We start from the raw sequence: 57,671 nt of genomic DNA, 5'->3' as shown, positions 1-57,671 counted from the left end.
CCGAAAATTCATCCTCTAATTCATTTTCATAGTAGTATACTCGCATATCCCACAGTTTACTATTTCTTGCTATTTTTTGCAACTTTTCTGAACAAAGAATGTGCCTTGGCACATTCTCGCGCCTGCGGCGGTCGCTTACGACCTCTACCTTATACGCCGCAGTGCGCATCCTCGCAGAGCGTTTTTACTTTACAGGAAAGCAATTTCCTGTAAAGTAAAAACGCTCCTGACAAAGTATGCCAGAAGCTGCTTTTTGCATTTTAATATTTTACATGGAAGCCCCGTTCCGTCTCATCCAGTGGAAGTTCTTTTCTGTCCATGCTGCGGATTTCGATGTAACGGTCCTGGCAGAGTCTTTGAATTATCATATCAATTTCTTCCGGCAGTCCCTGCAATTCTGCCTGTACCGAGCCGTCATATTCATTCCGTACCCAGCCGGTCACACCAAAATGCCCCGCCAGATGCGACATGCGATAGCGGAATCCCACACCCTGGACATATCCGTTAAACTGATAAAAAACACGAATTTTTCTATTTTCTGACATACGACCACCTCTCTTTATCATTCCAATGGTATCAATCTCTTCCATCCAGACTAACGTGCCCGTTGCCTTTTTAAGTTTCTGATTAACTGCGGCGTATGTAATGCCAGTATCCGGTTGACCTGATTGACAACATGTGAATTATTTAACACATATACGATTCCAGCACTTAATCCTAACAGGATAAAAAATGCTATCCAGCCCCAGTCACCCAGATAATCATAGATTCCGGCAAACATCAGAATATCCCGTAAAATCCGGTGCAGCATATATACCGGCATGGTATTCTGTCCGATTACTGACAACCTTGTCTTTCCTCTCGGAATGCAAAACATAATTGCCCAGGAAATAAGAAATGCTGCAATCATCAGGGAAAGGCGGACCATCGGTCCTTTCCACACTTCTTCCAGTTCATAATAGGATATATTTTCATATACCATTCCCAGGGAATCTTTCAACCTTGCTCCATATGCCAGAATAAAGATACAGATTGCCTCCGCGCATGGAACCACCAGTCTCTGAAACTTTGGCTGCAATGCTTTTTCCAGTGTCTTCTGCTCCAGAAAATAGCCCAGATAGAAAAACGGTCCAAATACCAGAATTCGTGACAGACATAAAAAGTCCCCCACATTTTTAAAATAGCCAGCTGTTAATGCCAGCACTACCGTAAGCAAAAGAACCGGCACCGCTTTACATTTACGGACAAGTGGTATCGTCAGATACCATACAATCATTGCAAATAAATACCACGGTGCACCACTCTGGGAAAGGAAATCTATCTCCGTAAATTTTTCAAATCCCGCAATGGCATATACTATCTGAATTGCCACAACGAACACAACATATGCTTTCAGCAGATACAATATTTTCTTAAAATTATATTGTCCATTTTTATAAATTTTCTTGGCAAAATAGCCGGAGATAAATACAAAAAGCGGCATATGAAATACATAGATGAGCCGTTTCACTACCACCAGTGGATTATCTCCATGGATTGGAAGCAGGAAATGTCCAAGCACAACTAAGAATATCAATACCGCTTTTAAATTATCAAAAAAATAGTCTCTTTCTTTATTCATCTTTCTACATCCTCGCATTACCGAAAATGTATTATAGAACTTTTGCGGAAGATGTCAAGATTTTTTATCATTTAGGGAGAATCTGCCCGAGAATAAAGAATGTGCCTTGGCACATTCTCGCGCCTGCGGCGGTCGCTTGCGGCATCTACCTTATACGCCGCAGTGCGCATCCTCGCGGAGCGTTTTTTACTTTACAGGAAAGCAATTTCCTGTAAAGTAAAAAAGGGTACTTGAAAAGCCAAGTACCCTAGTGTATAATTTACTTAGAAAGGTAATCGGATATGCTCCGATTTGCCCTCAGTGAAAACTATTTTTGAAATAGCATCTACTTTTGGACGAGTGGGATGCTATTTCTTTTTATTATTATGATTATCTATGTAAGATAGCGCCGCGAATATTACTAGCAACAAAGTAAGAACTTCTATTGTGTTCATAGGGCATCACCCTCCTTTACCAACTAGAGGGCATCTAATAATCGGAAAACACATCCTGCTTTCTTTTTCAATTATACATTAATATTATACCATGTGAAGAACATATGTTCAATAAGTTCGTTTTTAATTATCTATCTTCATCTTTCCGTACAATCCCTTCTCCATCAAACTCCGGGATAAAACTCTCCTCTGCCACATCCCCTTCTTGGATAAAACCATTCTCAATACCAAGTTCAATCGCATAATCCACCACCGCATCATATTCCGCTTCCGTTACCCGGCGGCTTAATTCCGGATACTCCCTGCACTGTGGCAGCGGCGTATACTGATTCATAATGCTGATAAAAATCTGACCGCCATAGGTCTTAAAAAGATAAGATATCACACGCTTGGAATCTTCCACACAGTCCGGCATAACAAGATGGCGCACAATGACGCCTTTTCTCATCAGAAGAGGCTCCCCGGCTTCGCTGCGCTCCTGATATTCTGCTGCGTCAAATATCATATTATTCTGCTGTTCCGAAATTTTCTTTTTCTCATCTGCCGGAAATTCTACGCTGCTGCCTTCTTTGCCTGCTGCCCGTTCGAAAACAAATTCCGGCTCGCCTACCTGCCGCACCATTTCTGCAATTGCTGCACTGGCACAAGTAAAATAGTCCGCTGCATGGGAATACCTGCTGCTGATTGCGCTGTCAACATATTTTAAATCAGGAAGATAAATATCCACATAACCCTCTAACAGGCGAAGTGTTTCCACCTTTTCATAGGAGCTGGTATTATAAACAACCGGAAGATAAAGTCCCTGCTGCTTTGCCAGCTTCAGTGCTTCAACCACCTGTGGTACAAAATGTCCTGCCGTTACCAGATTGATATTATTTGCACCCTTTTCCTGCAATTCCAGGAAAATTTCTGCCAGCCGCTCTATACTTATTTCAATTCCAGCTTTTCCTGTGGCAATATTGTGATTCTGGCAGAAGATACAGCCTAAATTACAGCCGCTGAAAAATACCGTTCCGGAGCCATTCTGCCCGGAAATACACGGTTCTTCCCACATATGAAGTGCTGCTCTTGCAGCCTTTATAACTGCTGTCTGACCGCAGACTCCCATTTCACCTTTTTTACGATTTACGCCACATTCTCTTGGGCAGAGCATACAATTTTCCATCTCTTTTGCCTTTCCTTTATTTTTTCTTGCGGTTCTTCCCACTCCCGCCGGATTAGTCTTGCCTTTTCCGATTCTATCATATATAGTTATTCTTGTAGGATATTTTCTTATAATAACTATAACTTTTTTATATATCCTAACACAAATCTTTGAAATCACAAAGGAGTCTGACTATGAATACATCGATTCAAAACTGCATGGTTGCCCAGTCCGGCGGACCAACTGTTGCAATAAATGCAAGCCTTGCCGGTGTCATTAAAGGTGCTGCCGGCTGCTATGGCACTGTTTACGGTTCCGTAAATGGAATCTTAGGTATTTTAAATGAACATTATCTTAACCTTTCCGAAATTATGGAAGCGGACGAAAATGCATTAGAGCGTCTGATTCACACACCGGCAATGTACCTTGGTTCCTGCCGTTTTAAGCTGCCGGATTTTATGGATGATGATTCTTCTTATAACTATATTTTCAAGCAGTTTGAAAAGCTGAATATCGGTGCATTCTTCTATATCGGCGGAAATGATTCCATGGATACCGTATTAAAGCTTTCCGAATATGCCGAGCGAATCGGAAGCAATGTCCGCATTATTGGTATTCCAAAGACCATCGATAATGACCTGATGGTAACAGACCACACTCCGGGATTTGGTTCCGCCGCCAAATATATTGCATCTTCTTTACTTGAAATTGCACATGATACATTTATCTATGCCGTAAAGAGTGTAACAATCGTAGAAATTATGGGACGCGATGCCGGCTGGCTGACCGCCGCTTCCGCCCTTGCCAGAAATGAATACAGCGATGCACCGCATCTTATTTATCTTCCGGAATGCAATTTTGACAAGGAGGAGTTCTTAACAGATGTGCGTGCGCTCTTAGAGGAACACAACAATATTATCATTGCGGTATCTGAAGGAATTCATGATGCAGAAGGCAATTATATCTGTGCTGGAGAAAGCATGGAAGATACCTTCGGTCACAGCCAGTTAAGCGGTGCCGGTAAAGCATTGGAATATCTGATCAAAGACAATATCAACGTAAAAGTCCGTTCTGTAGAAGTAAATGTATTACAACGTTGCGCTGCCCACCTTTCTTCTGCCACCGATTTAAATGAAGCAGTTGCTTCCGGTGAACATGCTGTTGCGTTTGCAAAACAGGGCATTACCGCTTCCATGGTAACCATGAACCGTACTTCCAATGCACCATATACCATCGAATATGGTTATGCAGAAATCAAGAACATTGCGAATGAAGCAAAATCCGTTCCGAGAGCATGGATTAACGAGCGCGGAAATGATGTTACTGAAGAAATGGTTGAATATCTTCTCCCACTGATTCAGGGCGAGACTTCCATTTCCTACGAAAATGGACTGCCAAATTATATGAACGTGTCACACCTGACTAACAAACGTTAGTTACCCGCATATTCAAAATCCGCTGTCCCGGTTAAGACATTTTAATCAGTCTTTTCCGATACAGCGGATTTTTATTCCGAAATCATCTCAATGAATTTGCCGACTTCAGCCCATGCCCGCTTGGATTCCGGCATCATAAGCATTGCCATCTGGAACACATGAAACATTCCTTCGTAAATGCTTAAGCGGACTTTTACGCCCTGCTTCTTTGCCTTCTCTGCTACGGATGTGGAATCACTTAAAAGCATCTCATAAGAACCAACCTGAATCAGCATTGGTGGAAATCCTATGAAGTCACCAAACAACGGTGAAATATAAGGATTCGTTTCGTCTGCGTCTCCCACATAATCCTTATTATAAATGAGACTGTCCCTTGTATTTCCAAATAACGGGTCCCGCTCATAATTCGTATCATAGGATTCACCGCTGGCAGTCAGATCTGTCCAGGGAGACATGGCAATCAGTCCGCAGGGAAGTGCTTTCCCATGATCCTTTAAGTACATGCAAAGTGCCAATGCCAGTCCACCTCCGGCAGAATCACCTGCCACAATAATCTGTTCCGGCTTAAATCCACAGCTTAGCAGCCATTCATAGGCTTCCACCGTATCTTCCAATGCTGCCGGGAAAGGATGCTCTGGTGCCACGCGGTAATCGATGGTCAGCACACTGATTCCTTTTCCCACCTCACTGTAAAGTCCGGCAAAGGTACGGTAGGCATTTCGCATTTTTCCAATATACCCGCCACCATGCAGCTGCAGAACTACTTTATCTTCCCTTGGATTCTGCATGGAGGTTAAAAGCTCCATTTCAAACTGTGGCATCTTAATTTTCTGCATCAGAAAACAGTCCGGGCATTTCCACGCCGGTTCCACCATTTTCTTACGAAGCTCTCCGGTCTTTAATTTTCTTCCTATCAAGTTATCACTTGCAAAACGGGCAATTAGGTCACGGATGACTCTGCCCTGTACACTCGTCTTACTTTCTTCCATAATCACCTTACATGAAATCTTCTCTTTAACTCTAGTCTGGCTCTGCGGTCACCGATAATCAGCGTTCCGAGGAATAAAAATACCGATATTCCAAATGCCAGTTCACTTAAGCCCGGATGGGTCACGATGTGAAGTGCTATCAAAAGCAGCGGTATCAGGCTGCATACAATTCCAAATAACTGGAACATCAGATAACTCTGCCAGTTTCTGGAATTGATAATCATGAGCAGAACAATACCTGCATCTAACAGCATAATGCCTGCTGGAAGCACATAATTAACCGACCAGCCATGGAATCCCACTATCCAGTCAATCAGAATCACATATAAAATTCCGGATAATGTAGTTGCTATGATTTTCGTCCGGTATCCACTATTGCTTAAAATATCCAGCCGGAAAATCAGGAACAGATACCAAAGACCTGCGATTGCAATCAGGCTCCAGAGTTTTCCCTGATACCAGATATAATTAAGATAGCCTGCTGCCACACTGCCTAATAACACCAGAAAGAATATAATATTTGTCACACATTTTAATCTTCTGGTGGGAATCCATGCATCCGGATAGGAATTGCAGCCCTCTTTTCCCTCTTCTAATACACTGTGGCACAGCGGACAAATCTGGCTGTCGTCTAAGATTTCCACATTACAGTTCTTACATTTACTCATAATACACACCATTACTTTCTATTTCCACATTCAGACCATCCTCTGACAGTTTTCGGAAAAATCCACGCTGCAGGGATGTATCTTTTAAAACAGAACTAAAGGTAAATGCCAGCGTATCCTGATAGGAACAAATCGTTCCTTTGATATTCTGTCCCTTTGACATGGCAAGGAATGCATAAAACATCTTGATATATGGCTGGTAATCCTCTTCCACTTTCACATTTCCAATGTTGGTTACAGTGGATGTATTTGCCAGTGCTGCCGATGTATACACATAACGCATGGCAATATTTTTCAAAAACAGCGGTACTGCTCTTGCAACCAATAATTTTTCATTGGAAACATTATAGGAAAACAGTTCCTCTAAATGCTCTTTATTAATCTGTTGATGAAGACTCTCTGTAGTAATCTTCAATACTTCTTCAAACGTATAGGAATCCTCCACCGGTTCAAACTCTGCAGATACTACCGTAAAAAAGTTCTTGGTGGTAATGGAATTAAAATATGGTCTTAAATTCACCGGAACCGCTACACGAATCGGACGTTTGTCCGGCATACCATGCAGATATTCCCGATATACGCTGTAAGCAAATGCCGCAACCAGATACTCATTGATGCTGACACCATATTTATGACATACCCCTTTCAATGCCGGAATCTTTACAAATCCATGAATCACTCCAAATTCATCGGTTCGTAATTTTTCCCCTTTGATAAGATATGCTTTCTTTGTCTTATATCCCTTGGCATAGCTGTGCTTGTAATTTTTAAGGAAGCTGTCCTCACGATTCATGGATGTGTCGCTGCTTAACTTATCTCCCAGTTTCTCCTTAAGCTTTGGATGCACCAGTCTTAAATACTGATAGGTCAGCTCCTTTAAGAAATTGATTCCGCCCATGCCATCTGTCAGTACATGAAAAACCTCAAGGTTAATCCGGCATTTATAATAAGTTACCCGGAAAAGATAGCTGTGGTTCTTATTCTGTCTGATAAAACGGCATGGAAAATGTCTTTCTTCCTGTACTCTTGGAGCACTTTTGCCATTTTCTTCAAAATAATACCAGAAAATCCCCTGACGCAGTCTTAAGTTAAAGCCCGGAAATTTTGGAAGTACGATATCCAGTGCCTGCTGCAGATACTCCGGCTGCACCTCTTCCTTTAAGGTAACTGCAATCCGGTACACATTGCTCATTGATTCTCCTGCAATGACCGGAAAAAGATGTGCCGTATTATCCAGCCGGTCCCATTTGATATCGGTATGACGGCGCTTATTATCTTCTGCTTTCCGCTGCTGCTTCTCCTGCTTTTCCAATTCCTTTGAAGCGGCTTTTTCGTGCCGGCTCTGCTCTTTGACAGCCTGCTTTTCCTGTTTGCTTTCTGCTTTGGCAGCGGCTTTCTCCTGTTTGCTTTCTGCTTTAGCGAAAGCTTTCTCCTGCTTTATCTTCTCTTTATTTTGTTGTCTTAGCTTTTTTTCTTCTTTACTCATAACGAATATTATAAAATAATACACCTAAAAATACAACCGGCGTTTCTAAGCTGTCGGCATTTTTCGTCTCGGCAGGCAGACCTTAAATGTTGTCCGGCCGTTTTCACTCATTACACGGATGGTTCCTCCATGCAGATCCACCAGTTCTTTTGCGATGGCAAGTCCCAGACCCGCTCCTCCGCTGTTGGTCTGTCTCGCTTCATCCCGCCGATAGAATTTGTCAAAAATACGCTGCTGTTCTTCCGGTGATATTGTCTGCCCCTGATTACTGAACAGGATAACGGTTCCCGGTGGCTCCTCCCATGCGGAAATGACAATGGTACTGTCCGGATTGCTGTAGGCAATGGCATTTTTTAATATGTTATTAAAAATCCGCGCCAGCTTATCTGCATCCCCATATACTTTGCAGTTTTCATCAGCCTGTATTTCCACTTTCTTATGTTCCGGTGCAAGAAGCGGGTACACTTCATCCGACAGCTGCATCAGCATATAATAAAGATCTATCTCTGTCGTTGCCAGTTCAATATCCTGCCGGTTAAAACGGGTGATGTCAAAAAATTCATTCACCAGAACTTCCAGTCTCAGTGCTTTGTCCAGGGTGACATGGATAAATTTATCCTGCTGCTCTTTTGAAATATCCGGCATCTCCTCTAATAATTTCAGATACCCAATCACAGAGGTAAGCGGCGTCCGGATATCGTGGGCAAGATACAATACCAACTCATCCTTCTTCTTCTCTGCCATCTGAATATCATAAAGCTGCCGGTTTAAAGTTGCATTCACGCTGTTTAACTTTTCTTCCATGGCAGCCATTTCCTTCGACATGCGGATCTGTCTGCCATCATGATGCACCAATGCATTGATTCCATTATCAATTTCCTGAAAATATTTTGTAAATGAATTTAAAAAGAAATAAAACATCAGACAGAATACCAGTGCAATTGCCCCAAAGAAAATCAGTTCGAAGTGATTTCCGATATTATGCCAATAGAAATCTCTCGCATCTTCATAAGTCATGCTGGTAAAATCATAAAGAAACCTTACAATTCCATCCGCAAATCTGCCCTGCAGCACATACTGGTAGAGAAACCAGATGCCAAAGAAAGCTCCTGCCATCAGTAATACAATCCGGGAAAATATTTTTCGTCTTACCGGTGCAAAATCCAGTTTTTTCTTATTATTGTCATCTTTCAATCTTATATCCCACTCCCCATATTGTCTTAATGTATTTTGGACGTTCACCGGTATCCTTAAGTTTCTCCCGCAGATGCCGGATGTGAACGGTTATGGTATTGTTGCTTTTGCTATAATATTCGTCTTTCCAGATAATATGAAACAGCTCTTCCGCACTGAGTACCCTGCCTTTTGCTTCACACAACGCCTGCAAAATCGTAAATTCTGTCGGTGTAAGTGAAATCTCATCTCCATCCAGATAGCATTCATGTGCACATTTCTTTAACAAAATTCCACGGCATATAATAGTATCATCCGATTCCGTTCCTGCATGATTTGATGCATACGTTCCATCTGCCGCATCATATGAACCATTTGCAGATGTATTTTCTATTATATTACCGTCAAAAGACATATTCTCTGCCGGCTGGTCCGTCCTTGCTCCATAGCGCTCATAACGGCGTAACTGTGCCTTCACTCTTGCAACCAGTTCCAGCGGAAGAAACGGTTTTGTCACATAATCATCTGCTCCTATGGTAAGTCCGGTTACTTTATCCACTTCGGAATCTTTTGCAGTTAACATAATAACCGGATAATTCTCTTTTTTTCGAATCCGGCGGCACAGCTCCAGTCCACTAATCCCCGGCAGCATAATATCCAAAATTGCAAGGTCAATTTTCTCATGCTCTATTGCATCTATTGCTGTATCTCCATCGTAACACTTGATTACGTCAAACTTCTCACTTACCAAATATATCTCTACTAAGTCTGCAATCTCCTTCTCATCATCCACCACAAGAATACGGTTTTTCATAAAAATCCCTCCTGCCTGTCTGCTATTCCAAACACATTATAGCATACAGGCAAAGGAGGGATTCCTTATTATTTATTAAGATTTACTGAACTTTGCCAACATGGCGGTGAGGATGAATCCGCCATAAACCCGGTGCAAAAATCACTAACATCGGGTATAATTCCAATCGACCAACCAGCATGTCAAACATCAATACCAGCTTGGATAAAACACTGAACCCACCAAAGTTACCGGTCGGTCCTACCCGGTTAAGTCCCGGTCCGACATTATTAAAGGTTGCCATAACTGCTGTAAAGTTCGTTGTCATATCAAAATTATCAAGACTGATTAACAACACTGATACGATAAGAATAACAACATAGCCTGCCAGATAGCATAACACAGTCTTTACCACATTATCCGGTATTCGTCTTCCGTCCATATGTACCTTCTGCACACTTCTCGGATGGGTCACAGACATAATTTCATTACGGACAGATTTTACCATAATAATGAGACGGGAAACCTTAAATCCACCGCCGGTACTTCCGGCACAGGCTCCGACAAACATTAAAAGCACCAGAATCATTCTTGAAAATTCCGGCCAGAGATTAAAATCTGCCGTGGCAAATCCTGTAGTACTGATAACAGATGCCACCTGAAAGATTGCCTGCTGGAATGCTTTTCCAAAAGAAGCAAAGCTGGCTCTGATATTAAATGCAATAAGCAGTGCCGAACCGAATACGATCAAAAGATAGTAACGCATTTCCTCACACATCAGTGCTTCCTTCGGCCGCTTAATCAAAAACATATAATATACAGTAAAATTAATGGAACAGATAATCATAAATACCGTAATGATAATCTGCACCGCTGTACTATAAGATGCTATACTACTGTTCAATAGTCCAAATCCACCGGTTCCCACGGTACCAAAGGTCAATGTCATGGAATCAAAGAGTGGCATTCCTGCTATTAACAGCGCAATAATCTCAATCACCGTAAAGATTACATAGATTCCATAGAGAATCATTGCAGTAGTCTTTACCTTTGGAACCAGTTTTCCAACAGATGGTCCCGGGCTTTCTGCACGCATCAGATGCATGCTGGAGCTGTCGGAAAGGGGCATGACTGCCATAATAAATACCAGCACACCCATACCACCAATCCAGTGGGTAAAACAACGCCAGAAAGCTGTTCCACGTGAAAGTGCCTCTACATCACTTAAGATACTTGAGCCTGTTGTCGTAAAGCCGGAAATTGTCTCAAATAACGCATCAATATAAGATGGAAATTCTCCGGTTAAATACATTGGCAATGCGCCAATCAGACTGAGGATTATCCAGCTTAATGCAACTGCTGCAAATCCTTCTTTTGAATAAAATACACTGCTCTTCGGTTTTCTTCTTCTGCCCCAAAACCCAATCAGCATACAGGCAAGTCCGATCATCAGATATAAAAAGCCTTCCTTTTCCTGATAAATACCTGCTGTTGCTGCCGGAAGCAGAAGAAAGATTCCCTCGAAACATATAACACTGCTTAATATGTATCGAATCATGGAATAATTCATGACAAGCCTCCTACCTTAATGCATCCCGGATATCATGTAACCCTGTTGTTGTGGTAACAAGAATTACCGTATCTCCCACTTCAATTACACTCTGTCCTTTTGGAATGGTCACTTTTCCTTTATGGGTGATACATCCAATCAGCATCTTGGGTTTCAAACGAAGATCCTGCAGTGGAATTCCAACCACCGGAGAGCCCTCTTTAATGAGAAACTCCAATGCTTCTACCCGGTTGTCGTTCAGCCGGTACAATGTCTCTATATTACTTCCCATGGAATTCTTCATGGCACGTACATACTTGATAATACTCTCGGAAGTAATGAATTTCGGATAAATAATACTTCCTACATCTAACTGGTCAATAATGTCATCATAAGAAATACGATGAACTTTAGTAATCAGTTTTGCAGAAGATAAACTCTTTGCAAACAATGCCAGCATGATATTCTCTTCATCAAAATTAGTGGTCGCTACAAAGGCTTCTGTCTCTAACAATCCCTCTTCGATTAAAAGGTCTTTATCTGTTGCATCGCCACAGATAATCATCGCCTTTGGAACCATTTCATTTAATTCTTCGCAGCGTTCTTCGTCACGTTCTACAATTTTGACACGGATACCCATTTCCAAAAGCTGCTTTGCAAGATAAACAGAAGTTCTTCCGCCACCGACGATCAGTGCATCTCTCGCAGAAGAAGTAGGTACTCCTAACTTCTTAAAGAATTCAATCGTCTTAGCCTGTGTTCCTACAATGGAAATCTCATCCCTGGCTTTCAGCTCAAAATTACCATCCGGAATATATACTTCATCTCCACGCTCAACCACTGCTATCAGTACGTCACAATGCAGTCTGCTTCCCATATCCTTAAGTTGCATATTACAAAGAGGGTTGTCCTCCTCAATCCGGTAGTTGACTAATTCCACCCGGCTCTTGGCAAATGAATCCACTTTGAGCGCGGAAGGGAATTTCAGCAGTCTCGCCATTTCGCGTGCTGCTGCAAGCTGTGGATTGATAATCATGGACAACCCTAATTCCTCTTTAATAAAACCTATTTCTCTACTGTATACAGGATTGCTGACTCTTGCTATCGTATGGCAGCCTCCTGCTTTTTTTGCGATCAGACAGCATAAAAGATTCAGTTCATCTGAACCTGTCACTGCAATCATAAGGTCTGCATCTGCAATCCCTGCATCTGTCTGTGCATTAAAACTTGCACCATTTCCAATAATTCCCATTACATCACATACATTGGTCACTGCCTCTACAGCCTGCTGTCTGCAATCAATTACTGTAATATCATGTTTTTCTTTACTAAGCTGTTCTGCAAGTGTTGCACCTACATTACCACAGCCCACTATAATTATCTTCATAGCTTCTCCTATGCTTGTTCTCATACATATTTATTGGTCGTTGAAGCAAATACCTATGACGAATTATAGCAGACTTTATAAATAATGCAATCCCGGTTTTACCCAATCCTAATTCTGGGCAAATCTTGCCAGGAACTGCTTTGTTCTCTCTTCTTTCGGATGCTCGATTACTTCCTTCGGGTCACCCTGTTCAATAATATAACCGCCATCCATAAAAATGACACGGTCAGCCACATCTCTGGCAAATGCCATCTCATGGGTTACAATTACCATGGTCATATGCTCACTTGCCAGCTGACGGATTACTTTTAAGATTTCTCCGGTAAGCTCCGGATCTAATGCGGAGGTTGGCTCATCGAAGAATAAAATCTGTGGATGAAGTGCTAACGCTCTTGCAATGGCAACTCTCTGCTGCTGTCCACCAGAAAGCTGGCATGGATAGCAGTCTGCCTTATCGGATAACCCCATTTTTTCAAGAAGCTCCATTGCTTCTTTCTTTACTTCTTCTTTATTCCGCTTCTGCACGTGTACCGGTGCATCCATCAGATTCTTTAACACGGAATAATGTGGAAACAGATTAAAGTTCTGAAATACCAGTCCGAAATATCCCTGAATCTTTTTTAATTCTGCGTTTCCCACATACTGGGATTTTCCATCCGCACCGGTTGACACCGCATGCTCACCGAGATAAACCAGTTCTCCTTCATCCATAGTCTCAAGAAGTGTGGCACAACGCAGCAGTGTTGATTTACCGGAACCGGAAGGACCGATAATTGCTACAACCTCACCCTGTTCCACGGAGAGTGAAATATCATGAAGTACATCTACAGCCCCAAAGCTTTTCTTTACATTCTTTATCTCTAACAGCTTCATTCTTTTCCTCTCCTTACTTATAATAACTCAGTTTCTTTTCAATTCGTTCCATGATAAATGCCACTACAAAGTTAAAGATGTAGTAGAAAAGTCCTGCTACAAACAATGGCATGATGCTGCTGACACGGGCTGCAATCTGTTTTGCAATGGTAAACATTTCTGCATAAGCCAGTACAAATGCCATGGAAGTATCTTTTACCAGTGTAATAACTTCATTGGTTACCGGCGGCACCACGCGTTTTACCATCTGCGGGAAAATGATTTTACAGAAGGTCTGTGCCTTAGAGTATCCTAATACTTTGGCTGCTTCATACTGTCCTACCGGGATTCCTTCGATTCCTGCACGATAAATCTCTGCGAAATATGCCGCATAATTAATGGAGAAACCAATGATTGTTGCATAAAAGCTATACTCTTTGGAGATTCGGATTCCAAATAGGTAATATGGTCCGAAATACACCACCAAAAGCTGAAGCATCAGCGGAGTTCCACGCATAATGGATATGTATAATTTTACAAGCCACTGCACCGGCTTAATCCGTGACTTTCTTCCAAATGCCACTAAAAGTCCTAACGGCAGTGAAAATACCAATGTTAATACAAATATAGAAAGTGATGCCAGCATACCGGAACCCAGCTGCTGTGCTACAGCAATAAATGACATATCTATTCTCCTAAGCAAACCATTTCTGGTAAATTATAATCTGTGTAGTTATTTACGATAGTAGTAAATGTTCCATCTTTTACCATCTCATCCAAGGTCTTCTGAACCTGGTCTTTTAACTCTGTATTACCTTTTTTAAATCCGATTGCATACTGCTCGCTGGATACCTGTTCATCCAACATACGGAAAGCATCTCCTCTGGATGACATCTGGTATTTTGCTACTCCGATATCCAATACTACTGCATCTACAGCACCGGACTCCAAGTTCATAAATGCAGTATTGTAATCAGCTACCTGCTGAAGTTCAGCAAAAGATGCAGTCAGCTCTTTATTTTCATCGGTTGCATCATCTCCCTGTAATGCTGCAAGTCCTGAAGAATCAGCCTGAACGTCTACTACTTTTCCTGCCAGATCTGATAATTTATTAATATCCGAATCTTTTGCAACAACTACAACGATACTGTTGTCTACATATGGATCAGAGAATGTATAATCATCTTCTCTTCCGTTCATGGTAAATCCGTTCCAGATACAGTCAATGGAACCTGACTCTAATTCCATATCTTTTGAATCCCAGTTAATTGGTTTCTTTACCAGTTCCCATCCGTTACGGTCACATACTTCCTGTGCCAGTTCAAGGTCAAATCCGGTATAATCTCCATCCTCATCCATATAGCCATATGGTGGAAATTCTGCGTCAAATCCTACAACAAACTGGGTACGGTCTGAACCATTGTCGCTCTTTACATTTTCAGTATTCTGGACAGATGCATTGTCTTTTTTATCTGCATCCTTACTTCCACAGCCAGCCAGTGACACGGTCATTGCAGCTGCCAGTAAAACAGTCAACATTTTCTTCTTCATAATAGAGTTCCTCCTCTTTTTGTAATATCTTTTTATTAAGTTCTTTTTCCATCACTTTAGTATACTACCATGATAAATCAGTAATGTAAATCATTTTCTATATTAATTTCAGGTTGTCAGCCGATAAATTTTAGACTAAAATTGGGCATATACATGAATAATCCATAGGTGCTTGCGAATGGGGAGAGTTTTTGCGAAAAATATTATGCGATTCACAGGGAAATTTCTCTTTCGATACAAAATACCACAATTCTAAAATGCATCTTTTGCTTGTTATTATTAAAACCGTCTTTCCAATGTTTGTCAGAATAGCAGCACGGTTCGTCGAAGTACAGATGCCTGATAAAGGCTGTTAGGGGCACTTGGAATTTCGTCTGGCAACAGGCAACGCTGGTACAGGGATGTACCAGCGAGGCACATTTGAACATGGATGTGAATTTGTGCCGGTTGCCAGATGAAAACAGCATTATACCGAAATTCCTAGTGCCCCTTGCAGGCATTATGTGGCATCTGCCCTCGACGGACAGTACTGCTATTCAGCCAAAGCAACAGGAAAGACAGTTTACAAACAAGCAAAAGACGCATTCTAAGAACTGTTGGCATTTTGTATCGGATAAAGAGAAATTTCCCTGTGAATCGGCGTAATATTATTGCAGGAAATCCTCTCCCCCTTTCGCAAGCACCTATGCAATCAATGATAAAAGGAGATATTACACCATGAATATACCAAATGACCCAGTCATGTTATTAAGTTACATCAATACACAGCTTCGGGATTTCTACCCTACCTTGGATGAACTCTGCTCTGCCTTAAATCTTTCGAGGAACGAGCTTTGCAATAAGCTTTCCGCCATCGACTATGAATATGACGAGAAGACAAACCAGTTTGTATAAATATGGTCTGTTGTGGCGGTAGGGAGGACATTTTCCCTCTCAGCATCAAAAATAACCACATTTATACCAACCGTTCCGATACACATAATGAAAGGAGTATCCCATGTCACTTTACGAAGACCTCTTGCAAAAACAGTTTCTGCCCCACGCCTACGAAGACTGGACAGATTATCGCAATGCCATCAGCAATTATCTGATTGCCTCTACTGCTGCTGACAGCTCCCTTGCCATCTTTGGTGCCGGCGGTTGTAACGACTGGGATTTATCGCTCCTTGCCGGACACTTTTCATCGATTACTTTAATTGATAATAATCTTCCTGCCATGAAACAGGCTCTTAAACGCTATCAGTTGGAATCTTATCCTACCATTCACCTTGACGAATGCAATCTTACCGGTTTATACGACAGTGATTACGAAAAATTCTGTGATACACTCTTTGAGCAGAAAAAGCTCTTTGGTGCTTCCATCGATACGGAGCTTCCGGTCAGTACGGCACTGGCATATCTGCATCAGACTTATGAGAAAGCCAAAAAGCATGTCATACGCTATGGCAGTCATGCTTTTGATTATTCTGTGGCTTTTGGTCTTCACAGCCAGCTTAATAATATGGCTGCATGGATCTGGGATACCATTGCAGAAAGCTTTCGCTGGCAGGATGAACGGGTAACGGAATACATTGCTTTCCAGACCGATGAAATCGTAAAACGGGTTAATGATACCATTTTACTTTCTACCGGGAAAGACGCTTTCTTTGGAAATGAACGGACTTCTTCCCTTAACGATTCTCCCGTAAGCGGCGCCATGGAATGCATTTTAGACATCAAAAAACGTTACCCCGGCTGCCAGGCAGCTCTCGTTCCATGGAATTTTAATCCGGAACTTGGGGTAACGTATGAAATGCTGTTACAACATGTAACACTATAAATCAATTCTATGACTGTGCGAACTGGCTGTTATAAAGGGCTGCATAGAATCCATTCTTCTGAAGCAGTTCTTCATGATTGCCCTGTTCAATAATATGTCCGTCTTTCATAACCAGAATAATGTCTGCCTCTTCAATGGTAGACAGACGATGGGCAACGATAAAACTGGTTCTTCCCTTCATCATCCGGCCAAAAGCTTCCTGAATCTTCATCTCAGTTCGTGTGTCAATCGATGAAGTTGCTTCATCCAAAATCAGCATTGGCGGCAGGCAAAGCATAACTCTGGCAATGCAAAGAAGCTGTTTCTGTCCCTGGGAAAGATTGCCACCGTCCTCTGCAATTACCGTATCATAGCCCTTGGGCAGACGTTTGATAAAATTATGGGCATGGGAAGCTTTTGCTGCCTCCATGATTTCTTCATCGGTAGCATCCGGTTTTCCCATACAGATGTTCTCACGAATGGTTCCCTCCTTTAACCAGGTTTCCTGCAATACCATACCATAGCTGCTGCGCAGGCTGCTTCTTGTCATATCTTTAACCGGCACGCCGCTGACACGGATGGTTCCGCTGTTGACATCATAGAACCGCATTAGAAGATTAATCAATGTTGTCTTACCGCATCCGGTCGGTCCGACAATTGCCACACGCTCACCCGGATTGACATGGAGATTAAAATCCTCAATCAGCTTCTGCCCCGGCTCATAAGAGAAGTAAACATGCTCTAAATCCACATCTCCCTTTACTTCCTCTAATACCACTGCATCTTCTGCATCCGGTACCTGTGCCTCTTCATCAATCAGCTCAAATACTCTTGCTGCACAAGCCAGTGCATTCTGTAACTCAGTTACGACACCGGAAATCTCATTAAAAGGCTTCGTATACTGATTTGCATAACTTAAGAAACAGGATAACTGCCCAACACTGATTCCACCATGGATAGCCGAAACTGCGCCAAACACGCCAACACCTGCATAAACTAACGCATTGATAAAACGGGTACTCGGATTGGTAATGCTGGAAAAGAATAAGGCACGAAGGGAATATTTTTCCAGTCTTTCATTAATTTCATCGAAACTTTCCAACGCCTCATCTTCATGGGAAAATGCCTGGACAATTTTCTGGTTTCCAATCATTTCATCGATTAAAGCAGTCTGTTCTCCTCTTGTCTCCGACTGCAGCTTAAACATGGAGAATGTTTTCTTTGCAATAAATCCTGCTACCACAAAAGACAACGGTGTTAAAAATACGACCACTGCGGTGATTTTTACATTTACGCTTAACATAAAGCCTAAGGTTCCGATAATTGTTACCACACCGGTAAACAACTGGGTAAAACCCATCAGAAGTCCATCTGCGAACTGGTCTACATCTGCAATTACGCGGCTGACTATTTCACCGTAGGAATGAGCATCTAAATATTTCAGTGGAAGAATCTCTATTTTGCGGATAGCATCCTTACGGATATCCCGGACAATATTATAAGTCATCTTATTGTTGCAGACATTCATAATCCACTGGGCAGCTGCCGTAATCAGAATGACTACCACCATTTTCTTAAGGATTGGTGTAATATAAGTAAAATCTACTTTTCCTTTGTCTACGATATAATCAATGGCATCTCCGGTAAGAATCGGAATGTATAAGGTTAAAACTACACTGATCACCGCTAATGCAATGGACAAACCTAAGAATAACCAGTACTTTTTCATATACTTAAGGATTCTTCCAAGGGTTTCCTTCTGTCTTGATTTCTTTTTCATATCAGTGTCCTCCTTCCGTCCTCTTAAACTGCGAATAATAGATTTCCTGATATACGCTGCAATCCTTTAACAATTCTTCATGGGTGCCGGTTCCTGCAACAGTTCCATCATCTAATACGATAATCTTATCGGCATACATAATGGATGCGGCACGCTGTGATACGATAAATACGGTCGGACGGTTTGGCATATTATGAATTGCCTGACGCAGTTTAGCATCAGTAGCATAATCCAGTGCAGATGAGCTGTCGTCCATGATAAGGATTTCCGGCTGTTTTACCAGTGCTCTGGCAATTGTAAGACGCTGCTTTTGTCCACCGGAGAAATTCTTTCCACCCTGTTCTACTTCCGCATTCAGCTTACCGTCTTTCTTATCTACAACTTCTGCTGCCTGTGCAACGGAAAGTGCCTGCTGCATCTCTTCTTCCGTCGCATCCTCTTTGCCCCAGGCAAGATTACTTCGGACGGTTCCCGCAAACAGAACTGCTTTCTGCGGCACAATACCAATCTTATCTCTTAAATCCGTAATCTTATATTCCCGGACATCCATGCCATCTACCATAACCTGTCCCTCCGTGACATCATAGAAACGAGGAATCAGATTGACCACAGAGGACTTCCCGGAACCGGTTCCACCGATAATACCAATGGTATCTCCTGGCTTTGCTTTAAAATCAATGCCAGTTAAGGTATCTGCTCCGGCACCTTTATAACGCATGGAAACATTGCGGAATTCTACGGTATATCCGGTATCTTCCTTTTTGCTTCCATTTCCATCCACCATGGAAGTCTCCATCTCAAAAATACTCTGCACGCGGTTTCCACAGGCAATTGCCTTGGTTACCGTAATAATCAGGTTTGCAAGCTTTACTAATTCCACCAGAATCTGGGACATATAGTTTACCAGTGCTACTACTTCACCCTGTGAAATCTTTCCGATATTTACCTGAATTGCACCTGTCCAGATAAGAATAACCAGTGCCACGTTGATGATAATATAGGTAAGCGGATTCATCAATGCTGAAATTTTTCCTACGAAGAGCTGTACATCCGTCAGCCTCTCATTACTCTCATCAAAATCTGCAATTTCTTCCTGCTCTTTATTAAAGGCACGGATAACACGGCTTCCGGTCAGATTCTCCCTTGTTACTCCAAGGACTTTATCTAAAGATGCCTGCACCCGGCGGAACAACGGAATTGTAATTATCATAATTCCAAATACCACAACGGATAAAACAGGAATCGTTACCACAAAGATAAGCGCTGCCTTTACGTCAATGGTAAATGCCATAATCATGGCACCAAATACAATAAAAGGAGAACGCAAAAACAGACGGAGTACCATATTGACACCGGACTGTGCCTGATTGATATCACTGGTCATTCTGGTAATCATGGTATCCGTTCCTGCGGTATCCATCTCTGTATAGGACAATTTCTGAATATGGTCAAATAATGCATGACGTACCTTAGTTGCAAAACCTACTGCCGCTTTTGCTGCAAAATACTGTGCAGTAATGGAACAGGTCAGTCCCACTAATGCCAGCAAAATCAAGATTCCACACATTTTCAAGATGAATCCGCCATCTTTATTGCCAATACCGGTATCAATGATTGCTGCCATAACCAAAGGCACAAACAATTCAAAGGATGCCTCTAATAATTTAAATAATGGACTTAAAATGCTCTCTTTTTTGTAATCCTTTAAAAAACGCAATAACTTTCTCACTGTACCTGCTCCTAATTAGTGATCATCTAATATTCCCTTTTTCCTATCTTTCTATGGCTGAATCTTATCTTTTTTTAATCCATCCATATAAACTTTGGTTTCAGCCACAACCACACCGCTCAATGCAGTAACTGCAATCAGGTTCGGCAGAGCCATCAGTCCGTTGAAAATATCTGCAATGGTCCATACAGCAGATACTGTCATAAACGGTCCGATAAATACCGCTAAGATGTATAACCAGCGGTATGCTTTTACAACAGCCTTCTTATGTCCGGTCAGATACTCCAGACAGCGCTCACTGTAATAATCCCATCCTAAGATTGTGGTAAATGCAAAGAATACCAGACATACCATCAGGATAAAGGATGCTACCTGATTTGGGAACGGAAGTCCGAGCTGGAATGCCTTGGTTGTAACAGCAACACCTTCCAAGCCCATGTCCCATGCACCGGTAAGTACGATTGCAAGACCTGTCATGGTACAGATAATCAGTGTATCAATTACAGTTCCAAGCATGGAAACCAGTCCCTGTTTTACCGGATAATCGGTCTGGGCTGCTGCAGCCGCGATTGGTGCACTACCAAGTCCTGCTTCATTTGAGAAAATACCACGGGCAATACCTTTCTGCATTGCTACAATAATACTTCCCATTGCACCACCGGCTACCGCCTTAAATCCAAAGGCACTCTTTATAATGGTTGCAAATGCTGCTGGAACCTCTGTAATATGCATCACAATAATAATTAATACAACAACCACATAAGTCAGTGCCATAAATGGTACAATGACCTGTGATACTGTAGAGATTCTCTTAATTCCACCGATGATAACAAGCGCCACACAGATGGTAAGAATAATACCTGCAATAATTACAGTCCAGGAATAAGTTCTTCCAAAGAGGTCAACTGTCCAGGTGGTATCCGGGTCAAAGAAACCCTTTACTGCACTGGTAATACCATTAATCTGTGTAAAGGTTCCGATTCCGAATAAACCTACGCCCACACCAAAGAAGGCAAATAATTTTCCAAGCCATTTCCACTTTGATCCCATTCCATTTTCAATATAATAGAATGGTCCGCCGATGATATGACCATCTTCTGCCACCACACGGTACTTGATTGCCAGTAGACACTCACTATATTTTGTGGCAGTTCCAACCAGTGCTGCTATCCACATCCAGAATAACGCACCCGGTCCACCTTCTACCAATGCAGTTGCTACTCCGACAATATTTCCGGTTCCTATGGTTGCTGATAATGCAGTGCAAAGTGCTGCAAAACTGGATACTTCGCCGGATTCGCCACTCTTTTCATTTTCAAACAAATATTTTACTGCTAATGGTAATTTTCTAATCTGAAGTCCCTTCAGGCGGATGGTAAGAAAAATTCCCACCAGAAGGATCAATACAATAAGTGGTACACCCCAGACAAAATTATCAATTTTACCAAGAATGCTGTTAATCTGGTCTAACATTTTTGTTCGCTCCTATTCTCTTTTGATTCCAATTTAAATTGTTAAATACACTTTAGCATAGCACAGTTATCAAGTGCAATCAATAATTCTATCTTTTTTTTCGCATAATTTGTATAAAAATACTCCTTTCGGGTTATATTACGGATGAGGTGATGACAAAATGATTTTAACCGAACAAGAGACTATGCTGTTAAATGATTTAAAACAGCAGGAAGAACTTTGCCGCGACAAATATGCCTTTTACAGCAGCGAAGCAAAAGACCCTGAATTAAAACAGTTATTTGAGGTCATTCAGAAAGAAGAAGCAGAACACTATGACACCATCAGCAGTCTGCTTTCCGGTGATACGCCTGATGTTGGTATAGCTGCCCCGAAGAACTATCAGCCAAACGCTGCTTACCATGCATCCAGTGAAAATGCCGACAAGAAGCACGATGCATTATTGTGCAGCGATTCCATTTCCAGTGAAAAGTATGTATCTTCCGCATACAACAACGATTTATTCAGCTTTGCTTCTCCAAAAGTCCGTCAGATTTTAAACCATATCCAGACGGAAGAACAGCAGCATGCAGAAATGATTTACCGTTATAAAACTGCAAATCAGATGGCTTAACCTGCAGATGCATTGCAACTGTCAAAAAGGCATCGGAACAGGAAATTTTTCTGCTCCAATGCCTTTCATGCTTTTTATACTTATTATTTATTTTCGCTGCTCACGGTTCTTACATTTCATCTCATACATTCGCTCATCTGCCCAGTTAATATACTGTTCCATGGATGCCTCGGTATCCGGCTCCTTCTGGTAATAACCGATACTCATAGACAGACGGTACGGCAGCTTCTCATCCCTCTGCCACTGCTTTAACAAGGCTGTTATCTGAGCTTTCTTTTCTTCAGCCTGTTCCCAGCTTAAAGCATCAGAAACCACTAAGAATTCGTCCCCTCCATAACGGATAATCAGTTCCTTTTCACAGAACGCCTCCTGCAATGCCTCTGCTGCAAGGCAGATTGCCTGGTCACCCGCTTCATGACCAAACTCATCATTGATTTTCTTTAACCCGTCCATATCAGCAAAGATAAATAACAATCGACGTCTGCTGGTATTTGCCTGTTTTACCATATCTACCACAAAACGGTTGATTCCCATCCGGTTATAAACTCCTGTCAGGCTGTCGCGGACTGCCATATTATCAATGTTACGGGCAGCATTCCGAAGTTCTGATACATTCTTTAACTTTTCCAATGCATTACTGATATTACGAATCCAGACATAATAATTTGGAATATGTTTTGTATCCAATGTACCGGTCAGTATCATATATCCCAGGCAATTATCCCTGAAATGAACCGGCATATAGAGATATTCCCCTGAACCTCTGCCATTCCACATTGCCGGGAACATCTGCTCACTGGTAAAAGAATAAAATTCCGGCATGCCGTCCTCATTACTTAATTTGGTTATGTATATCTTGTTTTCATAATCCCGGGTAATTGTGCGGTTGCGTAAAATGTTGTTACCACGGCCGGTCATCTCATAATAAATACTCTTATTCAGGCACAGATATACATCCTCTGTCGTAAACTTTCCAATATTCTGGCGGATACAGAAGATTAATTCTTCCAATGATTCGCACTCCATCATCTCATCTTCCATATTGTGTATCTGATAAGTATATTTTTCATTTTCTTTTTTTTCAAGGTATAACGTTTCTATCGCAGATACCACGCGCTTTTTATCCTCTAAAACACAGCCACAGCTTTCATCCACTGCAACACGGGATGTCAAAATCAGTTCCTGTTTCTTCCCTGTCTCAATTTCCTGCAAAAGCAACTGCATAGCGGTATATCCCAGTGTCTCCTTTGGTCTGTCTACCGTAGTAATTCCCGGAATATAGCGCCGGGTATCATAAGAGCCATCAAATCCTGTTACTGCTATGTCCTGTGGCACCTGATATCCCAACTGTTTCAAACGGTTGCAGGCACCTAATGCCATCTCATCATTGGCACAGCAAAGTGCTCGTGGCATCCTTCCAGCCTCTTCCATGGCATCCACTACCTGTACGCCACTGTCAAAGGAAAAATCTCCATGCCATACCGCATAATCTTCTGCAGAATAGTTCTTTTCTTTCACAAAATCTTCAAATGCCTTCTGGCGGATATTACTCTCTTCATTTGTTGCATTTGCAGCTACAAAATGAATCGGATGATAGCCATGACTGTCAACATGTTCTACCATCTCCCGCATTGCCTTATAATTATCTATTCCAATCAGGCTTAAGCCTTCTACCTTTTCCTCAAAGCTTACTGCAGGAATGCCAGCGTGACGTATTCTTCGAATAATTTCCTCTTTTGTTGGTTTCTCCCAAATTGTATTTGTCGCAAAAATTACGCCATCAAAACGTGAAAGATTAGCCAGCGAATATATTTTATTTTCTCCAAGCACATGCTTATCCGAAATCTCACTCCCTGCCTGACAGGTAAAAATAGAGATTGCATAGTTTGCTTCCTTTGCCTTACGAATAATACCATTAATTAATCTGGTCTGATATTCACTATTCCATCCAGCTAAAAAGACTGCAATATTACCCAGTTCTTCCATTATATTCCCTCCAGCATATTTCTTTTATTTTACCACAAATATTCCGACTTTCCACCTGCTTTTTATGAAACTCTTTAAATTTATTTACCAGACATTTATCCCACATTCTCGTGCCTGCGACGGTCGCTTGCGACATCTACCTTATACGCTGCAGTGCGCATCCTCGCGGAGCATTTTTTACTTTACAGGAAAGCAATTTCCTGTAAAGCAAAAAAAGACCTGCAAAATAACAGGTCTCTTTTTCTACATCTTCTTTATATATTTTCTTCAGTTTTCTTATAACTGTGTTGTTACGAAAATATCGTAAATTGCTTTGATGGCATTTTCAAAATCAGAATTACTTACTCCAATGATAATATTTAACTCAGATGACCCCTGGTCAATCATCTTAACATTGACATTTGCATGTGCCAGTGCTGAGAAAATTCTTCCGGATGTTCCTCTGGTGGAACGCATACCGCGTCCTACAACTGCAATCAGGGCGATGTTAGACTCCAATTCTACGCTGTCCGGCTTTGCAAGGCGGTGAATTGCAGATACAACTGCCTGTTCCTTGCCTTCAAATTCCGGCTGATGTACAAATACGGTCATGGTATCAATACCAGATGGCATATGTTCAAAGTTAATACCGTTTTCTTCAAATGCAGAAAGCACTTTACGTCCAAAACCAACTTCTGAATTCATCATATCTTTATCAATATTTACAGATACGAAGCCTTTCTTTCCGGCAATACCGGTAATGGTATATTTGGACTGGTGACAGGTTGTTTCCACAATCCATGTTCCCTCATCTTCCGGTGCATTGGTATTACGGATGTTGATTGGAATACCGGCTTTACGAACCGGGAATACTGCATCTTCATGTAATACGCTTGCTCCCATGTAGGAAAGCTCTCTTAACTCACGGTATGTAATTACTTTAATTGGTTCCGGATTGTCAATAATTCTTGGGTCTGCAATCAGGAAACCGGAAACATCAGTCCAGTTCTCATATGCTGTAGCATGAACAGCCTTTGCAACAATAGATCCTGTAATGTCAGAGCCGCCTCTGGAGAAGGTCTTAACACTTCCGTCCGGCATGGAACCATAAAATCCAGGAACTACAGCACGTTCAACCTTGGAAAGACGTTTGCTCAACACTTTATCTGTCTTGTCTGCATCAAAGTTACCATCTTTATCAAAGAAAATTACTTCTGCTGCATCCACAAATTCATAGCCTAAATAGTTCGCCATTACAATACCATTTAAATATTCGCCTCTGGAAGCTGCGTAATCAGAACCTGCCTTAGCTGCAAAGTTCTTCTCAATTACTTCAAACTCATCTTTCAGAGAAAGCTTTAAGTTCAATCCGTTAATAATGGAATCATAACGTTCTGCAATCTTTTTTAATTCCTTATCGAAATCCTCATCATTTTCCGCCAGAGCATAACATGCATATAACATATCCGTTACCTTGGTATCTTTGGAATTTCGTTTTCCCGGTGCACTTGGTACAACATAGCGGCGTTCCGGGTCTGATGTGATAATCCTGCCTACTTTTGCAAACTGTGTTGCACTTGCAAGTGAACTTCCACCAAATTTAACTACCTTAATCATCGTCATTTGCTCCTTTACTATCTCATAACTCAAGATTGTATCTTATTTTTCCCCATTTGAAAAGAAGTAAATGTAATTTCCATTTAAAAATTTCAATTTAATTTCTATTCAATTTATGCTTCTTCCTGTTTTTTGGTCTTTAACAGTTTGGTAAAGCAGCTTGCTGCCACCATAACACCTAATACCATCAGAAGAACTGCAACAATGAGCTGCAAACCATCTATCAGAAATACTGCAGTTCCATTCATTACATTGCTTACCAGTGCAATGAATTTCTGAACCAGTGCAGTAAAGGTTACTGCCAGCATGCTTACCATTGGTACATACAGTGTCCAGCCGGTACGTCCGGTAGTCTTTAAGAATACAGCCAGTGCAATCAGAACAAGTGCTGCAAGTAACTGGTTTGCAGAACCAAACAGCGGCCATACATTGTTGTATCCGCCCAGTGTTAATAAGTATCCAAAGAATAAGGTCACGATTGTTGCGAAATATTTATTGGTTAATACTCTGCGGACACCACCCATTTTTGCAGGGTCTGTTGTATCCTCATAGAATAATTCCTGGAAGGACATTCGTCCGATACGTGCTACAGAATCCAGTGAAGTAAGTGCTAATGCAGATACACACATGGTCATAAATACAGTTGCCACATCATTTGGTACACCTAACATCTCAAGGAAGCCAGCAACACCGGATGAGAAGATTGCAAATGGTGTTCCATCTGGTTTTGTACCATTTACAGCTACTGCACCAACAACGACCAATACGATAATTCCAAGTAATGACTCTACTACCATTGCGCCATAACCAACCATAGGCATATCTTTTTCATTGCGGATGGTCTTAGATGATGTCTCAGAAGATACCAGACTGTGGAATCCGGAAACAGCACCGCAGGCAATGGTTACAAATAAGGTCGGGAACAGATAGGATTTACTTCCGTCTGCTCCGGTTAAAACGAATCCGTTAAATGCATTTAACTGCATTGCAGGATGTGCAACTACTACACCAACAACTGCGCCGATAATCATACCAAGAAGCATAAATGTTGTCATATAATCTCTTGGCTGCATTAAAAGCCACATTGGAAGTACCGATGCTAAGAATAAGTAAATCATAATAATGTAAATCCACATGGTCTTATCAGTATAGATAGGAAGTTTCATACCTACTGCAAACATTACTACAATTAATGCAATTGCAACGATACCTTTTACGATTTCGTTCATCTTTGGTGCTTTCTTTAAGATAATACCAAGGATAACTGCAACACCAATGAATAACATGGAAACGGTTGCTGCTGCACCGTTGGCATATACAGCATTACCATCTCCTGCCGGATATGCATTGAAAGTTCCGGCAACCATATCAGTAAATGCTGCGATTACCAAAAGGGTAAATAACCAGCAGAATAACATGAAAAGCTTTCTTCCCATCTTACCGATGTACTTTTCAATAATCATACCCATGGATTTTCCTTCATTCTTAACAGATGCATACAGAGCACCAAAGTCCTGTACTGCTCCGAAGAACAATCCACCAACTACTATCCATAAGAATACAGGTACCCATCCGAATACACTGGCAAGGATTGGTCCCGTAACAGGGCCTGCACCAGCAATAGATGAGAACTGATGTGAGAATACGGTAAATCTGGATGAAGGAACAAAGTCCTCTCCGTCTTCATATTTTACTGCAGGGGTTTCAGCTTTCGGGTCGATTCCCCATTTCTTAGCCAGCCAGCGTCCATAAAGCAAATAACCGGCAGCCAACAATACGATGGCTATTAATACAATAACTAAACCATTCATTTTCAAATTCCTCCTCATATGAATTATTTAATTATTGTTTTTACTCCCTTTTAAATTTAATGTCAAGGTCTAAATTTAATCAATTTTATATTACTTTTTTAATCTATCCTTCCTTTAATCGTTGCTCTGCAATGCGTCATAGCCGGTCTCCCCGGTACGGATTTTCTGGGCGGAGCGAATCTCATAGCTGAAGATTTTGCCATCGCCGACCTCCCCGGTAAAGGCTGCCTTCTGTATGGCTTCGATGGTTTTTTGTTCCCATTCTTCGGAAGATACTACGATTTCAAATTTGATTTTCGGAAGCATCTGCACTGCCACTTCCATGCCCCGGACAATTTCTTTATATCCTCTCTGCACACCGCATCCCATAACCTGCGATACTGTAATACCGTTGACTCCGATGGCATTTAATGCTGCTTTTACATCTTCGAATTTTTCTTCCCGCACAATTGCGTCTATTTTAATCATCATATCTGATTATCTCCTTTTCTATCCTACTGGTCTAATCCGTTGAAGCTTGGGTAAGCATTTTCACCGTGCTGGGTTACATCCAGTCCAAGCTGTTCTTCTTTTAAGCTTACACGAAGCGGTGTAAAGATCCTTACCACTGCCACACAAAACAGGGTACCAACCACTGCAATTACAATTGTAATTAAAATTCCTTCCATCTGTGCCAGGAAAAGACGGTAATCTCCAAACACCAGTCCATCCCATTTTGCAGTACTGTTAATGGATTTCTGTGCAAAAATTCCGGTGGCAATTCCACCCCAGATACCACCAATTCCATGGCATCCAAATGCATCCAACGCATCATCAATTTTCAGTTTCTTCTTAATAAGTGCAACTCCGAAGTAGCAAATCGGGCTGACCAAAGCTCCGATAATAAATGCTGACCAGATTGGAACAAATCCTGCACCCGGTGTAATTGCCACAAGCCCTACCACAAGCCCGGTGGATGCACCTACCAGAGTTGGCTTTCCTTCTTTTACAACATCAATAAGCATCCAGGATAATAAGGCTGCTGCTGCAGAAATTGCAGATGTCATAAATGCATGGGCTGCCAGTCCATCGGCTGCCAGTGCACTTCCTGCATTAAATCCAAACCAGCCAAACCATAAAAGAGATGCTCCTAATACAACAAACGGGATATTATGAATACGATAAGTTACCTGCTCATAGCCACGTCTTCTTCCAAGTATGATTGCCAGAACCAATGCACTGACTCCGGAGCTGATATGTACCACATCTCCTCCGGCGAAATCAACAGAACCAATCGCTGCTAAAAGTCCGCCTTCTCCCCAGACCATATGTGCCAGTGGATAATATACAACAAAGGACCATAGTGTTACAAAGAGAAACAGTGCCTTAAACTTCATTCTTCCTACTAAGGAACCGGTAATCAGTGCCGGTGTAATCATGGCAAACATCATCTGGAATGCACAGAATACAAGATGTGGAATGGTATCTGCATAAGGTCCTGTCTCCCAGCCTACACCATTCAAGGCTATCCAACGGAAATCTCCAATGATACCTCCGTGATTGCCACCAAATGCAAGGGAATAACCAAACAGTGTCCAAAGCACTACCGACAATCCCATGATTGCCACACATGCCATCATCGTGTTACATACATTCTTTCTTCGTACAAGACCTCCATAGAAAAATGCAAGTCCCGGTGTCATAAAAAACACAAGTGCTGTTGCAATCAGCATAAAGGCTGTATCTCCAGTATTCATATCTAATCCTCCTTCTTTTCACTTGAGAAACTCTTTATGCGAGTAGCGCACGGAGCAAAGCATGTGCCTTGGCACATTCTCGTGCCTGCGGCGGTCGCTTGCGATATCTACCTTATACGCCGCAGTGTGCATCCTCGCGGAGCGTTTTTTACTTTACAGGAAAACAATTTCCTGTAAAGTAAAAAAAGATGCCAAAAACACGTTTTCGTGTTTTTGACATCTTCGTCTACAGCTAGGACTATAGCACTTTTCTATCCCTATTGCAAGGGCATTTTTTAATCAATTAATTATTTTTTGTTCTTTTGCTAGTTTTTTTGTGATGTTTCCGGCTGTTTTCTCACCCAAAAGGATACTTTATTTCATCCATTTATCTGCCTCTTCTTTCAGCCAGGAGTACCATGCTTCCATTCCCTCTCCGGTCTTTGCGGAGATTGGGAATATCTTAAGATTCGGATTCCGTTTCCATGCATACTCCTTTACCTTATCCATATCAAAGTCAAAATATGGCAGCACATCAATTTTATTGATAATAAGTGCATCGCATACGGTAAAGATTAATGGATATTTCAATGGCTTGTCGTGTCCTTCCGGTACGGACAAAATCATTGCATTCTTCACTGCTCCGGTATCAAATTCTGCCGGGCAGACAAGGTTCCCCACATTTTCAAGGATAGCAATATCTACATCCTCAGTGCCAAGCTCCTTCAAGCCCTGTCTGGTCATGTCTGCATCCAGATGGCACATACCGCCGGTATGAAGCTGTACAACCTTTGCTGCTGTCTTATCAGCAATCGTCCATGCATCTACATCGGAATCAATATCCGCTTCCATGACTCCTACCCGGTAGTCCTTTAATAGTTCATTGACCGTTGGCACCAGGGTAGAAGTCTTACCACTTCCCGGTGAAGACATCAGATTTAAGAGAAATGTTTTCTCTCCCTTTAACTGTTCTCTTAAGCTGGCAGCATCCTTATCATTATTTTCAAATATACTTCTTTTTACTTCAATTACTTTCATTTCCAGTTCCTCAATTATACCCTATTTTACATCTGCTCTTGCCAGTGCATCTTTATAATACTTGAAGTCTGTAAATACTTCGTTGGTATACGGATTCTTCTTATTCTTTACAGATTTGTAAATGATGTATCCTAAAGCAATGGCATTTACAATCAGTGCCAGTGCGCTGACGATTGTCATTGCGGTCGGATCTGCATTGTTCGAAGTTCCTGCTACAATGCCATTTACCGTTCCGTCTGCATACTGTCTGGAAATGGTTGCCCATGGATAATAGGTTGTTCCATCGGCAGCAGTCTCCTGAAACAGTGGAAAAATCTGTGCAAACATACACCAGATTGCCAGTGTATTTGCACGGTTCATAATCCAGCCACCCTTGTTCCAGATTAATGCTGCAATAGTAGGTGCTAAAAGCAGTGCTACACCACAGAACCAGGAGTGGGTTGGCAGACAATTGTAGGTATAAGCGAAGTTCCAGATATCATATACTACAATGTAAACCCAGATCATATCCGGCCAGATCATATCTTTCTTGTCTTTGGAGGAATATACTTTCCACCAGCCTGTCATGCAAAGGATATTTAAGATTCCTGCGATTCCGTTCATTACGTTGTGCCAGCCACCATAGAGCCATACATCTTCGGAAGATAACCACCAGGAATACCAGCCGTTGATTGCGGATTCGAAATCGCTGGCTACTGCAATCAAAATATTAATTGCTACGATTACAAATGGGAATGCACGGAACCACTGTTTCTTTCCAATACCCCATTCATACTTAATCATCATAAAGCCGATACATCCGGCAAGTGCTGCATACAGTTTTGCGTAATGGAACCATCCATTCATATAAAGATGTGTCTGGTTATTTACGGCCCATTCTACGCCCTGTCCTGCGCATACTGCAATTACAACAAAGTAAACGGTAAGTGCCAGCGGAATAATTCCAAACATCATAAGTCCACCAAACTTGGTTCTTCTTGCAAACTCATTTAATAAAATAAGTCCGGCTAAGACTGCCAGCATGGCAATCCACTGATAAATTCCATTTCCTCCATAAACATGAAACAACATTTTAACCCCTTCTTTCTTTGGTAAATTATTTATTGGAAAGCCTGCCTCAGCAGGCCTCCATTTCTTTGATACTGCATTCATTTCCCGTCAGCAGATAGGTGTCATCACTCTTACAGTACGGACATTGTCTGCCGAATTTTACAGTCGGATAAGTCTTTTTGCAATTCTCGCACATGGTTACCGCCGGAAGCGTCTCGATACGCAATTCCGATTCCGATAACAGGTCCGATTTCTTCCGGTAATAGTCCCAGCAGTCTAAAAGGTATTCCGGGACAATTCCGCTGACTTCTCCAATTTCCAAAGTAACAGAACCTATCTTCGTCACTTCATTTTCTTCTGCTACTTCCTTTAATGTTTTGGAAATATGAATGATAATTCCCAGTTCATGCATACACTCACATCCTGCTTTTTATTTCTTCCTGCCTTTGAATTTAATCTTAATCTCACGCTTTAACATATATGGGAAGATTGCCTTTAACTTGTCTTCTGATTTTACCATGCGGCTTGCATCCGGCAGGTCACGGCTTAAGTGGATGGCATCAAATTCGCACTTCGTTGTACAGATTCCGCAGCCGATACACTTATTCGGGTCTACTACGGTAGCACCACAGCCTAAGCAGCGGTTTGCTTCTTTCTGTACCTGCTCCTCGGTAAAGGTGCTTCGTAAATCACGGAAAGTATGCTTTGCATCTCCAGCCTTATGTCCCGGCACCTGACGTTTTGCATTGTCAAAGGTCTCAACTTTAATATTGTCTTTATCCAGTTCAATGAACTGTCTTCTGTTACGTCCCAAAGTAAGGCTCTGTCCTTCATGGACAAAACGGTGAATAGATACACAGCCTTCTTTTCCTGCTGCAATAGCATCAATAGCAAATCTTGGTCCGGTATAGTTATCTCCACCGGTAAAAATATCCGGCTCTGCGGTCTGATATGTTACCGGATCTGCCTTTAAGGTTCCGTTCGGATTAAATTCCACTTTGGTTCCTTCTAATAAAGCCCCCCACTTAATAGACTGTCCAATGGATAATAATACCTGGTCACAAGGAACCGTTAATAATTCTTCTTCGTCATATTTTGGTGCAAACCGTTTATTCTCATCCAGTACAGCGATACATTTTTTGAATACCACTGCGGTCACTTTGCCATTCTCGGTAAGGATTTCCTTTGGTCCCCAGGAATTATTTACCACAATGCCCTCTTCTTCTGCCTCTGCCACCTCATCATCGGCTGCCGGCATAATATCTCTTGATTCCAGACAGAACATGGATACATCGGAAGATCCGGTACGAAGTGCGGTTCTTGCAACGTCTACTGCTACATTTCCTCCACCGATTACTACGGTCTTGCCAGATAATTTCACGCCTTCTTCATTTAAATTGACACGACGCAAGAAGTCTACTCCGGTTTCTACGCCTACGGCATCTTCTCCCGGTACTCCGGTCATACGTCCGCCCTGTGCACCAATTGCTATGTAAAATGCTTTATACCCCTGTTCACGCAGCTGTGTTATGGTGATGTCCTCGCCAACTTCTATGCCGCACTTGAATTCTACCCCCATCTCGCGCAGCACATCGATTTCTGCATTGATCACATCTTTTTCCAGACGGAAAGATGGAATACCGTTCATCAGCATACCACCCGGTCTTTTTTCTTTTTCAAATACAGTAACCGGATAACCCATTTTCTTTAAATAGAATGCGGCTGACATTCCTGCCGGTCCTGCTCCGATTACTGCTACCTTCTCCTCAAAAGGCTTTCCAGAATAATTCAACATTGGTGGAATATAACGCTTCTCTGCATGGAGCTCCTGTTCCGCAATGAATTTCTTGATTTCATCAATAGCTACTGCCTGGTCAATGGTTCCCCTGGTACATGCATCTTCGCAGCGGCGGTTACAGATTGCTCCACATACTGCCGGGAACGGATTCTCCGTCTTAATCAGCTTCAATGCATCCAGATATCTTCCCTGAGATGCCATTTTAATATATCCCTGTACCGGAAGATGTGCCGGACATGCTGTCTTACATGGTGCGGTACCGGTGTCATAACAGTTAATCTGGTTATCATCCCTGTAATTTGGATTCCATTTTTCCGGTCCCCACTTGGTGGTATCCGGAAGCTCCTGCTGCGGATAGGTAATATGTCCACCATCTTTGGTGCATAATTTCTGTCCGAGCTTTGCTGCACCAGCCGGACAGTACTCTACACATCTTCCGCAGGCTACACATTTCTCCGGCTCTACACTGGCACGGTATGCGGAGCGTGACATATTTGGTGTGTTGAAAAGCTGGGATGTACGCAATGCATTACATACACCGACTGCACAGTTACAGATTGCAAAGATTTTATCTTCTCCATCAATGTTCGTAATCTGATGGACATAGCCATTATCCTCTGCTCGCTGCAGAATCTCCATTACTTCATCATAATCAATGTAACGGCCCTTTCCAGTCTCTACACAGTAATCTGCCATATCACCGACACCAATACATAAATCATCCTCTAAGTCTCCGGTTCCCTCCCCACGGATTCGCTGTTGCCGTCTGCAGGAACATGCGCCAACGGAATATTTATCATATTTATTGAGCCAGTGGGAAATATGCTCCACGCTTGCCGACTGCTGGTTTGCCGGGATTGCTTTCTCTACCGGAATAACATGCATTCCGATTCCTGCTCCACCCAGCGGAACCATCGGTGTTACTTTCTCCAGCGGAAGTTTTGACATCTGTTCAAAGAAATCTGCAATCTCCGGATGTGTTTCCACCTGCTCTTTATTCATTACCATGAATTCTGCACAGCCCGGAACAAACATTGGCAGTATGTACTGCTTATGATGATCTTCATTTTCCCGGTTGTATTCAATCAGTCCGATGACACTCATCTGCTCTAACAGTTCTTCGGTCCGTTCTACGCTCTTCTTACATTTCTTTGCTACTTCTGCTGCGGTAGCCGGTACTCTGACTTTCATTGCCAGTGCAACTTCTGCCATCTCATCCGTTACCACTCCGGCAAGTCCCCAGTATTCCGGGTCATTTTCCGTAACTTTCACTCCGATTCGGTCTGTAATTTTCTGACCGAGTTTCAGAATCAATTCTCTTGGTTCTGCCATGTGCCCCTCCTTTGTATGATACCTGTATTGCTCCCCTCACAGGTTGTTTTTTGTCGTGATTCATCACAGTATTTGTATATATTATACAATATTCGGTTATTTTTATCAATAATTATCACACTTTTCACAATAGTTCTTCATAAAAAAGAAACTGTGTCTTGTGAATTTTATACACAAAACACAGTTTCCTGTTTCTTTTGATTTTCTCACTGTTTGAAACTCATTTTCTAAAATCAGTTTCCAAAATTCTTATTTTCTATTAATCCAGTGGAATCAGTCTTTCTTTTCCACCCATATATGGCTGCAATGCCTTTGGAATATTTACGCTTCCGTCCGCATTGAGGTTGTTCTCTAAGAACGCAATCAGCATACGAGGTGGTGCAACTACAGTATTATTTAAGGTATGTGCGAAATATTTATTTCCATCCTTGCCTTTAACACGGATTTTCAGTCTTCTTGCCTGTGCATCGCCTAAGTTAGAGCAGCTTCCTACTTCGAAGTATTTCTTCTGACGTGGAGACCATGCTTCTACGTCACAGGATTTCACTTTCAAGTCTGCCAAGTCACCGGAACAGCACTCAAGGGTACGTACCGGAATATCTAAGCTGCGGAACAAATCTACGGTATTCTTCCAGAGCTTGTCATACCACTCTTTGGACTCTTCCGGCTTACATACAACAATCATTTCCTGCTTCTCAAACTGGTGGATACGATATACACCACGTTCTTCAATACCATGTGCTCCTTTTTCTTTACGGAAACATGGAGAGTAGCTGGTCAGAGTATATGGAAGTTTTTCTTCATCATTGATGGTATCAATGAATTTACCAATCATGGAATGCTCAGAAGTACCAATCAGATACAAATCCTCGCCTTCGATTTTATACATCATGGCATCCATTTCATCAAAACTCATAACACCGGTTACAACATTGCTCCGAATCATAAATGGTGGTACACAGTATGTGAATCCACGGTCAATCATGAAATCTCTTGCATAAGAAATAACTGCAGAATGTACTCTTGCAATGTCTCCCATCAGATAGTAGAAGCCATTTCCCGCAACTTTTCCTGCTGCGTCCAAATCAATACCATGGAAACGATCCATGATATCGGTATGATATGGAATTTCAAAATCCGGAACAACCGGCTCACCAAATTTTTCAATTTCTACGTTATAGGAATCATCTTTTCCAATCGGAACGGATGGGTCTATGATGTTTGGAATTGTCATCATAATCCTGGTAATCTTTTCCTGTAAATCTTTTTCCTGCTCTTCCAACTCTGCAAGGCGGGCTGCATCTTTGCTTACCTGCTCTTTTAATGCCATAGCTTCGTCTTTCCTGCCCTGTCCCATCAATGCACCAATCTGCTTGGAAATACTGTTACGGTTTGCACGTAATGCATCTGCTTCCTGCTGTGCACTTCTTGCCTGCTCATCTAACTCAATTACCTCATCTACCAGTGGCAATTTGTGATCCTGGAATTTCTTCTTAATGTTCTCTTTTACGATGTCCGGATTTTCCCGTAAGAATTTTAAATCAATCATCTTTGTTCTCCTTCTTTGATATCATGTGCTTTTTTTGAAAATTTTATAGGATTGATTCGTAAGCATGCGATTTTTCTCGCTACTCGCGTAAAAAATGCCTTCCATCCCATGCATTTTCATACATGGGACGAAAGGCTTATCTACCGTTCCGCGTTGCCACCCATTTTGCCGCATCACATTTACGTCTTCTCTTCTTTGCCTGCGACCACTTCATTGCGTATCATAAGGGGTACGAACCCGTGGCTTTCACCACCAGCCTCCGAAAGTGGACCAATTGCTTCCTAATACCGGCTCACACCAGCCGCCGGCTCTCTGAATTATTCCGTCAATCTTAGCTTTCGTCAAACGCTGTTTTTACTCTGTTTCCTATTATAGCGCGGGGATTAGATTTACGCAAGGGGATTCTACAATCCTCTGATTATATTTAAGTAATCCTGGCGTTGGTCAACAACAGCATAGATTATAACTCTTTTATTTTCTTCATTTATCTTATAGAAAACCAGATTTTTTTCCAATATCAACACCCGATGCCCTTGTCTTTTCAATACCAGATAATGCGGTTCTCCCCCCTTTAATGGACGAACCGCCAAATCAAGAATATTCTGTTCCAGTTCTTCTAATTTTTCCAGTGCAACCTTATTACCAAAATTTTCGGCTATATACAATACGATTTTTCTAATCTGCGCATCTGCCGTTTCTGTACGAACAACTTCATATTTCAATAATTCTATTCCTCCCCAAGCATTTGTCTTAAATCATCAAATGTTTCACGAACCGGTGCTACTCTACCATTCTTTACATCATCTTCCGCTTCTGTAAGAATTTCCAAAAGTTCTATTCTTGACTTCATTCTTTTATATTCCTCATACGAAAGAGAGACTGTATCACCCCGACCGTTTACTGTGATTATAACCGCTTCATTTTCTTCTCTGCATTGTTTTGAAATTTCACTATAATGATTTCTTAAATCTGCAGATGGTCGTATTGTTTCCTGTAATGCATGCATAAAAAACACCTCCGCCTATATTATAGTCACATCATATCATAATTTGACTATGTTATCAAGTTTTCCCTTTTTTACTTATCGTAAAGTGAAATTTTTAATTCCAGTTTTTTGAATTCCAATCAATTATTCAATTATTCACTGGATGCTTGGTAATAGCAAAAATCGCCTAAACCTCACGGTCTAAGCGATTTTTCTTCAAAAATTTTTTGCAGTTCTTTATATTCAAAATACTGTGTTGCTGAAAAATGTGATGAATGTATGGTTAGTCGATAACTGTAACATCTTTATCCCACAAAAACTCTCTATGTCCATTCCAATTAACCCCATAAAAGGTATCCGCCTCTGTATCATTTTCAAAAACTTCTAATACATCAAACTCGGTTCCATTTTCCACTAAAAAGTATTCACTATATACTTCACTACTTGGCTGGTCTGTTAAATATGCTCCATTTTCACTTGTAACCTTCACCCGAAACAGCACCGGCTCCTCCGTTTCTGTCTCCGTCACAGCCTCGGTCTCTGTCACGACCTCATTTTCTACCTTTGCCTCCGTTGCCGTCTCACTCTCTGCCTCAGTTGTGACAACTGCTTCGGTCACTTCTGTAGCAGCTGAATTTGCCTGCTCCTTCGTGCTGCCGCAGGCTGTAACTGATATTGCCATAAGTATCGTTAATACTCCTGTCATAACTTTTTCCGCTATTGCTGTTGAAATCTTTTTGTTTTTCATAAATGTCCGCCTTTCCTTTTTATCTTCCTTTTATCATTTGAACTGCCCTCTATTTTAGTACATATATTTACTAAAATCAATAGTAAACATCTTTATTATGATAAATTAAAAAAGTCCTCTGCAAGACCTATTATTTTTAGGATATATTCTGGATTTTTTGAGAATTATATAAATTTATTTTTGAAGAATTCCGGATTTATTTTTTAGATTTGGAGATTATATGGATTATATACAGCGAATGCGTAATTTACGCGAAGACCATGACAAAACCCAGCAGGAAATTGCCGACGTTCTCGGAACTTCCCAGACCATGTACGCCCGCTATGAGCGTGGTGCTAATGAGCTTCCTATCCGCCATCTTCTGAAGCTCTGCCATTACTATAGTGTTTCTTCCGATTATTTTCTTGGTCTTTCTGATATAAAAACAGCTCATTTACACCATGACAGTAAAACCTAAAAAGAGGAAAATTCAATGAAATCTGAATTTTCCTCTTTTTTTACACGTTTTCTATTTTTTACTCGTGACGCAATGCCTCGATTGGGTCTAAGTTTGCTGCCTTATAGGATGGCAGAAGACCGAAAATAATTCCGATAATCATGGAGAATACCACGCCGCCTACGGCTGCCGGTGCACTGATGGCAACCGGTGTGGTACTAAGTTTCGAGATAATCTCAGCTAATATGATTCCCACCAGAACTCCAATCAATCCGCCTAAACTGGTAAGTACTGCTGCCTCGGTTAAGAACTGTCCTAAGATAACAGACTTTCTTGCTCCGATTGCTTTCTTCAGACCAATCTCACTGGTACGCTCCGTTACGGATACCAGCATGATATTCATTACACCGATACCGCCAACCAGAAGGGAAATTCCGGCAATCCAGATTAACATGGTATTGGTGGACTGGCTCAACTGCTGAATTTGTTTTGCCTGCTCCAGTAAGTCTTCGGATTTGTACTTAATGGTATCATCCGATGTTGCAAGATAGCCATTTAAAATATCGGCACTCTTCTTTCCTGCATTGGTCATATCGCTGGTGCTCTTTGCTTTAATGAGGACCTGCTGTGGTTCGTCATAACGATAGATAATCGGCCAGGTTACAGATGGTACATAAATCTTACCACTGCTGTCCTGGGAATAAGTATAATAATCATCAATGGAATTGATAACCGGCTCGAACTGCTCGCTCTTGGTTACAATTCCTACAACAATATATGGCTGCTGCTTAATCTCAATGGTCTTTCCAATTGGATTCTCACCCTGAAATAATGCTTCTGCAGAATCTTCATCTAAGATTGCGACCTTTGCAAAATCACTGTAGTCCTCTTCGGTAAAGCAGCGTCCGCTCTTCATAATCATTCCCGCAGTATTAAAGTAGCCATTGTCTACACCCATAATATAACCGCCGGAAAGAGAAGTATTTTTATAGTATGCTCCATCATAATCCTGTCTGGAAAGGAATAAAGATGCATCCTCTACTTCATCCAGATCTTTAATCTGCTCCAGTGCTTCATTTGTAATTACCGGAATTCCACCCGGTACGCTTCCATAGGAAAAATCCATAGAATAATCTCCCTGATACAACTGCACTGTAACATTGTTATCACCTGCGCCAATCAGGTTCTGCTCAATCTGTTCATTCGTTCCTTTAATCGTAGATACAATTGCAATAATCGCTGCAATACCAATAATGATACCCAGCATAGTTAAGAAGGAACGCATCTTGTGTGACCAGATACCCTGAAAAGATAATCTTAAATTTTCTAACATGTTCGTCCCTCCTACTAATACATTACAGTTCCGGAATCTTCATCCTTATTGGTTTTGACTCCTTCTTTTGCTGTCTTACCATATGGAAAAGCAAGATAATCATCCATTGTAACTCCGGATTTGATTTCTACTGCATATCCGTATATGGTCTTTCCTGTCTTCACATACTGCTTTACCAGATGACCGGTTCCATCATCCTTCATGACATAGCTCTTACCATCTTCCTTACGCACATACGCTTTATCCAGATAAATCTTATCAGAAGCATCTTCATCTCCACCAAGATTAATGGAAAGACTTAAGTTGTCTCCATTGCTAAGTCCAGTACTGTCTTCAATATATGCGGTATAGCCATAATAGGATGCATTCGGATTGCCATTGCCATAATAATAGCCATTGGAATCCTCCGGGTAATCATTAATCTCTGTTATTGTTGCATCAAATACCATTCCGGTGCTCCAGGAGGTTGCTGTAACACTCTGTCCGACTTTCACCTGTTCCAATGCAAGCTCATTTAGAGTTCCTTTTACATATAGACCATCTGAACCGGAAAGTGTCAAAAATGCACTTCCATCATTTGGAAGATTATCCGGATCTCCTGCTTTCTTTACGGTACCATTAAACTCAGCATAAACCATTCCATCTTCTGACTGGCTTTCCATCTGTTTCAACGCAAGCTCCGCTTTTCTTTTATCCAGATCAAGCTTAGTCAGTTCTTTTTCTTTATCCGCAATCTCTTTTGCCAGTTCATCTGCCGTATATCCGCTCTGCTGGTTATCATCCGGTACAGATGGTGTATCCGGTACAACCGGTTCGACCGGGGTATCCGGGACATCCGGCTCATTAATTACTTTACTTCCATCAATAACATACCATTTTGCATCCGGGTCTGCTTCCTCTAAAGCTGCACCGACTTTTGTCCATGCACTGATTAAGGTTCCGGCTACGGTATTTCCGTCATGAATTTCAAATACCGCAACCTTCCCCTCACTTTTCAATGTATTCAGATAGCTTCCATAGACATATGCTTCCTTTGTACATAAGAAGCGGTATGGATTCTCCTGGCTTCCATCTCCGGTATATGGCTGCGCCGTTGTTGAAATATAATTATAGGCATCTCCGTTCTTCTCTTCTACCGTATCCGGTGTGGTTACAGAAGTATCCGTAGATGGTGTTTCCGGTGCTGATGGCGTCACACTGTCTACAGACGGTGTACTTGTTGTGGCATTGCTGATTGGCTTGGTATTTTTAAGCTTTTCCAATTCCTTCTGTGCTACAGCACTATTATTTTCGATTGTCTGGATGTCTAATTTCTTCATCTCAATTGCCAGGTCAATATTGGTCATATCATATTGTAACAGCGGGTCACCTTCGGATACTTCCTGTCCTTCTGTTACAAACACTTTCTGAATGGTCTGCTCTGTGCTGACATAAACATCCTGCTGCTGTCCATTGGTCACGGTTCCGTCACTTTCCATGCTGTCACCCCAGGAACCAGTATTTAACATGGATACTGACTGTACCTCTGCTACCAGCTTACTATTCTGGTATGCCCGGTATCCTACTATTCCTCCGGTGATTCCACCTCCGGCTAAAACTACGATTAGAATTGCAATTACAACTTTCTTTTTCATGCCTTGCCCTCCTCATCGTCTGTAAATATTTCTCCGTCTACTATATGGAGGATTCTCTTTGCCTGTTTTGCAATGTTAATATCGTGGGTAATCATGACAATGGTAACGCCCTCATCATTCAGGCTCTGGAACAATTCCATAATCTGTTTACCGGATTTCTGGTCCAATGCTCCGGTCGGCTCGTCTGCCAGTAAAATCTTCGGATTATTTACCATGGCACGGGCAATTGCTACTCTCTGCTTCTGTCCACCGGAAAGCTGTGTCGGACGGAACCCGGAACGGTCTCCTAATCCTACACGCTCCAATGCCTTCTGTGCTCTTTCTTTCCGTTCTTTCTTCTTTACACCGGCATAGCTCAGCGGAAGTGATACGTTATCCAGTGCACTTTCCCTTGGCATCAGCTGAAAACTCTGGAATACAAATCCAATACTGTTCAGTCGGACAGCAGACATCTCACGGTCTTTTAAGTTTAAGACATCCTTTCCTGCCAGTTCATAGGTTCCGGAAGTCGGTCTGTCCAGACACCCGATAATATTCATCAATGTTGTCTTCCCGGAACCGGACGGTCCCATGATAGCAACATATTCTCCTTCTTCTACCTGTAAAGATACATCCTTCAATACCGGAACTACCAGTTTATCCTGATTGTAATCTTTATAGATATGCTGCAGATTCAGAATCATTCAACCACCTCCGAATCTGTCGCACCTGACTCGCCGCTATCTGTTAATTCAGTTCCGGCTTCATCATACATTCCTTCGTCCATGTATTCGGTTCCGTCAGTATTATACATGCCTTCATCCATAGATTCAGTTCCGGCTTCATCATACATTCCCTCATCCATACCGGAATCATCTGTAGATTCCTGATTGTATAACGGAGAAGAATAATCTACTTCTTCCATATTGGTAACTGCAGCTACACCCTCATACAGTCCCTGCATCGGGAATGCAATCAGGTCATCTTCAGAAAGTCCGGATTTAATCTCATATTCACCCAGATTTTCATCATGCTCGCCTAATTCCACTTTACGTTTTTCCAGACGGTTCTTCTTATCTGCTGCCCACACATATGGGTCTCCATCATCCTGCACAATATAATAGTCATACAGCCAGAGTCCTTCCTTTTCTTCAACCTCGCCCTGTCCGTAATCCGGCTCTATATATAAATGCTGTCCTAACATCAGTCCGTCTGTACTGTCCAAAGTAACATAGAATGAATACTTGGACGCAGAATCTCCGGAGCTGCTTCCATCATACATATAAGAAGAATTACTGTCAGTCTGCGTGCTTTCAGTATCAATCTTGGAAATACTTCCTGTCCAGGTCTGCGTCTCATCTAATCTGGAACGTAAAATAACCGGTGTTCCCTCAGATATTGTTCCTACAGAAGTCTCATCAATTGTTCCTTTTACACGGTACTCGCCTGTCGCTAATATTTTCATATATGCTGCAGTATTTCCATTGGGATCCACCCCGTTTTCATTGATTTCTTTTACAACACCAGCCATCTTACTGGTTACTTCTGAGTTGTCGATGGATTTCTGGTATTTGTCAATCTCTGCCTGTTTGCTTTTCTTGTTGTATTCTGACTGCTTAATGGAAGTCTGCAGTGTCTGAATCTGTGTGGTATATTCAAACTGCTGGTCTTCCGGTGCGCTTGCTTTTTCTTTCTGCAATTCTGCAATCTGTGCATTTGAATTGGAAATGTCATTTGCAATGCCTTCCATCTCAAGCTTTGCCTGGTCTATCTGCATCTGCAGATCTTCTGTATCATAGGAAAATAATACGGTTCCCTCTTCTACTTCATCACCAACAGAAACGTATACTTCCTTTACTTTACGTTCGGAATCCTTATTTATCTCTAAGGTCTCCTGTGGTTCTACCACACCACTGTAACGATTATTGATTCCTGCTGACTGGTTCATAATTGCAGATACTTTTTCTACATATACCTTGTCTGCAGAATTTCCACCGTTGCTTCTTCCCTTTAGGAAATAGAATCCTACTCCGGCTGCAACTACTGCCGCTGCAATAACTCCAATAATAATGCCTACCTTCTTTTTGCTCATCTGTCTCCTCCTGAATAATTCCTTTTTTCTGCCTTTTACCTGTAGAAGCTGCCGTTGGCAGTTTCTCAGGAATGCCTGACAATCGAAAAAATAGCCGTAAAGCTTTCATACTTTACGACTATTTTATCATTTTCTTATCTGAAATACAGCATGGATAATTCCTAAGATTTCTTAAGAAATCATTAATTTCCTGACGAAATTTTTTGTGATTTATTTCAAAGGATATTTTGCAGTTAACTCTGATACGATTGCTCTTGCTTTTTCAGAAGCTGTTTCACCCTCTTTAATCATCATGGCAATTGCTTCTGCAATCTTATCCATATCCTCTGTATTCATGCCTCTTGATGTAACAGCTGCAGTACCGAGACGGACGCCACTGGTTACAAATGGAGACTTTGGATCATTCGGAATGGTATTCTTATTACAGGTGATATTTACAGAGTCTAATAATTTTTCTACTGCCTTACCTGTCAAATCATAATTAGTAAGGTCTACTAACATCAGATGGTTGTCAGTTCCGCCGGATACAATCTTGATATCACGGCTTAATAATCCCTTGCAAAGTGCCTGGGCATTATCAATAATACCCTGCTGATATACCTTGAATTCCGGCTGTAATGCTTCTTTCAAGCAGACTGCCTTTGCTGCAATGACATGCATCAGAGGTCCGCCCTGGATTCCCGGGAATACTGCCTTGTTAAAGTTATATTTATCTGCTGCTTCCTGATTGCAGAGAATCATTCCGCCTCTTGGTCCTCTTAAGGTTTTATGGGTTGTTGTTGTTACAACATCTGCATATGGAATTGGGCTTGGATGAAGTCCGGCTGCAACAAGTCCGGCAATATGTGCCATATCAACCATAAGAACTGCACCACAGGCATCTGCGATTTCACGGAATTTCTTGAAATCAATGGTTCTTGCATATGCGGACGCACCTGCAATAATCATCTTTGGCTTACATTCCATTGCAATCTTCATTACGTTATCGTAGTCAATGAAGCCTTCATCATTTACACCATAAGGTACAATATGGAAATAAGTTCCAGAGAAGTTTACCGGGCTTCCGTGTGTTAAATGTCCGCCGTGGTCTAAGTTCATTCCCATTACGGTGTCACCCGGTTTTAAAATTGCGAACTGTACAGCCATGTTTGCCTGAGCACCGGAATGTGGCTGTACGTTTACATAGTCACAGCCAAACAGTTCTTTTGCTCTCTCAATTGCCAGGTTCTCTACAATATCAACGCAGTCACATCCACCATAATATCTCTTTCCCGGATAGCCTTCTGCATATTTATTGGTCATTACACTGCCCATTGCTGACATTACTGCCGGGCTTACCCAGTTCTCGGATGCAATCAGCTCGATGTGGCTGTTCTGACGGTCAAATTCTTTGGTAATGGCATCTGCAACTTCCATGTCCACTGCCTGAATATCTTCTAATGTATACATGTTTCTTCTCCTTCTCTATGTGATTTTCTTTAGGCGATTGCGAAAGGGGACAGCTTTTCTTTCAAAATTTTGCTATGAAAGGGGATTTGGAGTTATTTGTACTGGAATGCCAGCAGTTCTTAAGTGTATGTTTTGCTTGATTGTAAACTGTCTTTCCGTTGCTTTGACGGGGTCGCTGTACTGTCCGCCAACTGCAGATGCGGCATAAAGCCTGCAAGGAGCACTAAGAATTTCGGCATGGACATCGTACATTCCGGCAACCGGCGCAAATTCACATCCATGTTCAATTGCGCCTCGCTGGCACGTCCCTGTGCCAGCGTTGCCAAAGAACAGACGAAATTCTAAGTGCCCCTAACAGCCCTTATCATGCATCTGAAGTTGACGAACAATGCAGCGACGATGTCAAACATTGGAAAGACTGGTTATCCAATTTCGCAATCGCCCAATATATTTACTTTGAGTATCATTATAAGTGATAGCCTGATTCAACGCAACTGTAATTTTACGCATTACCGTAAAAAAGTGCATTTTCAGATATCTTTTCCAGTTCCCTTTTCTAGGTGTCGTGTTTCATATTATACTGCCACTTAAATATGGCAGTTCCAATGATTACAATATAGCCTGCAACACTGAGGGCATCCGGTATCTGGTCCAGGAACAGAATGCCAAGAAGTGCCGCAAAGATAATCTGGGTGTAATCAAAAACAGATATCTCTTTTGCCGGTGCTTTCGTATATGCTGTGGTAATGCAGATCTGTCCGCCTGCTGCACATACACCAGCCAGCATAAGGCAGACAAACTGTGTCATGCTCATGGGCTTATATCCGATGATAAAAAACGGCAATGTGACAACACAGGAAAAGAGTGAAAAACAAAGGACGATAACCGGTCCCTTCACTCCCATTTTCCCCAATTTACGCACATAGGTATAAGCAATTCCTGCCCCCAGTCCGCCCAGTGCTCCAATTAATCCGTAAACAAACTGTATGTCAAAGGATGGCTTAATGACAAGCAAGGCTCCGGTAAATGCCAGCACGACTGCTCCCCATTCTACTTTATTTGCCTTTTCCTTTAAAATAAAGGTTGACATAATAATTGCAAAGAAAGGCGATAACTTATTTAACATATTGGCATCTGCAATATTCAGCCGGTCAATGGCATAGAAATTACAGACTAATCCTACCGTTCCGCAGAAGCTTCGCATGAACAGTCCGCCCCAGCTTTTCTTTGGTGCATAGAATGGCTCTTTTGCCCGGATGAGCAGAAAAGCTGCCACAACGGCAGCTACTGCATTTCGGAAAAAAGCCTTTTCCATCGTAGGCAGGTCTCCTGACAGCCGGACAAAAAATGTCATCAGTGCAAAAAAGAACCCTGCTCCTATAATAAATAAAATTCCCTGTCTTTTTTCCTGTTTCATATGATTCTTTCTATTCTGCAAGCAGTTTTTCTACGCTTGCAAGTTTGACGCAAAGTACAAAAATTTTAGTTGCTGTCTCAAGTTCTTCCATAGTCGGGAAGCTTGGTGCAATACGGATAACAGAATCCTCCGGGTCTTTTCCATAAGGGAAAGGTGCTCCTGCCGGTGTCATAACAACGCCTGCTTCTTTTGCTTTGGCAACAACACTCTTTGCACATCCCGGCAAAGTATTAAAGCAGATGAAGTATCCACCCTTCGGGCTAATCCAGGAACCGATTCCAAGCCCGCCTAATTCATCCTGTAATGTTTTTTCTACCATTTCAAACTTCGGACGCATAATTGCAGCCTGTTTCATCATATGTGCATTGATTCCGTCAATATTTTTGAAATAACGTACATGACGAAGCTGATTAATCTTATCATGTCCGATAGTCTGCATCGTAAACTGTTTTTCAATGAAATCAAGGTTTGCCTTGGAAGTTACGATTGCGGCAATACCGCTTCCCGGGAAGCTTACCTTTGATGTAGAGCAGAATTCATATACCATATCCGGGTTGCCGGCTTTCTCACATTCGCTGATGATGTCTAAAAGGCTGTCCTGCTCATCTTCATAGAGATGATGAATTACATAGGCATTGTCCCAGTAAATACGGAAGTCTTCTGCTGCCGGCTTTAATGCTGCCATACGGCGGACAGTTTCATCGGAATAAGTAATTCCCTGCGGATTGGAATATTTTGGTACACACCAGATTCCTTTGATGGAATCATCACTGCTTACCAGACGCTCTACCATATCCATATCCGGTCCTTCAGAAGTCATCGGTACATTTACCATTTCTACGCCAAAGAATTCTGTTACACCGAAATGACGGTCATAACCCGGTACCGGACATAAGAATTTTACTTTATCCAGTTTGCACCATGGTGTACTTCCCATGACACCGTGGGTAAAGGAGCGGGATACGGTATCGTACATAACATTTAAACTGGAATTACCGTATACAAAGACATGGTCCGGTGTGCTTCCTACCATATCTGCAATTAATTTTCTTGCTTCCGGAATTCCTTTTAATTCTCCATAATTTCTACAGTCTGTACCATCTTCTGCAATTAATTTACTGCTGCTGTTTAATACATCCAGCATCGGCATAGCAAGGTCGAGCTGGGTTGCTGCCGGCTTTCCTCTTGCCATATTTAAAGAAAGACCCATTCCCTTGTATTTTGCATATTCTTTTTCAAGGCCTTCCTTTACCTTATACAATTCTTCTTTTGACATTTCCTGATAAGACTGCATCTTATTCCTTCCTCCTGTATCATTCATCATTTTCTTTTAACCAGTGAAGCCACTGGGCGATTTCTTTTTCTTTTCCATTGTCGGTCGGCTCGTAAAATACCGAATCCGTCAGCCCGTCCGGAAGATACTGCTGTCTGACATAGTGGTGCGGGTAATCATGGGAATAAAGATAACCCAGACCATGTCCTAATTTTCCAGCGGATTTGTAATGTGCATCCTTTAAGTGATTTGGTATCGGTGCCGTTTTGGTATGTTCTACCACATCCATCGCTCGATTCAGTCCCATATAGGATGCATTACTCTTTGGGGCACTTGCCACATAGGCAACTGCTTCTGCAAGAATAATCTGTGCCTCCGGCATACCGATACGTTCTACTGCCTGTGCTGCAGAAACCGCTACATTCAATGCCATCGGGTCTGCTGTACCAACATCCTCTGCCGCGCTGATCATGATTCTTCTTGCGATGAAACGGATATCTTCTCCTGCATATAACATTCTTGCGAGGTAATAAAGGGCTGCATCCGGGTCTGTTCCACGGATACTTTTGATAAATGCAGAAATCGTATCATAATGATTATCGCCTGCCTTATCATATTTCACTACACGCTTCTGGATACATTCCTGTGCCACATCGATTGTAATATGGATAAGTCCGTCTTCGCTTCGTGGTGTGGTTAAGATTCCAAGTTCAATGGCGGTAAGGGCTGCTCTTGCATCTCCATTGGCAACATCTGCCATGAATTCCAGTGCATCCTCGTCGATGACTGCCTGATATGCACCCATTCCCTTTTCCTTATCGGTAACTGCCCGCACCAAAAGCTTCTTAATATCTTCTTTTTCCAGTGCATGCAGTTCGAAAATAATGGAACGGGATAGTAAAGCTCCATTGACTTCAAAATATGGATTTTCCGTTGTGGCACCAATCAGGATAATCGTTCCGTCTTCTACAAAAGGCAGAAGGTAGTCCTGCTGTCCTTTATTAAAACGATGAATCTCGTCGATGAAAAGAATCGTTTTCTTTCCATACATTCCCTGATTGTTCTTTGCCTGCTGCACCACTTCCTCCATGTCCTTCTTTCCTGCAGATGTAGCATTCATCTGAAGGAATTCAGCACTGGTGGTATTGGCAATCACTTTTGCCAACGTGGTCTTTCCGGTTCCCGGCGGTCCATAGAAAAGAATAGAACTTAACTTATCTGCTTTAATGGCACGATATAACAGCTTGTCCTTTCCGATAATATGTTCCTGCCCGACTACTTCGTCTAAGGTCGTGGGACGAAGTCTTGCCGCAAGGGGAGACTCTTTTTCCATATTCTGTTCCCGCATGTAATCAAATAAATCCATTTTTGCTCCTTGCATAATTTCAAAACGAATCTTGCATTTTTACTCTTATTTTTCTTCATTTTTATACTTTTTTGGTTTCAAAATGACATTTGAGCTTTAAAATAATTCATTTCATCCTAAGATACCATACCTTAATTTTTGTCTTTTGACAAGTCTATTCTGGTATTTTTTCTCGATTTTCCAGTGAAAACACACCAAAAATCCATTGAAACATTCTTTTTTCTCAAGGTAACTCAAATATCAGCTTATCTACCGTTACAAATTCATAACCCTGTGCCTGCAGCCGGTCAATAATCTCAAAGGCTGCCAGCATACTGCTGTCATAACCGTCATGTAATAAAATAATATCACCATCTTTGACATCCGTCATTACTTTATTGACGACTTTTTCCTTATTCTGCACCTCCCAGTCCCTTGGGTCTACATCCCAGAGCACCTCTATCATATTCATCTGACAGTCCAGATTCTTCTGGGTGCTTCCGAAAGGAGAACGCAAAAACTGCGGATATTCCCCGGTAATCTGATAAATGGCATCATTGGTCTTTCGAATCTGCTCACAGGCATCTTTCTTCGATAAGATGCCAAGGTTCACATGGGTATAGGAATGATTTCCTATGATATGCCCATCATCCTGAATTTTCTTTATCAAATCCGGATATGCCTCTGCTTTCTCTCCGATCACAAAAAAGGTTGCTTTGACATTGCGCTCCTTCAGCCCTTCCAGTAAATCTTTCGTACATTCCGGGCTTGGTCCATCGTCAAATGTCAATGCAACCTCTTTTATTCCACTTGTTTTCTTTGTATTCATACTCTCTGCATTTACCAGATGATTGACACGGATCCGACAGGCTCCGGCGGCAATTACCAATACCGCCAGTGCCAGATTCATCCATATCAATGCTTTTCGGATTCGACTCATTTTACACCGTTACTTTTCTGCTCTCCTGACAATATATGCAGCAACTGCATTTCTTATTATGTCAGACTTGAACCATTTCAGGCGGTCGCCGGTTTTGCGCTGGCAGTCAGTTCTCCATCGGTAAGGTCGATAAGAATGGTATCTCCCTCTCTGACTTTATCTGCAAGAATCAATTTTGCTGCCAATGTCTCCACATATTTCTGCAGGAAACGTTTCAGCGGTCTTGCACCATATACCGGGTCATAACCTTTCTCGGTAATATAATCCTCAGCAGCCTTAGTCAGTTCCACTTTCAGTTCACGGTCTGCAAGACGTTTATTCAGATCTTCCATCAGTAACTTGATAATGTTGCCGATGTTGTCTTTGGTCAGCGGCTTGAACATAATGATTTCATCCAGACGGTTTAAAAATTCCGGCCGGAAGTTACCCTTCAGTTCTTCCATAACAGCTTCTTCTGCTTCCGGACGAATCTCGCCATTTTCGTCAATGCCCTCCAACAGATGCATGGAGCCTAAGTTAGAAGTCATGATAATAATGGTATTCTTAAAGTCTACGGTACGTCCCTGGGAATCGGTAATTCGTCCGTCATCCAGTACCTGAAGCAGTACATTAAAGACATCCGGATGTGCTTTTTCCACCTCATCAAAGAGGACTACGGAATACGGTTTCCGGCGGACTGCCTCCGTCAGCTGACCACCTTCATCATAGCCTACATATCCAGGAGGTGCTCCAATCAGACGGGAGACGGAATATTTCTCCATATACTCGCTCATATCGAGACGGACCATATTGGATTCATCATCGAAAAGGCAGCTTGCTAATGCTTTGGCAAGCTCTGTCTTACCTACACCGGTTGGTCCTAAGAACAGGAAAGAACCGATTGGCTTGCTCGGGTCTTTGATTCCGGCTTTGGAACGGATGATTGCTTCTGTTACCTTGGTAACGCCCTCGTCCTGTCCAATGACACGTTTATGCAGTTCTTCATCAAGGTGCAGTGTCTTATTTCGTTCGCTCTCGGTCAGTTTGGCTACCGGGATTCCGGTCCAGCGGGAGATAATCTTTGCGATTTCTTCTTCGCTGACACTTTCATGTACCAGTGATAAATCTTCACCTTTGACTTTCTCTTCTTCAATTTCCAACTGCTGCTGTAACTGAGGCAGCTTACCATATTTTAATTCTGCCGCTTTATTTAAATCATAGCTCTGCTCTGCCTGCTGGATTTCATTTTTCAGGCTTTCCAAATCCTCACGCAGCTTCTGGACTTTCTCTACGGATTTCTTTTCATTGTCCCACTGTGCCTTCTTATTCTGGAACTCACTCCGAAGCTCTGCTAACTCTTTCTGTAAGTCTGCCAGACGCTCCTGGCTCAGACGGTCATCCTCTTTTTTCAATGCAGTCTCTTCAATCTCTAACTGCATGACACGACGGTTCAGTTCATCTAACTCAGTCGGCATGGAATCAAGCTCTGTCTTAATCAGTGCACAGGCTTCATCCACCAGGTCAATTGCCTTATCCGGTAAGAACCGGTCTGAGATATAACGGTTTGAAAGCACTGCTGCGGAAACCAGTGCACTGTCGGTAATCTTTACTCCATGGAATACTTCATACCTCTCCTTTAATCCACGCAGGATAGAAATAGTATCTTCTACCGTTGGTTCGTCTACCATAACCGGCTGGAATCTTCGTTCCAATGCGGCATCCTTTTCAATGTATTCCCGGTACTCATCCAATGTGGTAGCACCGATACAATGCAGTTCTCCACGGGCAAGCATTGGTTTTAAAAGCTGTCCGGCATCCATGGCTCCATCGGTTTTTCCTGCACCGACAATGGTATGCAGCTCATCGATAAAGAGGATAATCTGTCCTTCAGATTTCTTTACTTCATCCAATACTGCTTTCAGACGTTCCTCAAATTCACCACGGTATTTTGCTCCGGCTACCAATGCACCCATATCCAGTGCAAAGAGCTTCTTATCCTTTAATCCTTCCGGAACATCACCACGTACAATCCGTTGTGCCAGTCCCTCTACAACTGCGGTTTTACCTACACCGGGTTCGCCAATCAGTACCGGATTGTTTTTCGTCTTACGGGACAAAATTCGCACTACATTCCGGATTTCTGCATCACGTCCGATGACCGGATCCAGCTTCTGGTCTCTCGCCCTCTCTACCATATCATAACCATATTTATTTAAGGTATCATAAGTAGCTTCCGGATTATCGGAGGTCACACGCTGGTTGCCACGCACCGTAGACAGTGCCTGCAGGAAACGGTCTCTTGTAATACCATATTCCTTAAAAATTTCCTTTAATGCAGGGTTCGGATATTTTAACAAGGATAAAAACAGATGCTCTACGGAGACATAATCATCTCCCATCTGCTTTGCCTCATCCTCTGCACTAATCAATACCTTATTCAATGCCTGGCCGACATAAACCTGGCCGCCGGACACCTTGGTTCTTGCTTCCAGATGGCGGATTGCATTGTCTACAAAATGCTCCTTCTGGATTTCCATTTTCTCGATCAGTTTTAAAATCAGTCCATCTTCCTGCTGCAGTAATGCCACTAAAAGATGTTCCTGCTCGATTTCCTGATTGCCATATTCATATGCTAATTTTTCGCAATCCTGGATTGCTTCCATTGACTTCTGTGTAAATTTCTGAATGTTCATATCTTTCACCTCATTTCCCACTGTGCTATGAACGAATTCTTGTTATTTCTGTTTCCAAGCATAAATATAGCACGCATTATTAGCACTGTCAAGAGGTGAGTGCTAAAATTTTCAGACAATTTTTGTTAATTACTATTTTTCTTATATTTAAAAGGAATTCAGCAGTCCTTTCAGCCCTTCCTCTTTATAAACTCCCTTATAATATGCAACTTCATCTTTTATCATCTCATCAATCACCTGCATTCCAAGAAGTTCCACCGGTGCCTTATCATCTGTAAGAATATAATCGCCCTTTTCATAGGAAACGGTATCTGCCAATACCTCTGTCATCATTCCCTTTAACTCCTGATTTTCAAGCTTGGAAATGTTGTTAGAAAGATTCTTTAAAATTTCTCCATTGTCGGATGCAAACAGTTCCCGGTTTGTAGAGCCTGCCACATCCACAGTATATTCTGTTCCAAATACACTTCCTATGGTGTCGGAAAGATACTGGTTAATATTTCCTTCTTTCTGCCCACGCATGTTCATATTCACCACCATTACGCCATTTTCATTTAAATGCTCTTTTACCAGCGTAAAAAATTCAACGGAAGACATCTGAAACGGAATCGTAATATCCTGATAAGCATCTACCATAATGACATCGTATTTCTTATCGGATGCATTTAAAAATGCTCTTCCATCATAAGTCGTTACCGGCACATCCTCCGAAAGTGAAAAATACTGTCTGGAAAGCTTTGTAATCTTCTCATCAATTTCAACACCTTCCACATTCATATCTCCAAAATATTTCCGGCACTGGGTTGCATAAGTACCGGTTCCCATTCCAAGAATCAGCACATCCATGTCTGATATTTCTTTGTCTTTTAACATAAGCGGTGCCGCCATGGCATAATCATAATACATGCCGGTCAGTTCATCCTGCTTCATATACACAGACTGCACACCGAATAACACATTGGTGGATAAGGACACCTTGTCCTGATTTTCGTATACCTGAAGATAGTTATATACGGATTCCCCCTCATAGGTCAGATTATTTTCCCAGAATGCAAATGAGTCGGAATATCCAAACCCGCAGCACAGTGCAAATATCAGAATAGATGCAACTATTTTCTTCTTTCCGGTATGCGCATTGATAAAATATACGATGGATAATGCCAGTAAAATTCCCGCAAAGATAAGAAATGTAACGGATGTTCCTACTGCCGGAATTGTCACAAAGGTTGGGATAAAGGTTCCAATGATGCTTCCGATGGTGTTAAATGCCCCTAAGGTACCTACTGTCTTTCCGTTGTCATCTAAATTATCAACAGAATATTTTACCAGGGATGGTGTTACCGTTCCCAACAGAAACAGCGGAAATACGAAAATTACCATGCAGGCTGCAAAAGCTGCAATAATCAGGAAATTATTATTTACCGCAAAGATTAAAAGGGCTGATATTCCTATGATAATATATTTTCCCACTACCGGAATTAATGCAATCCAGATTGCGGCAATGATAATTCTTCCATACAGTTTATCCGGGTTCGGTGATTTGTCTGCCGTCCTTCCGCCATAAATATTTCCCAATGCCATGGCAATCATAATGGTTCCGATAATGATTGTCCAGACTATCTGGGAAGAACTAAAATATGGTGCAAGTAATCTGCTTGCGCCTAACTCTACTGCCATCACTGACATTCCTGCAAAAAATTCCGTCAAATACAAAAATAACTTTTTCATATACACCTCTTTTATTTTCCTTCAATATCAATCATAAGATACTCCGACTTACATCCCGTTTTAAACTTAATCGCCCAGTCGGAAATTCCTGATGTTACAATAAAATTCGTATTTTCTCTCTGCTCATATCCATAGACACGGTCATCCGGTGTCATTTTCGTAAGATTCTCAATGGTCATCAGCGGGAATAGCTGTCCACCGTGGGTATGTCCGGAAAGAACCAGATCCACATTGACATTCTGCTGCGCTGCATAATCCTGTGGCTGATGGTCTAATACAATGGAGAATTTATCCGGATCAAGGTTTGCCGTCAGTTCTTCCATTGTGGCTCTTTTTTTCTGCATATTCTTCGGATTTATCCTGTCTTCCTATTATATAGAATTTATCCGCAATCAGTTCTACCTCATCCTGCAGAACATGTACCTGATTTTTTTCTAATTCCACTATCAAATCATTTCCATCATAGCCCCGGTATTCCGGCGGATAATATCCTTTATCATGATTTCCAAAGACATAATATACACCATAAGTCGTATCAAGCTCTCCTAATGCTTTGCAGCAGGCTATCATATCTTCTTTTGTCGTATCATCATCCACAAAGTCTCCCACAATCAGAACCACATCCGGGTGCTGCTCCTCTATGGTTTTCATATGCTCGGCAAAGCCTTCCCCATGAAAAGTTGTCCCTACATGGGAATCTGCAAATACTGCCACCCGAAGGCTTCCTACTTCCTTATCCGTCTGAATCTGATAGTCCGTCTCCCATACATGATGTGCCAGATACCAGCCGCTTCCAAGATATCCTATGGTAAATACAAGTGCCACAGCTCCGGCATAATATCTTTTCAAAGATTTCTTCCGGCGTTTTTTTATCAGTGCAAAAATTCCGTCACTGATAAGCCAGAATATAATCAGATGCAGAATGCATACTATAGCATTCATCGAACCCCACGCTACCCAGAGTATTACGGTGATTCCACATACCAAAACCGCACTAATTAGGATGCGCAGCCACTTTTTTCCTTTTGTTATTTTATTCAGGAAACCAAATTTTCCAATCCGGTTTATCAGATAGATGATTCCTGCAAACGCACTGAAAAACAGTACTATCATTAGTATTGCCCACATCTTTTAAATCCTCATTCCATCCTTTTTATTCATTATCTGTTTATCCGTCTATCATTCATCTACTCATTTATCTGTTTAATCAATTTTATCAGCTCATCTACGTCTTCCATTGTCGTTGCCCAGCTGGTTGCAAAACGAATTACCGTATGCGTCTCATCCTTTTTCTCCCAGAAGCTGAATTCAACTTTTTGCGCAAGCTTTTCCATAAATGCATTGTCTACCGCGCAAAATACCTGATTGGTGGGAGCATCCAGATAAAGCTCAATTCCATTTTCCTTTAAGCCTTCCCGAATCTTATCTGCCGCTGCAATTGCCGGCTCTCCGATATGCTCATACAAATCATTTTCAAATAAGACATCAAACTGGATGCCAAGTATCCGTCCCTTAGCAAGCAGTGCTCCATGCTGTTTTATGATGGTAAAGAAATGCGGAATAAGTCCTGGCTTCGGAAATACCACTGCCTCTCCAAACAATGCACCGCATTTTGTTCCTCCGATATAAAAGGCATCGCAGCATGCTGCAATATCTTCTAATGTCACATCATTCGCCGGGCATGCCAGTGCATAAGCCAGTCTTGCTCCATCTAAATAAAGTGGAATACCATTGCTGCGGCATACTTTACTTAATGCTTCTAATTCCTGCCGGTTATATAAGGTTCCATATTCTGTCGGCTGGGAAATGTATACCATTCCCGGCATCACCATATGAGCACGGTTGCCATCCTCTTTAAATGTATTTAAGACTTCTTCCACCTTTTCTGCGCTGATTTTTCCATCTGTCTGTGGAATCGTCAATACTTTATGTCCACCTGCTTCAATAGCTCCTGCTTCATGGGAGCTGACATGTCCGGTCTCTGCCGCAATCACTCCCTGATAAGATGCCAACAGGGCATCAATTACCGTGGCATTGGTCTGTGTTCCTCCCACCAGAAAATGCACCTCTGCCTCCGGTGCATTGCAGGCTTTTCGTATCTTTTCCCTTGCAGCCTCCGAATATTCATCCAGTCCGTATCCGGCACTTTTTATCAGATTTGTCTCCGCTAACTTTTTTAGAATTGCCGGATGTGCTCCTTCCATATAATCACTTGCAAACGCTAACTGTGTTGCCATTTTTCTACTTCCTCTCTCTATTCTATACTGACATAGATTCTTCTTCTATGATTTTTCCTACTTCCTCCGGTTTAATTTCCACAATCTCTGCTATCTGTTCTAAGGTATAGCCCTTCCTGTGCATATTGGTAATTACTTTTTTATTTGTTTCTCTTAATGTCTTTTCTGCTGCTCTTTCTTCTATTCCTTCACTCAGATTACACATCAGGTTCACTTCCTCTCTCAATTCTTCACTTACCGGAATCTGATATTCCAGTTCTATCATATTTAATTTTTCTTCTGCTTCTATTTCATTTGACAAAAGTGTGCTTATCAGCCGATGCAGCTCATAGCGTTCCTCTCTTTTGGGAACTTCATTTGTTACACCAAGCAATACAATATTCAAAAGGTCTATATTTCCTTCCCAGTCATATTCATTTACGATATCTTCTTTCATCAGATGAATATAACTCATCGAATTCATATCCATATTCATGCAAATCCAGATACTAAATACCCGTTTTATGTCATCATAATCCGAATGCCAAAAATCACGTTCCTTTTGGGATGAAATAAGCCTGCTTACATAGAATATCGCCCGGTTCTATGGGCACAACACCAACCTGTGGTTCTCCTTCAATATACGGTATCACATCCTTGGGATTCATACCTTTAAATTCATCCACAGTATTCACCAAAATATGCGCCAGAATACTTTTTTGTCCTAAGAGTCTTTTGGCACATTCATCATATTGTGCCCGATTTCTTGCAGCTTTTACTGCATTTGTAATTTCGCTGTTCAGATTAATAGCCTCCTTTGTTTCCGATTCCTCTCTCAAACCCTTCACAAAGTATGCTCTATTGAATATCAATCCAATTTCATTATACGGTTCCATCCTATCAGACGCAAATAAATTTTTCATAAAGAACTCCCGGAACATCGCTTTTCCGATGCTCCGGGAGTCCGTTATCTTTTTCTTCTACAATATATTTTCCAAGCTTCTGATTACATCAGTTTACGGAATAAAGCTTTCAAATCCTCTACATTTGTATCCTTTGGATTGCCCGGTGCA

Annotated in this window: 52 protein-coding genes (2 of these 52 running past the window's edge); 5 read left to right on the top strand and 47 right to left on the bottom strand. The window is 41.8% G+C overall.

What is annotated here, in order from left to right:
* From DWV68_RS02535 to DWV68_RS02520, 4 genes are all read right to left on the bottom strand, one after another.
* On the bottom strand, positions 1–46 hold the 5' end (the start) of the coding sequence (locus DWV68_RS02535) for a lysophospholipid acyltransferase family protein (protein WP_118664966.1). 725 nt of this gene lie to the left of the window's left edge; 46 of the gene's 771 nt are visible here — the first part of the coding sequence; the start codon lies at positions 44–46; its stop codon lies off the left edge, out of view.
* A 214-nt stretch (positions 47–260) separates the two neighbouring features.
* Positions 261–590, bottom strand: coding sequence for an acylphosphatase (locus tag DWV68_RS02530; RefSeq protein ID WP_242997889.1), 330 nt, complete (start codon positions 588–590; stop codon positions 261–263).
* Positions 591–595: 5 nt separating this feature from the next.
* Entirely contained in the window at positions 596–1,621 is a 1,026-nt protein-coding gene (locus DWV68_RS02525; RefSeq protein ID WP_197420797.1) for an acyltransferase family protein, read from the bottom strand.
* Between the two features lie 561 nt (positions 1,622–2,182).
* Positions 2,183–3,220 carry a radical SAM protein gene (locus tag DWV68_RS02520; RefSeq protein WP_118664997.1) on the bottom strand — a complete coding sequence of 346 codons (1,038 nt, stop codon included), beginning with the start codon at positions 3,218–3,220 and terminating at the stop codon, positions 2,183–2,185.
* A gap of 173 nt (positions 3,221–3,393) precedes the next feature.
* On the opposite strand from DWV68_RS02520, the gene DWV68_RS02515 reads away from it, so the two are divergent.
* Positions 3,394–4,635 carry a 6-phosphofructokinase gene (locus tag DWV68_RS02515; RefSeq protein ID WP_118088284.1) on the top strand — a complete coding sequence of 414 codons (1,242 nt, stop codon included), beginning with the start codon at positions 3,394–3,396 and terminating at the stop codon, positions 4,633–4,635.
* Positions 4,636–4,706: 71 nt separating this feature from the next.
* Here the strand turns inward: DWV68_RS02515 and DWV68_RS02510 are convergent, their stop codons facing one another.
* The 10 genes from DWV68_RS02510 to DWV68_RS02465 form a co-directional block, all read right to left on the bottom strand.
* Positions 4,707–5,624 carry an alpha/beta hydrolase gene (locus tag DWV68_RS02510; protein ID WP_117840628.1) on the bottom strand — a complete coding sequence of 306 codons (918 nt, stop codon included), beginning with the start codon at positions 5,622–5,624 and terminating at the stop codon, positions 4,707–4,709.
* Positions 5,625–5,626: 2 nt separating this feature from the next.
* Positions 5,627–6,292 (bottom strand): DUF6320 domain-containing protein, encoded by a 666-nt coding sequence (locus DWV68_RS02505; RefSeq protein ID WP_118088316.1) that lies wholly within the window; start codon positions 6,290–6,292, stop codon positions 5,627–5,629.
* Positions 6,285–7,778, bottom strand: coding sequence for a hypothetical protein (locus DWV68_RS02500; RefSeq protein WP_243089421.1), 1,494 nt, complete (start codon positions 7,776–7,778; stop codon positions 6,285–6,287). Before DWV68_RS02500 ends, DWV68_RS02505 begins: the two co-directional genes overlap by 8 nt.
* Before the next feature lie 45 nt (positions 7,779–7,823).
* On the bottom strand, positions 7,824–8,972 hold the full coding sequence (locus DWV68_RS02495) for a sensor histidine kinase (RefSeq protein ID WP_242994317.1): 1,149 nt from the start codon (positions 8,970–8,972) through the stop codon (positions 7,824–7,826).
* Complete coding sequence (locus tag DWV68_RS14640; protein ID WP_117840626.1) at positions 8,962–9,765, bottom strand: response regulator transcription factor; 804 nt, start codon at positions 9,763–9,765, stop codon at positions 8,962–8,964. Before DWV68_RS14640 ends, DWV68_RS02495 begins: the two co-directional genes overlap by 11 nt.
* A gap of 82 nt (positions 9,766–9,847) precedes the next feature.
* On the bottom strand, positions 9,848–11,314 hold the full coding sequence (locus DWV68_RS02485) for a TrkH family potassium uptake protein (RefSeq protein WP_118664962.1): 1,467 nt from the start codon (positions 11,312–11,314) through the stop codon (positions 9,848–9,850).
* Between the two features lie 10 nt (positions 11,315–11,324).
* Positions 11,325–12,680 (bottom strand): Trk system potassium transporter TrkA, encoded by a 1,356-nt coding sequence (gene trkA / locus DWV68_RS02480; protein WP_118664960.1) that lies wholly within the window; start codon positions 12,678–12,680, stop codon positions 11,325–11,327.
* 108 nt (positions 12,681–12,788) lie between these two features.
* On the bottom strand, positions 12,789–13,553 hold the full coding sequence (locus DWV68_RS02475) for an amino acid ABC transporter ATP-binding protein (protein WP_022243953.1): 765 nt from the start codon (positions 13,551–13,553) through the stop codon (positions 12,789–12,791).
* A gap of 13 nt (positions 13,554–13,566) precedes the next feature.
* Positions 13,567–14,217: an amino acid ABC transporter permease gene (locus DWV68_RS02470; RefSeq protein ID WP_022243952.1), complete on the bottom strand. Its 651-nt coding sequence runs from the start codon at positions 14,215–14,217 to the stop codon at positions 13,567–13,569.
* Between the two features lie 2 nt (positions 14,218–14,219).
* Positions 14,220–15,083 (bottom strand): amino acid ABC transporter substrate-binding protein, encoded by an 864-nt coding sequence (locus DWV68_RS02465; RefSeq protein WP_117947841.1) that lies wholly within the window; start codon positions 15,081–15,083, stop codon positions 14,220–14,222.
* Between the two features lie 717 nt (positions 15,084–15,800).
* Here DWV68_RS02465 and DWV68_RS02460 point away from each other — a divergent pair.
* Together DWV68_RS02460 and DWV68_RS02455 are read left to right on the top strand one after the other, a co-directional pair.
* Positions 15,801–15,977, top strand: coding sequence for a DUF4250 domain-containing protein (locus DWV68_RS02460; protein ID WP_117840619.1), 177 nt, complete (start codon positions 15,801–15,803; stop codon positions 15,975–15,977).
* 103 nt (positions 15,978–16,080) lie between these two features.
* Positions 16,081–16,902 carry a hypothetical protein gene (locus DWV68_RS02455; protein ID WP_118664958.1) on the top strand — a complete coding sequence of 274 codons (822 nt, stop codon included), beginning with the start codon at positions 16,081–16,083 and terminating at the stop codon, positions 16,900–16,902.
* 7 nt (positions 16,903–16,909) lie between these two features.
* On the opposite strand, the gene DWV68_RS02450 is transcribed toward DWV68_RS02455, so the two are convergent.
* From DWV68_RS02450 to DWV68_RS02440, 3 genes are read right to left on the bottom strand one after another with little or no spacing between them, the layout of a single operon-like run.
* A complete protein-coding gene (locus DWV68_RS02450) occupies positions 16,910–18,661 on the bottom strand; it encodes an ABC transporter ATP-binding protein (RefSeq protein ID WP_118664956.1) in 1,752 nt (583 codons plus the stop codon).
* Between the two features lies 1 nt (position 18,662).
* A complete protein-coding gene (locus DWV68_RS02445; protein WP_118664954.1) occupies positions 18,663–20,390 on the bottom strand; it encodes an ABC transporter ATP-binding protein in 1,728 nt (575 codons plus the stop codon).
* A gap of 51 nt (positions 20,391–20,441) precedes the next feature.
* A complete protein-coding gene (locus DWV68_RS02440; protein ID WP_117840613.1) occupies positions 20,442–21,863 on the bottom strand; it encodes an alanine/glycine:cation symporter family protein in 1,422 nt (473 codons plus the stop codon).
* 160 nt (positions 21,864–22,023) lie between these two features.
* On the opposite strand from DWV68_RS02440, the gene DWV68_RS02435 reads away from it, so the two are divergent.
* A complete protein-coding gene (locus DWV68_RS02435) occupies positions 22,024–22,476 on the top strand; it encodes a ferritin-like domain-containing protein (protein WP_117840611.1) in 453 nt (150 codons plus the stop codon).
* A gap of 87 nt (positions 22,477–22,563) precedes the next feature.
* On the opposite strand, the gene DWV68_RS02430 is transcribed toward DWV68_RS02435, so the two are convergent.
* From DWV68_RS02430 to DWV68_RS02370, 13 genes are all read right to left on the bottom strand, one after another.
* The gene (locus DWV68_RS02430) at positions 22,564–24,462 is read right to left on the bottom strand and encodes a diguanylate cyclase (RefSeq protein ID WP_118664952.1); all 1,899 of its coding nucleotides are present in this window, start codon (positions 24,460–24,462) and stop codon (positions 22,564–22,566) included.
* 276 nt (positions 24,463–24,738) lie between these two features.
* The gene (locus tag DWV68_RS02425; RefSeq protein ID WP_117947834.1) at positions 24,739–26,058 is read right to left on the bottom strand and encodes an aspartate kinase; all 1,320 of its coding nucleotides are present in this window, start codon (positions 26,056–26,058) and stop codon (positions 24,739–24,741) included.
* A gap of 113 nt (positions 26,059–26,171) precedes the next feature.
* On the bottom strand, positions 26,172–27,869 hold the full coding sequence (locus DWV68_RS02420; protein WP_118664950.1) for a carbon starvation CstA family protein: 1,698 nt from the start codon (positions 27,867–27,869) through the stop codon (positions 26,172–26,174).
* 114 nt (positions 27,870–27,983) lie between these two features.
* On the bottom strand, positions 27,984–28,340 hold the full coding sequence (locus tag DWV68_RS02415) for a P-II family nitrogen regulator (RefSeq protein WP_022243940.1): 357 nt from the start codon (positions 28,338–28,340) through the stop codon (positions 27,984–27,986).
* Between the two features lie 23 nt (positions 28,341–28,363).
* Complete coding sequence (locus tag DWV68_RS02410; RefSeq protein ID WP_118664948.1) at positions 28,364–29,605, bottom strand: ammonium transporter; 1,242 nt, start codon at positions 29,603–29,605, stop codon at positions 28,364–28,366.
* A gap of 354 nt (positions 29,606–29,959) precedes the next feature.
* The gene (gene hypB, locus DWV68_RS02405; RefSeq protein ID WP_118173579.1) at positions 29,960–30,622 is read right to left on the bottom strand and encodes a hydrogenase nickel incorporation protein HypB; all 663 of its coding nucleotides are present in this window, start codon (positions 30,620–30,622) and stop codon (positions 29,960–29,962) included.
* 21 nt (positions 30,623–30,643) lie between these two features.
* The gene (locus DWV68_RS02400) at positions 30,644–31,693 is read right to left on the bottom strand and encodes a DUF5692 family protein (RefSeq protein ID WP_117840600.1); all 1,050 of its coding nucleotides are present in this window, start codon (positions 31,691–31,693) and stop codon (positions 30,644–30,646) included.
* Positions 31,694–31,739: 46 nt separating this feature from the next.
* The gene (locus tag DWV68_RS02395; RefSeq protein ID WP_117697576.1) at positions 31,740–32,084 is read right to left on the bottom strand and encodes a hydrogenase maturation nickel metallochaperone HypA; all 345 of its coding nucleotides are present in this window, start codon (positions 32,082–32,084) and stop codon (positions 31,740–31,742) included.
* Positions 32,085–32,102: 18 nt separating this feature from the next.
* Positions 32,103–34,802 (bottom strand): FAD-dependent oxidoreductase, encoded by a 2,700-nt coding sequence (locus DWV68_RS02390; RefSeq protein WP_118664946.1) that lies wholly within the window; start codon positions 34,800–34,802, stop codon positions 32,103–32,105.
* Between the two features lie 259 nt (positions 34,803–35,061).
* On the bottom strand, positions 35,062–36,351 hold the full coding sequence (gene serS, locus DWV68_RS02385) for a serine--tRNA ligase (protein ID WP_118664944.1): 1,290 nt from the start codon (positions 36,349–36,351) through the stop codon (positions 35,062–35,064).
* Positions 36,352–36,755: 404 nt separating this feature from the next.
* Positions 36,756–37,073 carry a type II toxin-antitoxin system RelE/ParE family toxin gene (locus tag DWV68_RS02380; protein WP_118664942.1) on the bottom strand — a complete coding sequence of 106 codons (318 nt, stop codon included), beginning with the start codon at positions 37,071–37,073 and terminating at the stop codon, positions 36,756–36,758.
* 5 nt (positions 37,074–37,078) lie between these two features.
* Positions 37,079–37,357: a type II toxin-antitoxin system Phd/YefM family antitoxin gene (locus tag DWV68_RS02375; protein WP_022243932.1), complete on the bottom strand. Its 279-nt coding sequence runs from the start codon at positions 37,355–37,357 to the stop codon at positions 37,079–37,081.
* Positions 37,358–37,619: 262 nt separating this feature from the next.
* Positions 37,620–38,084 (bottom strand): hypothetical protein, encoded by a 465-nt coding sequence (locus tag DWV68_RS02370; RefSeq protein ID WP_118664940.1) that lies wholly within the window; start codon positions 38,082–38,084, stop codon positions 37,620–37,622.
* A gap of 220 nt (positions 38,085–38,304) precedes the next feature.
* Here DWV68_RS02370 and DWV68_RS02365 point away from each other — a divergent pair, with 220 nt between their 5' ends.
* Positions 38,305–38,541, top strand: coding sequence for a helix-turn-helix domain-containing protein (locus tag DWV68_RS02365; RefSeq protein WP_118639131.1), 237 nt, complete (start codon positions 38,305–38,307; stop codon positions 38,539–38,541).
* 58 nt (positions 38,542–38,599) lie between these two features.
* On the opposite strand, the gene DWV68_RS02360 is transcribed toward DWV68_RS02365, so the two are convergent.
* From DWV68_RS02360 to fucO, 17 genes are all read right to left on the bottom strand, one after another.
* Positions 38,600–39,853, bottom strand: coding sequence for an ABC transporter permease (locus DWV68_RS02360; RefSeq protein WP_118056416.1), 1,254 nt, complete (start codon positions 39,851–39,853; stop codon positions 38,600–38,602).
* Positions 39,854–39,867: 14 nt separating this feature from the next.
* Positions 39,868–41,487, bottom strand: coding sequence for a biotin/lipoyl-binding protein (locus DWV68_RS02355; RefSeq protein ID WP_118664938.1), 1,620 nt, complete (start codon positions 41,485–41,487; stop codon positions 39,868–39,870).
* A complete protein-coding gene (locus DWV68_RS02350) occupies positions 41,484–42,170 on the bottom strand; it encodes an ABC transporter ATP-binding protein (protein WP_022243927.1) in 687 nt (228 codons plus the stop codon). The genes DWV68_RS02355 and DWV68_RS02350 overlap by 4 nt, the downstream gene beginning before the upstream one ends.
* Positions 42,167–43,558 (bottom strand): efflux RND transporter periplasmic adaptor subunit, encoded by a 1,392-nt coding sequence (locus tag DWV68_RS02345; RefSeq protein WP_118664936.1) that lies wholly within the window; start codon positions 43,556–43,558, stop codon positions 42,167–42,169. The genes DWV68_RS02350 and DWV68_RS02345 overlap by 4 nt, the downstream gene beginning before the upstream one ends.
* A 210-nt stretch (positions 43,559–43,768) precedes the next feature.
* On the bottom strand, positions 43,769–45,007 hold the full coding sequence (gene glyA, locus DWV68_RS02340; protein ID WP_118177127.1) for a serine hydroxymethyltransferase: 1,239 nt from the start codon (positions 45,005–45,007) through the stop codon (positions 43,769–43,771).
* Positions 45,008–45,563: 556 nt separating this feature from the next.
* Entirely contained in the window at positions 45,564–46,424 is an 861-nt protein-coding gene (locus DWV68_RS02335) for a DMT family transporter (protein WP_118664934.1), read from the bottom strand.
* 10 nt (positions 46,425–46,434) lie between these two features.
* A complete protein-coding gene (locus DWV68_RS02330) occupies positions 46,435–47,718 on the bottom strand; it encodes an aminotransferase class I/II-fold pyridoxal phosphate-dependent enzyme (protein WP_118664932.1) in 1,284 nt (427 codons plus the stop codon).
* Between the two features lie 19 nt (positions 47,719–47,737).
* Complete coding sequence (locus tag DWV68_RS02325; protein WP_022243922.1) at positions 47,738–49,063, bottom strand: replication-associated recombination protein A; 1,326 nt, start codon at positions 49,061–49,063, stop codon at positions 47,738–47,740.
* 223 nt (positions 49,064–49,286) lie between these two features.
* Complete coding sequence (locus DWV68_RS02320; protein ID WP_118664930.1) at positions 49,287–49,982, bottom strand: polysaccharide deacetylase family protein; 696 nt, start codon at positions 49,980–49,982, stop codon at positions 49,287–49,289.
* Between the two features lie 77 nt (positions 49,983–50,059).
* The gene (clpB, locus tag DWV68_RS02315; protein ID WP_022243920.1) at positions 50,060–52,654 is read right to left on the bottom strand and encodes an ATP-dependent chaperone ClpB; all 2,595 of its coding nucleotides are present in this window, start codon (positions 52,652–52,654) and stop codon (positions 50,060–50,062) included.
* A gap of 147 nt (positions 52,655–52,801) precedes the next feature.
* The gene (locus DWV68_RS02310; RefSeq protein WP_242988696.1) at positions 52,802–54,382 is read right to left on the bottom strand and encodes a spermidine synthase; all 1,581 of its coding nucleotides are present in this window, start codon (positions 54,380–54,382) and stop codon (positions 52,802–52,804) included.
* 11 nt (positions 54,383–54,393) lie between these two features.
* Positions 54,394–54,705, bottom strand: a complete 312-nt coding sequence (locus DWV68_RS02305) for a hypothetical protein (protein WP_117697545.1) — start codon at positions 54,703–54,705, stop codon at positions 54,394–54,396.
* A complete protein-coding gene (locus tag DWV68_RS02300; RefSeq protein ID WP_118088266.1) occupies positions 54,680–55,510 on the bottom strand; it encodes a metallophosphoesterase in 831 nt (276 codons plus the stop codon). Before DWV68_RS02300 ends, DWV68_RS02305 begins: the two co-directional genes overlap by 26 nt.
* Before the next feature lie 59 nt (positions 55,511–55,569).
* Positions 55,570–56,619 carry a threonine aldolase family protein gene (locus DWV68_RS02295; protein ID WP_118664928.1) on the bottom strand — a complete coding sequence of 350 codons (1,050 nt, stop codon included), beginning with the start codon at positions 56,617–56,619 and terminating at the stop codon, positions 55,570–55,572.
* A gap of 22 nt (positions 56,620–56,641) precedes the next feature.
* On the bottom strand, positions 56,642–57,073 hold the full coding sequence (locus DWV68_RS14950) for a hypothetical protein (protein WP_330419923.1): 432 nt from the start codon (positions 57,071–57,073) through the stop codon (positions 56,642–56,644).
* A 76-nt stretch (positions 57,074–57,149) separates the two neighbouring features.
* On the bottom strand, positions 57,150–57,521 hold the full coding sequence (locus DWV68_RS14945) for a hypothetical protein (RefSeq protein WP_330408235.1): 372 nt from the start codon (positions 57,519–57,521) through the stop codon (positions 57,150–57,152).
* 83 nt (positions 57,522–57,604) lie between these two features.
* Positions 57,605–57,671, bottom strand: partial view of a lactaldehyde reductase gene (gene fucO / locus DWV68_RS02285; RefSeq protein ID WP_022243917.1) — the 3' end only. 1,079 nt of this gene lie beyond the right edge of the window; only the last 67 of its 1,146 coding nucleotides appear in the window; the start codon falls outside the window, past its right edge; it ends in the stop codon at positions 57,605–57,607.

The organism is Roseburia sp. AF12-17LB (assembly GCF_003479605.1).
Lineage (GTDB): Bacteria > Bacillota > Clostridia > Lachnospirales > Lachnospiraceae > Roseburia_C > Roseburia_C amylophila.
The sequence above is the reverse complement of the archived record's forward strand: the minus strand, read 5'-3'. Positions and strand labels throughout refer to the sequence as shown.

Excerpts from the sequence above, each read along its gene's own strand:
- DWV68_RS02530 (WP_242997889.1), bottom strand. The coding sequence starts at position 590 with ATGGAAGAGATTGATACCATTGGAATGATAAAGAGAGGTGGTCGTATG.
- DWV68_RS02525 (WP_197420797.1), bottom strand. The coding sequence starts at position 1,621 with ATGAATAAAGAAAGAGACTATTTTTTTGATAATTTAAAAGCGGTATTG.
- DWV68_RS02520 (WP_118664997.1), bottom strand. The coding sequence starts at position 3,220 with ATGGAAAATTGTATGCTCTGCCCAAGAGAATGTGGCGTAAATCGTAAA.
- DWV68_RS02515 (WP_118088284.1), top strand. The coding sequence starts at position 3,394 with ATGAATACATCGATTCAAAACTGCATGGTTGCCCAGTCCGGCGGACCA.
- DWV68_RS02510 (WP_117840628.1), bottom strand. The coding sequence starts at position 5,624 with ATGGAAGAAAGTAAGACGAGTGTACAGGGCAGAGTCATCCGTGACCTA.
- DWV68_RS02505 (WP_118088316.1), bottom strand. The coding sequence starts at position 6,292 with ATGAGTAAATGTAAGAACTGTAATGTGGAAATCTTAGACGACAGCCAG.
- DWV68_RS02500 (WP_243089421.1), bottom strand. The coding sequence starts at position 7,778 with ATGAGTAAAGAAGAAAAAAAGCTAAGACAACAAAATAAAGAGAAGATA.
- DWV68_RS14640 (WP_117840626.1), bottom strand. The coding sequence starts at position 9,765 with ATGAAAAACCGTATTCTTGTGGTGGATGATGAGAAGGAGATTGCAGAC.
- DWV68_RS02485 (WP_118664962.1), bottom strand. The coding sequence starts at position 11,314 with ATGAATTATTCCATGATTCGATACATATTAAGCAGTGTTATATGTTTC.
- trkA (WP_118664960.1), bottom strand. The coding sequence starts at position 12,680 with ATGAAGATAATTATAGTGGGCTGTGGTAATGTAGGTGCAACACTTGCA.
- DWV68_RS02475 (WP_022243953.1), bottom strand. The coding sequence starts at position 13,553 with ATGAAGCTGTTAGAGATAAAGAATGTAAAGAAAAGCTTTGGGGCTGTA.
- DWV68_RS02470 (WP_022243952.1), bottom strand. The coding sequence starts at position 14,217 with ATGTCATTTATTGCTGTAGCACAGCAGCTGGGTTCCGGTATGCTGGCA.
- DWV68_RS02465 (WP_117947841.1), bottom strand. The coding sequence starts at position 15,083 with ATGAAGAAGAAAATGTTGACTGTTTTACTGGCAGCTGCAATGACCGTG.
- DWV68_RS02460 (WP_117840619.1), top strand. The coding sequence starts at position 15,801 with ATGAATATACCAAATGACCCAGTCATGTTATTAAGTTACATCAATACA.
- DWV68_RS02455 (WP_118664958.1), top strand. The coding sequence starts at position 16,081 with ATGTCACTTTACGAAGACCTCTTGCAAAAACAGTTTCTGCCCCACGCC.
- DWV68_RS02450 (WP_118664956.1), bottom strand. The coding sequence starts at position 18,661 with ATGAAAAAGAAATCAAGACAGAAGGAAACCCTTGGAAGAATCCTTAAG.
- DWV68_RS02440 (WP_117840613.1), bottom strand. The coding sequence starts at position 21,863 with ATGTTAGACCAGATTAACAGCATTCTTGGTAAAATTGATAATTTTGTC.
- DWV68_RS02435 (WP_117840611.1), top strand. The coding sequence starts at position 22,024 with ATGATTTTAACCGAACAAGAGACTATGCTGTTAAATGATTTAAAACAG.
- DWV68_RS02430 (WP_118664952.1), bottom strand. The coding sequence starts at position 24,462 with ATGGAAGAACTGGGTAATATTGCAGTCTTTTTAGCTGGATGGAATAGT.
- DWV68_RS02425 (WP_117947834.1), bottom strand. The coding sequence starts at position 26,058 with ATGATTAAGGTAGTTAAATTTGGTGGAAGTTCACTTGCAAGTGCAACA.
- DWV68_RS02420 (WP_118664950.1), bottom strand. The coding sequence starts at position 27,869 with ATGAATGGTTTAGTTATTGTATTAATAGCCATCGTATTGTTGGCTGCC.
- DWV68_RS02415 (WP_022243940.1), bottom strand. The coding sequence starts at position 28,340 with ATGATGATTAAAATAGACGCAATTGTGCGGGAAGAAAAATTCGAAGAT.
- DWV68_RS02410 (WP_118664948.1), bottom strand. The coding sequence starts at position 29,605 with ATGAATACTGGAGATACAGCCTTTATGCTGATTGCAACAGCACTTGTG.
- hypB (WP_118173579.1), bottom strand. The coding sequence starts at position 30,622 with ATGAAAGTAATTGAAGTAAAAAGAAGTATATTTGAAAATAATGATAAG.
- DWV68_RS02400 (WP_117840600.1), bottom strand. The coding sequence starts at position 31,693 with ATGTTGTTTCATGTTTATGGAGGAAATGGAATTTATCAGTGGATTGCC.
- DWV68_RS02395 (WP_117697576.1), bottom strand. The coding sequence starts at position 32,084 with ATGCATGAACTGGGAATTATCATTCATATTTCCAAAACATTAAAGGAA.
- DWV68_RS02390 (WP_118664946.1), bottom strand. The coding sequence starts at position 34,802 with ATGGCAGAACCAAGAGAATTGATTCTGAAACTCGGTCAGAAAATTACA.
- serS (WP_118664944.1), bottom strand. The coding sequence starts at position 36,351 with ATGATTGATTTAAAATTCTTACGGGAAAATCCGGACATCGTAAAAGAG.
- DWV68_RS02375 (WP_022243932.1), bottom strand. The coding sequence starts at position 37,357 with ATGCATGCATTACAGGAAACAATACGACCATCTGCAGATTTAAGAAAT.
- DWV68_RS02370 (WP_118664940.1), bottom strand. The coding sequence starts at position 38,084 with ATGAAAAACAAAAAGATTTCAACAGCAATAGCGGAAAAAGTTATGACA.
- DWV68_RS02365 (WP_118639131.1), top strand. The coding sequence starts at position 38,305 with ATGGATTATATACAGCGAATGCGTAATTTACGCGAAGACCATGACAAA.
- DWV68_RS02360 (WP_118056416.1), bottom strand. The coding sequence starts at position 39,853 with ATGTTAGAAAATTTAAGATTATCTTTTCAGGGTATCTGGTCACACAAG.
- DWV68_RS02355 (WP_118664938.1), bottom strand. The coding sequence starts at position 41,487 with ATGAAAAAGAAAGTTGTAATTGCAATTCTAATCGTAGTTTTAGCCGGA.
- DWV68_RS02350 (WP_022243927.1), bottom strand. The coding sequence starts at position 42,170 with ATGATTCTGAATCTGCAGCATATCTATAAAGATTACAATCAGGATAAA.
- DWV68_RS02345 (WP_118664936.1), bottom strand. The coding sequence starts at position 43,558 with ATGAGCAAAAAGAAGGTAGGCATTATTATTGGAGTTATTGCAGCGGCA.
- glyA (WP_118177127.1), bottom strand. The coding sequence starts at position 45,007 with ATGTATACATTAGAAGATATTCAGGCAGTGGACATGGAAGTTGCAGAT.
- DWV68_RS02335 (WP_118664934.1), bottom strand. The coding sequence starts at position 46,424 with ATGAAACAGGAAAAAAGACAGGGAATTTTATTTATTATAGGAGCAGGG.
- DWV68_RS02330 (WP_118664932.1), bottom strand. The coding sequence starts at position 47,718 with ATGCAGTCTTATCAGGAAATGTCAAAAGAAGAATTGTATAAGGTAAAG.
- DWV68_RS02325 (WP_022243922.1), bottom strand. The coding sequence starts at position 49,063 with ATGGATTTATTTGATTACATGCGGGAACAGAATATGGAAAAAGAGTCT.
- DWV68_RS02320 (WP_118664930.1), bottom strand. The coding sequence starts at position 49,982 with ATGAGTCGAATCCGAAAAGCATTGATATGGATGAATCTGGCACTGGCG.
- clpB (WP_022243920.1), bottom strand. The coding sequence starts at position 52,654 with ATGAACATTCAGAAATTTACACAGAAGTCAATGGAAGCAATCCAGGAT.
- DWV68_RS02310 (WP_242988696.1), bottom strand. The coding sequence starts at position 54,382 with ATGAAAAAGTTATTTTTGTATTTGACGGAATTTTTTGCAGGAATGTCA.
- DWV68_RS02305 (WP_117697545.1), bottom strand. The coding sequence starts at position 54,705 with ATGGAAGAACTGACGGCAAACCTTGATCCGGATAAATTCTCCATTGTA.
- DWV68_RS02300 (WP_118088266.1), bottom strand. The coding sequence starts at position 55,510 with ATGTGGGCAATACTAATGATAGTACTGTTTTTCAGTGCGTTTGCAGGA.
- DWV68_RS02295 (WP_118664928.1), bottom strand. The coding sequence starts at position 56,619 with ATGGCAACACAGTTAGCGTTTGCAAGTGATTATATGGAAGGAGCACAT.
- DWV68_RS14950 (WP_330419923.1), bottom strand. The coding sequence starts at position 57,073 with ATGAGTTATATTCATCTGATGAAAGAAGATATCGTAAATGAATATGAC.
- DWV68_RS14945 (WP_330408235.1), bottom strand. The coding sequence starts at position 57,521 with ATGAAAAATTTATTTGCGTCTGATAGGATGGAACCGTATAATGAAATT.